The sequence below is a fragment of the Streptomyces sp. NPDC046862 genome, from assembly GCF_040704615.1.
In the GTDB taxonomy this organism is placed as follows: domain Bacteria; phylum Actinomycetota; class Actinomycetes; order Streptomycetales; family Streptomycetaceae; genus Streptomyces.
This window is the reverse complement of sequence record NZ_JBEYXP010000065.1, coordinates 1-57,051: the sequence shown is the minus strand read 5'-3', so window position 1 is coordinate 57,051 and position 57,051 is coordinate 1. Positions and strand designations below refer to the sequence as shown.

General features: G+C 70.6%; 49 protein-coding genes and 1 riboswitch (1 of these 50 only partly in view). Of the genes, 26 read left to right on the top strand and 23 right to left on the bottom strand.

What is annotated here, in order from left to right; all coding sequences use genetic code 11:
* The 4 genes in view from AB0959_RS45520 to AB0959_RS45505 are tightly spaced (at most 18 nt apart) and all read left to right on the top strand, a layout consistent with a single transcriptional unit that may run on beyond the window.
* Positions 1–34: the final stretch of a sugar ABC transporter permease gene (locus AB0959_RS45520; RefSeq protein WP_366832787.1), read on the top strand. 920 nt of this gene lie to the left of the window's left edge; 34 of the gene's 954 nt are visible here — the last part of the coding sequence; the start codon falls outside the window, past its left edge; it ends in the stop codon at positions 32–34.
* An 18-nt stretch (positions 35–52) separates the two neighbouring features.
* Positions 53–982: a carbohydrate ABC transporter permease gene (locus tag AB0959_RS45515; protein ID WP_366832786.1), complete on the top strand. Its 930-nt coding sequence runs from the start codon at positions 53–55 to the stop codon at positions 980–982.
* Positions 983–993: 11 nt separating this feature from the next.
* Positions 994–2,343, top strand: a complete 1,350-nt coding sequence (locus tag AB0959_RS45510; RefSeq protein WP_366832785.1) for a sugar ABC transporter substrate-binding protein — start codon at positions 994–996, stop codon at positions 2,341–2,343.
* 14 nt (positions 2,344–2,357) lie between these two features.
* Positions 2,358–3,560: a Gfo/Idh/MocA family oxidoreductase gene (locus tag AB0959_RS45505; protein WP_366832784.1), complete on the top strand. Its 1,203-nt coding sequence runs from the start codon at positions 2,358–2,360 to the stop codon at positions 3,558–3,560.
* Positions 3,561–3,617: 57 nt separating this feature from the next.
* Here the strand turns inward: AB0959_RS45505 and AB0959_RS45500 are convergent, their stop codons facing one another.
* Positions 3,618–4,313, bottom strand: coding sequence for a L,D-transpeptidase (locus AB0959_RS45500; RefSeq protein WP_366832783.1), 696 nt, complete (start codon positions 4,311–4,313; stop codon positions 3,618–3,620).
* 181 nt (positions 4,314–4,494) lie between these two features.
* Here AB0959_RS45500 and AB0959_RS45495 point away from each other — a divergent pair, with 181 nt between their 5' ends.
* Positions 4,495–4,986 carry a carboxymuconolactone decarboxylase family protein gene (locus AB0959_RS45495; RefSeq protein WP_366832782.1) on the top strand — a complete coding sequence of 164 codons (492 nt, stop codon included), beginning with the start codon at positions 4,495–4,497 and terminating at the stop codon, positions 4,984–4,986.
* 129 nt (positions 4,987–5,115) lie between these two features.
* Here AB0959_RS45495 and AB0959_RS45490 read toward each other — a convergent pair whose 3' ends face one another.
* The 6 genes from AB0959_RS45490 to AB0959_RS45465 are packed head-to-tail and all read right to left on the bottom strand — an operon-like array spanning position 5,116 to position 12,992.
* Positions 5,116–5,910, bottom strand: coding sequence for an aminotransferase class IV (locus tag AB0959_RS45490; RefSeq protein WP_366832781.1), 795 nt, complete (start codon positions 5,908–5,910; stop codon positions 5,116–5,118).
* A gap of 11 nt (positions 5,911–5,921) precedes the next feature.
* A complete protein-coding gene (locus AB0959_RS45485; protein WP_366832780.1) occupies positions 5,922–7,100 on the bottom strand; it encodes an FAD-dependent monooxygenase in 1,179 nt (392 codons plus the stop codon).
* Positions 7,097–8,668: an AMP-binding protein gene (locus AB0959_RS45480; protein WP_366832779.1), complete on the bottom strand. Its 1,572-nt coding sequence runs from the start codon at positions 8,666–8,668 to the stop codon at positions 7,097–7,099. The genes AB0959_RS45485 and AB0959_RS45480 overlap by 4 nt, the downstream gene beginning before the upstream one ends.
* A gap of 29 nt (positions 8,669–8,697) precedes the next feature.
* Positions 8,698–10,224 (bottom strand): benzoate-CoA ligase family protein, encoded by a 1,527-nt coding sequence (locus AB0959_RS45475; protein ID WP_366832778.1) that lies wholly within the window; start codon positions 10,222–10,224, stop codon positions 8,698–8,700.
* A complete protein-coding gene (pabB, locus tag AB0959_RS45470) occupies positions 10,221–12,347 on the bottom strand; it encodes an aminodeoxychorismate synthase component I (protein ID WP_366832777.1) in 2,127 nt (708 codons plus the stop codon). Before pabB ends, AB0959_RS45475 begins: the two co-directional genes overlap by 4 nt.
* A gap of 30 nt (positions 12,348–12,377) precedes the next feature.
* Positions 12,378–12,992: an antibiotic biosynthesis monooxygenase gene (locus AB0959_RS45465; RefSeq protein ID WP_366832776.1), complete on the bottom strand. Its 615-nt coding sequence runs from the start codon at positions 12,990–12,992 to the stop codon at positions 12,378–12,380.
* Between the two features lie 183 nt (positions 12,993–13,175).
* On the opposite strand from AB0959_RS45465, the gene AB0959_RS45460 reads away from it, so the two are divergent.
* The 3 genes from AB0959_RS45460 (at position 13,176) to AB0959_RS45450 (ending at position 15,952) form a co-directional block, all read left to right on the top strand.
* Complete coding sequence (locus AB0959_RS45460) at positions 13,176–13,955, top strand: DUF3050 domain-containing protein (RefSeq protein ID WP_366832775.1); 780 nt, start codon at positions 13,176–13,178, stop codon at positions 13,953–13,955.
* 255 nt (positions 13,956–14,210) lie between these two features.
* On the top strand, positions 14,211–15,221 hold the full coding sequence (locus tag AB0959_RS45455) for a permease (protein ID WP_366832774.1): 1,011 nt from the start codon (positions 14,211–14,213) through the stop codon (positions 15,219–15,221).
* On the top strand, positions 15,218–15,952 hold the full coding sequence (locus tag AB0959_RS45450) for a TIGR03943 family protein (RefSeq protein ID WP_366832773.1): 735 nt from the start codon (positions 15,218–15,220) through the stop codon (positions 15,950–15,952). Before AB0959_RS45455 ends, AB0959_RS45450 begins: the two co-directional genes overlap by 4 nt.
* Before the next feature lie 89 nt (positions 15,953–16,041).
* On the opposite strand, the gene AB0959_RS45445 is transcribed toward AB0959_RS45450, so the two are convergent.
* The 6 genes from AB0959_RS45445 to AB0959_RS45420 form a co-directional block, all read right to left on the bottom strand.
* Positions 16,042–17,334: an MFS transporter gene (locus tag AB0959_RS45445; protein WP_366832772.1), complete on the bottom strand. Its 1,293-nt coding sequence runs from the start codon at positions 17,332–17,334 to the stop codon at positions 16,042–16,044.
* Positions 17,331–18,452: a PLP-dependent cysteine synthase family protein gene (locus tag AB0959_RS45440; protein ID WP_366832771.1), complete on the bottom strand. Its 1,122-nt coding sequence runs from the start codon at positions 18,450–18,452 to the stop codon at positions 17,331–17,333. The genes AB0959_RS45445 and AB0959_RS45440 overlap by 4 nt, the downstream gene beginning before the upstream one ends.
* 207 nt (positions 18,453–18,659) lie before the next feature.
* Entirely contained in the window at positions 18,660–19,223 is a 564-nt protein-coding gene (locus tag AB0959_RS45435) for a hypothetical protein (RefSeq protein WP_366832770.1), read from the bottom strand.
* Between the two features lie 108 nt (positions 19,224–19,331).
* Entirely contained in the window at positions 19,332–19,784 is a 453-nt protein-coding gene (locus AB0959_RS45430; RefSeq protein ID WP_366832769.1) for a hypothetical protein, read from the bottom strand.
* A 165-nt stretch (positions 19,785–19,949) separates the two neighbouring features.
* On the bottom strand, positions 19,950–20,558 hold the full coding sequence (locus AB0959_RS45425) for a hypothetical protein (RefSeq protein ID WP_366832768.1): 609 nt from the start codon (positions 20,556–20,558) through the stop codon (positions 19,950–19,952).
* 108 nt (positions 20,559–20,666) lie between these two features.
* A complete protein-coding gene (locus AB0959_RS45420) occupies positions 20,667–21,071 on the bottom strand; it encodes a GtrA family protein (RefSeq protein WP_366832799.1) in 405 nt (134 codons plus the stop codon).
* A gap of 325 nt (positions 21,072–21,396) precedes the next feature.
* Here AB0959_RS45420 and AB0959_RS45415 point away from each other — a divergent pair, with 325 nt between their 5' ends.
* The 5 genes from AB0959_RS45415 (at position 21,397) to AB0959_RS45395 (ending at position 27,763) form a co-directional block, all read left to right on the top strand.
* The gene (locus tag AB0959_RS45415) at positions 21,397–22,041 is read left to right on the top strand and encodes a class I SAM-dependent methyltransferase (protein WP_366832798.1); all 645 of its coding nucleotides are present in this window, start codon (positions 21,397–21,399) and stop codon (positions 22,039–22,041) included.
* Between the two features lie 356 nt (positions 22,042–22,397).
* The gene (locus AB0959_RS45410; RefSeq protein ID WP_366832797.1) at positions 22,398–24,047 is read left to right on the top strand and encodes a SpoIIE family protein phosphatase; all 1,650 of its coding nucleotides are present in this window, start codon (positions 22,398–22,400) and stop codon (positions 24,045–24,047) included.
* Positions 24,048–24,272: 225 nt separating this feature from the next.
* Positions 24,273–26,054, top strand: a complete 1,782-nt coding sequence (locus AB0959_RS45405) for a cation:proton antiporter (RefSeq protein ID WP_366832767.1) — start codon at positions 24,273–24,275, stop codon at positions 26,052–26,054.
* A gap of 136 nt (positions 26,055–26,190) precedes the next feature.
* Entirely contained in the window at positions 26,191–26,505 is a 315-nt protein-coding gene (locus AB0959_RS45400; RefSeq protein WP_366832766.1) for a hypothetical protein, read from the top strand.
* Between the two features lie 181 nt (positions 26,506–26,686).
* Positions 26,687–27,763: a Rieske 2Fe-2S domain-containing protein gene (locus tag AB0959_RS45395; protein ID WP_366832765.1), complete on the top strand. Its 1,077-nt coding sequence runs from the start codon at positions 26,687–26,689 to the stop codon at positions 27,761–27,763.
* Here AB0959_RS45395 and AB0959_RS45390 read toward each other — a convergent pair.
* Complete coding sequence (locus AB0959_RS45390) at positions 27,723–28,505, bottom strand: SDR family NAD(P)-dependent oxidoreductase (RefSeq protein WP_366832764.1); 783 nt, start codon at positions 28,503–28,505, stop codon at positions 27,723–27,725. The two genes, AB0959_RS45395 and AB0959_RS45390, sit on opposite strands and share 41 nt — an antisense overlap.
* A gap of 141 nt (positions 28,506–28,646) precedes the next feature.
* Positions 28,647–29,561 carry an SDR family oxidoreductase gene (locus tag AB0959_RS45385; RefSeq protein ID WP_366832763.1) on the bottom strand — a complete coding sequence of 305 codons (915 nt, stop codon included), beginning with the start codon at positions 29,559–29,561 and terminating at the stop codon, positions 28,647–28,649.
* A 209-nt stretch (positions 29,562–29,770) separates the two neighbouring features.
* On the opposite strand from AB0959_RS45385, the gene AB0959_RS45380 reads away from it, so the two are divergent.
* Complete coding sequence (locus AB0959_RS45380) at positions 29,771–30,661, top strand: protein phosphatase 2C domain-containing protein (RefSeq protein WP_366832762.1); 891 nt, start codon at positions 29,771–29,773, stop codon at positions 30,659–30,661.
* 140 nt (positions 30,662–30,801) lie between these two features.
* On the opposite strand, the gene AB0959_RS45375 is transcribed toward AB0959_RS45380, so the two are convergent.
* Positions 30,802–31,434 (bottom strand): MBL fold metallo-hydrolase, encoded by a 633-nt coding sequence (locus AB0959_RS45375; protein ID WP_366832761.1) that lies wholly within the window; start codon positions 31,432–31,434, stop codon positions 30,802–30,804.
* On the bottom strand, positions 31,431–32,519 hold the full coding sequence (locus AB0959_RS45370) for an S-(hydroxymethyl)mycothiol dehydrogenase (protein ID WP_366832760.1): 1,089 nt from the start codon (positions 32,517–32,519) through the stop codon (positions 31,431–31,433). Before AB0959_RS45370 ends, AB0959_RS45375 begins: the two co-directional genes overlap by 4 nt.
* A 177-nt stretch (positions 32,520–32,696) precedes the next feature.
* On the opposite strand from AB0959_RS45370, the gene AB0959_RS45365 reads away from it, so the two are divergent.
* Both AB0959_RS45365 and AB0959_RS45360 read left to right on the top strand, forming a co-directional pair.
* Positions 32,697–34,460: an ABC transporter ATP-binding protein gene (locus tag AB0959_RS45365; protein WP_366832759.1), complete on the top strand. Its 1,764-nt coding sequence runs from the start codon at positions 32,697–32,699 to the stop codon at positions 34,458–34,460.
* 159 nt (positions 34,461–34,619) lie between these two features.
* Positions 34,620–34,985 (top strand): nuclear transport factor 2 family protein, encoded by a 366-nt coding sequence (locus tag AB0959_RS45360; RefSeq protein WP_366832758.1) that lies wholly within the window; start codon positions 34,620–34,622, stop codon positions 34,983–34,985.
* 29 nt (positions 34,986–35,014) lie between these two features.
* Here the strand turns inward: AB0959_RS45360 and AB0959_RS45355 are convergent, their stop codons facing one another.
* The gene (locus AB0959_RS45355; protein WP_366832757.1) at positions 35,015–36,400 is read right to left on the bottom strand and encodes a hypothetical protein; all 1,386 of its coding nucleotides are present in this window, start codon (positions 36,398–36,400) and stop codon (positions 35,015–35,017) included.
* A gap of 84 nt (positions 36,401–36,484) precedes the next feature.
* A riboswitch (ZMP/ZTP riboswitch) is annotated at positions 36,485–36,572 on the top strand.
* 23 nt (positions 36,573–36,595) lie between these two features.
* Here AB0959_RS45355 and AB0959_RS45350 point away from each other — a divergent pair.
* Together AB0959_RS45350 and AB0959_RS45345 are read left to right on the top strand one after the other, a co-directional pair.
* Positions 36,596–37,453, top strand: coding sequence for a bifunctional 5,10-methylenetetrahydrofolate dehydrogenase/5,10-methenyltetrahydrofolate cyclohydrolase (locus tag AB0959_RS45350; RefSeq protein ID WP_366832756.1), 858 nt, complete (start codon positions 36,596–36,598; stop codon positions 37,451–37,453).
* A 151-nt stretch (positions 37,454–37,604) separates the two neighbouring features.
* A complete protein-coding gene (locus AB0959_RS45345; protein ID WP_366832796.1) occupies positions 37,605–38,837 on the top strand; it encodes a glycosyltransferase in 1,233 nt (410 codons plus the stop codon).
* 115 nt (positions 38,838–38,952) lie between these two features.
* Here the strand turns inward: AB0959_RS45345 and AB0959_RS45340 are convergent, their stop codons facing one another.
* A complete protein-coding gene (locus AB0959_RS45340) occupies positions 38,953–39,693 on the bottom strand; it encodes a GntR family transcriptional regulator (RefSeq protein ID WP_366832755.1) in 741 nt (246 codons plus the stop codon).
* Positions 39,694–39,695: 2 nt separating this feature from the next.
* Positions 39,696–41,882 (bottom strand): alpha-N-acetylglucosaminidase, encoded by a 2,187-nt coding sequence (locus AB0959_RS45335; RefSeq protein ID WP_366832754.1) that lies wholly within the window; start codon positions 41,880–41,882, stop codon positions 39,696–39,698.
* A 241-nt stretch (positions 41,883–42,123) separates the two neighbouring features.
* Between AB0959_RS45335 and AB0959_RS45330 the strand changes: the two genes are divergently transcribed.
* From AB0959_RS45330 to AB0959_RS45315, 4 genes are read left to right on the top strand one after another with little or no spacing between them, the layout of a single operon-like run.
* The gene (locus AB0959_RS45330; protein ID WP_366832753.1) at positions 42,124–42,858 is read left to right on the top strand and encodes a sugar isomerase domain-containing protein; all 735 of its coding nucleotides are present in this window, start codon (positions 42,124–42,126) and stop codon (positions 42,856–42,858) included.
* Between the two features lie 46 nt (positions 42,859–42,904).
* On the top strand, positions 42,905–44,254 hold the full coding sequence (locus tag AB0959_RS45325) for an extracellular solute-binding protein (RefSeq protein ID WP_366832752.1): 1,350 nt from the start codon (positions 42,905–42,907) through the stop codon (positions 44,252–44,254).
* Entirely contained in the window at positions 44,244–45,158 is a 915-nt protein-coding gene (locus AB0959_RS45320; protein ID WP_366832751.1) for a sugar ABC transporter permease, read from the top strand. The genes AB0959_RS45325 and AB0959_RS45320 overlap by 11 nt, the downstream gene beginning before the upstream one ends.
* Positions 45,155–45,994, top strand: a complete 840-nt coding sequence (locus tag AB0959_RS45315) for a carbohydrate ABC transporter permease (RefSeq protein ID WP_366832750.1) — start codon at positions 45,155–45,157, stop codon at positions 45,992–45,994. The genes AB0959_RS45320 and AB0959_RS45315 overlap by 4 nt, the downstream gene beginning before the upstream one ends.
* A gap of 30 nt (positions 45,995–46,024) precedes the next feature.
* Here the strand turns inward: AB0959_RS45315 and AB0959_RS45310 are convergent, their stop codons facing one another.
* On the bottom strand, positions 46,025–46,684 hold the full coding sequence (locus AB0959_RS45310; protein ID WP_366832749.1) for a TetR/AcrR family transcriptional regulator: 660 nt from the start codon (positions 46,682–46,684) through the stop codon (positions 46,025–46,027).
* A 219-nt stretch (positions 46,685–46,903) separates the two neighbouring features.
* Here AB0959_RS45310 and AB0959_RS45305 point away from each other — a divergent pair, with 219 nt between their 5' ends.
* A complete protein-coding gene (locus AB0959_RS45305) occupies positions 46,904–48,142 on the top strand; it encodes a YncE family protein (RefSeq protein WP_366832748.1) in 1,239 nt (412 codons plus the stop codon).
* Positions 48,143–48,152: 10 nt separating this feature from the next.
* On the opposite strand, the gene AB0959_RS45300 is transcribed toward AB0959_RS45305, so the two are convergent.
* Positions 48,153–50,033, bottom strand: coding sequence for a cellulase family glycosylhydrolase (locus tag AB0959_RS45300; protein ID WP_366832747.1), 1,881 nt, complete (start codon positions 50,031–50,033; stop codon positions 48,153–48,155).
* Between the two features lie 143 nt (positions 50,034–50,176).
* The gene (locus tag AB0959_RS45295; protein ID WP_366832746.1) at positions 50,177–52,159 is read right to left on the bottom strand and encodes a translation factor GTPase family protein; all 1,983 of its coding nucleotides are present in this window, start codon (positions 52,157–52,159) and stop codon (positions 50,177–50,179) included.
* A 490-nt stretch (positions 52,160–52,649) separates the two neighbouring features.
* Between AB0959_RS45295 and AB0959_RS45290 the strand changes: the two genes are divergently transcribed.
* The 3 genes from AB0959_RS45290 to AB0959_RS45280 all read left to right on the top strand — a co-directional run bounded on the left by AB0959_RS45290 (position 52,650) and on the right by AB0959_RS45280 (position 56,790).
* Positions 52,650–54,074 (top strand): family 43 glycosylhydrolase, encoded by a 1,425-nt coding sequence (locus tag AB0959_RS45290; protein ID WP_366832795.1) that lies wholly within the window; start codon positions 52,650–52,652, stop codon positions 54,072–54,074.
* Positions 54,075–54,112: 38 nt separating this feature from the next.
* A complete protein-coding gene (locus AB0959_RS45285; RefSeq protein WP_366832745.1) occupies positions 54,113–55,525 on the top strand; it encodes an AbfB domain-containing protein in 1,413 nt (470 codons plus the stop codon).
* Positions 55,526–55,689: 164 nt separating this feature from the next.
* Positions 55,690–56,790 carry a hypothetical protein gene (locus AB0959_RS45280; protein WP_366832744.1) on the top strand — a complete coding sequence of 367 codons (1,101 nt, stop codon included), beginning with the start codon at positions 55,690–55,692 and terminating at the stop codon, positions 56,788–56,790.
* Positions 56,791–57,051: the final 261 nt, after the last annotated feature.

The following is a 57,051-nucleotide window of genomic DNA, read 5'->3' as shown; positions in this document are numbered from 1 at the left end:
GCTCACCCGGGCCGGCCAGAGCGACCTCGGCTGACGGAAAGGAGACACCGACATGGCTGCCGTGACCACCGCGACGACCACACCGCCGACCGTACGACCCGTCAGGCGCAGGCTCTCCCTCGGGCGAGCCGCCGCCTGGACCGTGATGGGGCTCATCCTCCTCATCACCCTGCTGCCGTTCTACTGGATCCTGCGCACCGCGCTGTCCACCAACGCGGGTCTGAGTTCCGACCCCACCAGCGCCCTCCCCGTCGACCTCACCGGCAGCGGCTTCGAACGCGCCCTCGGACTGCAGTCGGCGAAGGAGGCCATCGCGCAGGGCGGCGCCGGCGGCGGGCTCGACTTCTGGCGCTACCTGCTCAACTCGGTGGTCGTCTCGACGCTGATCACCGGCTGTCAGATCTTCTTCTCGGCGATGGCCGCGTACGCCTTCGCACGCCTGCGCTGGCGCGGCCGGGACAAGGTGTTCGGGCTGTTCCTGGCCGGACTGATGGTGCCGACCATCTTCACGCTGCTGCCGAACTTCGTGCTCATCAAGCAACTCCACCTGGTGGACACGCTGTTGGGGATCGCGCTGCCCAGCCTCTTCATGACCCCGTTCGCGGTGTTCTTCCTGCGGCAGTTCTTCATGAACATCCCCACGGAGGTCGAGGAGGCGGCGCTGCTGGACGGCGCCGGGAAGGTCAAGATCTTCTTCCGGGTGGTCCTGCCGATGGCGTCGACGCCGATCATCACGCTGTCCGTGCTGACGTACATCACCGCCTGGAACGACTACTTCTGGCCGCTGATGGTCTCCTACAGCGACAGCTCGCGCGTGCTGACCGTGGCGCTGGCGATCTTCCGGGCGCAGACCCCGGCGACCGGCGTCGACTGGTCCGGGCTCACGGCGGCCACGCTCATCGCCGCGCTGCCGATGCTGGTGCTCTTCGCCTGCTTCGCCCGCCGCATCGTCAGCTCCATCGGCTTCACCGGGATCAAGTGAGGGAACAGAAGATGCGACTGCGACTTCGTACGCTGACCGCGCTGGCCGGAACTCTGGCACTGTCCCTGGTGACCGGCTGCGCGAAGGGCGACTCCACGGGAGCGTCCGCGAACACGATCACGTACTGGCTGTGGGACGCCAACCAGTTGCCCGCCTACCAGGCCTGCGCCAAGGGGTTCGAGAAGGAGAACCCGGGGCTGAACGTCAAGATCACCCAGCTGGGCTGGAGCGACTACTGGACCAAGCTCACCGCGGGCTTCATCGCCGGCACCCAGCCGGACGTGTTCACCGACCACATCCAGAAGTTCGGCCAGTTCGCCGATCTGAAGGTGCTGGAACCGCTCGACGACCTGGACGTCAAGGCCTCCGACTACCAGCCGGGGCTCGCCGCCAACTGGATCGGCCAGGACGGCCACCGCTACGGCGCGCCCAAGGACTGGGACACCGTCGCCCTCTTCTACAACGAGAAGATGGCGAAGGACGCTGGCCTCACCGCCCAGCAACTGGGCGACCTCTCCTGGAACCCGAAGGACGGCGGCACCTTCGAGAAGGCCATCGCCCACCTCACCGTCGACCGGAACGGCAAACGGGGCGACGAGCCGGGCTTCGACAAGAAGCACGTCAAGGTGTACGGCCTGGGCACCCAGGGCGGCGGCTACGCCGACGGCCAGACACAGTGGAGCCCCTTCACCGGCTCCGCCGGGTGGAGCTACACGGACAAGGCGCGCTGGGGCACCAAGTACCAGTACGGCAGCAAGACCTTCCAGTCGACCATCAAGTGGTACTTCGGCCTGGCGAAGAAGGGCTACATGGCTCCCTTCTCCGACTACAACGTCCAGTCCAACCAGGGCAACACACAGATGGCCGCGGGGAAGGCCGCCGCCGTGTTCGACGGCGCGTGGATGATCTCCACGTACAACGGCTTCAAGGGCAAGGACATCAAGACCGCCCTCACGCCCGCCGGCCCGACCGGCAAGCGCGCCACCATGATGAACGGCCTCGCCGACTCCATCACCAAGGCCTCCAAGAACAAGGCGGGCGCCCGGAAGTGGGTGAAGTACCTGTCCTCCGACCAGTGCCAGACCGTCGTCGGCAAGTACGGGGTCGTCTTCCCCGCCACCCCGGCCGGCACCGAGGCCGCCATCGCGGCCTACAAGAAGAAGGGCATCGACGTCTCCGCCTTCACCGAACCCGTGGCCGACAAGAAGGACTTCCGGACCTTCTCCTACCCGATCACCAACTACGCGGCGGACGTGCAGGCGCTCATGCAGCCCGAGATGGAGGCCGTCTACGGCACCGGCAAGCCGGTGAGCAGCCTCAACGAGACCAACGACCAGATCAATCTCATCCTCGACCAGTGAAGGGCTCGCCTTACATGACGTTCTCCCTCGGCATCGTCGGCGCCGGCCAGTTCTCCGGCCAGTTCGCGAAGCTGTTCCTGGCCCACCCCGGGGTCAGCGACGTGTACGTCACCGACCTCCTGCCGGAACGGGCCGAGCAACTCGCCGCCGCCGAAGGCCTGACCGGCACCTTCCCCTCGTACGAGGCGATGCTGGAGTCGGCGGCCGTCGACGCGGTCGCCCTCTTCACCCAGCGCTGGACGCACGGCCCGCTGGTGGTGCGGGGCCTGAACGCCGGCAAGCACGTGTACTCGGCCGTTCCCATGGCGATCACCACGGAGGAGATCGCCGCGATCATCGACGCCGTCAAGGCGACCGGGCTGACCTACATGATGGGTGAGACCAGCCAGTACAACCCGGCGACCGTGCACGCCCGCAACCAGATCGCCCAGGGCGCCTTCGGGCGGATCTTCTACGCCGAGGGCGACTACGTCCACGACATGGACCTCGGCTTCTACGAGGCGTACCAGTACAGCGGTGGTGAGAACTGGAAGGCCACCGCCAGCTATCCGCCGCTGCTGTACCCGACGCACTCGGTGGGCGGGGTACTCGGGGCCTGGCAGACGCACGCGGTGAGCGTGTCCGCGATCGGGGTCGTCGACGGGCGCGGGGACGGTGTCTTCGACAAGGACGTCAGCCAGTTCGGCAACGACGTCTCCAACGCCACCGCGCTGTTCGAGGTCGCGGGCGGCGGCTCCTTCCGTACGAACGAGTTCCGGCGCGTCGGCTATCCCTCGCACATACGAGAGTCACGTTTCCGGTTCTTCGGGACGGAGGCCAGCATGGAGCAGCTCGCCACGGTGGCCCTGTGGCAGGACAAGAAGGGGGTGAACGACATCAGCGAGCTGCTGGAGCCCAAGCCCACCCTGTCTCCTGACGACCCGTCTCTCCAGCACATCGCGCCGGACCTGCGGGCCGCCTTCACCTCCGGGTCGGCGCCCGTGCACGACCGCTCGCGCCTGCCGCGGGAGTTCGACAACCTCCACAACGGGCACGAGGGCAGCCACCACTTCCTCGTGGACGACTTCGTGACCGCGGTCAACACACGGACGCTGCCGTCGGTGAACGCATGGGTGGCCGCCCGCTACACCCTGCCGGGCATCGTCGCGCACGAGTCCGCGCGGCAGGGCGGGGCGAGGCTGGAGATCCCCGACTTCGGGGACGCGCCCGAGGCGTGACGCCCCCGTCCGGCGTGGAGAACGACCTCGCCGGAGTGAGCCGGGTACCTGTGTCCGTCAGGTGCCCGGCTTGCGGCCGTACACGTAGACGTCGTCGCCCGTCTTCAGCAGCGACCAGTACTTCTTGGCGGCGGTCTTGGTCATGTTGACGCAGCCGTGCGAGCCCGGCGGGTTCCACATGCTGACGCCGACCGAGTGGAAGGCCTGGCCGCCGTCGAAGAACTGGCTGTAGGGCATGGGCACGTTGTAGATCGACGAGACGTGGTCGATGTCCCGCCAGTAGATCTTCTTGAGCCCGGTGCGGGTCTCGTAGCCGTCACGGCCGGTGCGCACCGGTACCGGTCCGTACACGAGCCGGGCGCCGTCCTGGACCCAGCTCAGCTGGAGCGTGAGGTTGACGCAGGCGATGCGGCCCTTGTTGACGGGGCACCTGCCGTCCCTGTTGGGGTTGGTGCCGACGGCCTTCTGCTTGAGCATGAGGTCCATGACGCCCCAGGTGACGGAGCCCGCGTAGCCGATGTTCGGCGTGATCCCGTGCTTGGTCTGGAACGCCTTGATCGCCTGGCAGTCGGTGGCGGACTGCCTGCCGTCGACGGGCCGGCCGAGGAACTTCTCGACCTGCTTCTGGTACGGGCCGGTCGACGTGGTGCAGCTCGCGGCCTGCGCGGGCGCGGTACCCAGTGCGAGTGTCAGCGGTGCCACCAGTCCGGTGATTCCGAGTGCGACGGCGCCCCGTCTGCGTATGTCCCCCATGGCGGACCTTTCTCTGCGTGTGGTCAGTGCCCGATTCTGCTTCCTAGACACGCCTCCCCGGGAGGGGGTTGTGGGAAGGCTCACGCTGAGACGAAACGGTGACACGTCGCGATGATCACACTGCGGGGAATTCACTCGGTTTTCCGTTCGGGCACCGCATCGCGGGGATAGAGTTCTCCTCATGACCAACAGCGATTCCATATCCCGCGTGGCCCTGAAGAAAATCACCCCCGATGTGTCCGGATCGATGGGCTCCCTGCATGCCGCGGCTGTTTCCGCTGCCCAGGACGCGAAGGTCGAGCCGGAACTCCTGGAACTCATCAGGATTCGCGCGTCGCAGATCAACGGCTGCGCGTTCTGCCTCGACATGCACACCAAGGACGCCCGCGCCCAGGGCGAGACCGAGCAGCGGATCTACGCCCTGAACGCCTGGCGGGAGACCCCGTTCTTCAACGCGCGGGAGCGCGCCGCCCTGGCGCTGACCGAGGCGGTGACCCTGGTGCACGACGGGCACGTGCCCGACGCGGTGTACGCGGAGGCCGCGGAGGTGTTCGACGACCAGCAGGTCGCCGCGCTGATCTGGGCGGCCACGGTCATCAACGCGTACAACCGGATCGCGATCGCCACGCGGATGGTTCCGGGGGCCTACCAGCCCGTCCCGAAGAAGGACTGATTCCCTCAGCCGGAATCTCGGGCAGAAATTTTCCGTTATTCGGGCACGTTTAATCGCGCCGGGCCGTGTTGAATTCGGCCCGGCGCTTCTTTGTCCCCTCGGGTTCGGTTTGAATTCAGCCGCCCGGATTCAGTGGTCCGGCAACGGATCCATCATGTCGTCCAGCCACTGCTGCCATTCCGGGGCGTGCGCAGCGGGGCCCGCGGTCATCGGGCGGCCGCACCAGGCGCTCACCGGACGGATCCCGTGCAGGGCGTTGACGAGCCACACCTCACGGCCGTCCAGCTCCGCCAGGGTGCGCTCGTGGTGGGCGACCCGGATGCCGGTGCGCGCGGCCCGTTCCTGGACCAGTGCCGTGGTCACCCCGGCGAGGACGGGCAGGCGTGGCGGCGGCATGCACAGAGTGTCGTCCTCCCACCACAGCAGGCTGGAGTTCGCCGCCTCCAGCACCACCCCGGAGGGCGCGATCAGCACCGCCTCGTCCGCGTCCACCCCGGCGGCCCGGCCGCGGACCCGGGCCAGCGCGTCCAGGTCCGGTCCCTTGCGCCGGGGCACGGTGCGTGGGTCGGCCTGCCCCGCCGCCCACACCCGTACGTCCGTGCGGAGCGGCGGCGCGTGGCGCAGCAGCAGCCGCAGCTCCAGGGAGCCGGCCGCGAGCTCCACGCGGGGGAACCACTTCCCCGTGCGCGGCAGCGCGGCGGTCATGTCGTGCCAGAACTCGATGAGCCGCCGCAAGGGAGGCGCGCCGCACTCGCCGCAGGCCCGCAGGAAGCGCTCACGGTGCCGCTCGAAGCCGCGCACCCGCCCGTCGCTGACCAGCCAGGAGTCCGCGACGAGCAGTCGTCCGCCCTGCGCCGGTGCGGGTGTCAGACCGCGGTTGGGTGACCACGCCAACAGTCCCTCCGCGATGGCAGGTTGTGTCAATGGGGTTCCCTTCAGTACTTGCGGCCGGCGGCGGCCGGAGAGCCGTGCCGGGGTCCGTAGGGTGCGTGCTCCAGCCAGGCCCCGCATCGTGGCACGACGGGGGCGAGGGCCGCCGCCGCGCGCTGCTTGACGCGCACGATGCGCCGGTGGGGCCGCAGGTGCTCCAGGGCCGTCCCGGCGGCTTCGCTGTTGAACAGACCCGCCTGGCGCCGGAGTTCGGCGAAGGAGGCGACTGCCTCGGGCGTGCCCTCGGCGACGGCCCGCGCGGCGGCGGCCGCGTCCGCGATGCCGCTGTTCATGCCGCGCGCCCCGAAGGGCGGGAAGAGGTGGGCCGCCTCCCCGACGAGCAGCACCCGGCGGGCCGGATCGGTGAAGGAGGCCGCGACCTTGCGCAGGAAGCGGTACGTCGACACCCACAGGATCCGTTCGTCGTACCCGTCGCCCACGACGGAGGGCAGCCAGCGCCGTACGGCGTCCTCGGTGCCGTACTCCTCCTGCCGGTCGTCGTCGCGGCACTGCAGGTCCACCTGGAAGCCGCCGGTGAACGGCACACGCATCACGCTGCGGCCGTCCAGGCCGGGGTGCTCGTAGTGGAAGACACGCTCCAGCGGCAGCTCGGCCCCCGGGATGTCGGCCACGTCCACGACGACATGGAAGCCGTCACCGTGGGTGCCCTCCATGGCGATGCCGAGTTCGCGCCGTACGGTCGAGCGGGCGCCGTCGGCGGCGACCGCGTGGGTGCCGGTCCACACGCGGCCGTCCTCGTCGGTGAGAGCGACCTCGTCCTGGGTCGCGCGCACGCCCGCGATCCGGGCGCCCCACACGAACTCCACGCCGGCGTCCTCGCAGGCGGTGAGCAGGAACCGCTCGGTGTCCACCTGGCGCAGGCTGGTGAAGGGCGGCAGGCCCGTGGGCGGTGGGAAGGTGCGGGCGTACACCTCGCGCCCCCGGTAGAGGGTGCGTTTGGTGTGCCAGGTCTGTCCGTACGCGGTGATCTCGGCGGCGAGTCCCGGACGCATCCCGTCGAGGAGTTGAAGGGTCTCGCGGTGCACGAACAGGGCGCGGCTGCCCGGCCGTTCGCGGCCTTCGGGGTCCGCCTCCAGGAGCGTCACCTCCAGGTCGTGGGCCCTCAGGGCGAGGGCCGCCGACAGACCCACGGGTCCGGCGCCGACGACGAGGATCCGGCTCATGCCACCGTGCTCTCGGCCAGCATGCGGGTGATCTCGACCCGCTTCACCTTCCACGTGGACGTCATCGGCAGGTCCTCGAACTTCCACTGACGGGGCTCGGCCATCGAGGGCAGGTCGGCCGTGGCCTCCTGCCAGCGGTCCATGTCGAGGGGCCGCTCGCCGCGCACGCACACCACGGGGACGGGTTCGCGGTCCGCGCCCGGCACGATGACGACCTCGCGCAGTTCCTCCAGGCGGGACATCAGTGTGTCCTCGACCTCCAGGTTGCTGTGCACGGAGTCGATCTGGTCGATCTCGCGGTCGATCAGGTACAGGGCGCCCCAGCGGCTCTGGTAGCCCATGTCGCCCATCTCCCACCAGCCGTCGTTGAGCTGGCGGAGGTAACGGTCGCGGGCGCCGAGGTAGGTCAGGATGCGGCCACGGGTACGGGCCTCGATACGGCCCGCCTCACCGGGCCCGACCCGCCGGCCGGAGCCGTCGGCGACCCGTACCCGGGTGAAGCCGGGGATGCCGATGCCGACGCGGCGGCCGTCGGCGCGGGCCGCGCTGCGGCGGGTGAACCACTGGAAGGCGACCGGGCCCGTCTCGCTCTGCCCGTACAACTGGATGAGCCACGGCGAGCGCCGCTGCGAGGCGTCCAGGAGCCGCTGCACGGTGCGCGGGTGGATCGCGTCGAACGTCGAGCCGTACGACCGGACGCGCGACAGCGGCGCTCCCGGCGCGCCCACCAACTCCTCCCACAGGACGAAGGTGTTGGGGTGGGTCTCCACGATGCCGGGGCGGTGCCGGGCAAGGATCGGGCCCACGGACGCCGGGGCAGGGTCGACGATCAGCACCAGCGGGCTGCCGAAGTGCAGCAGCACACCGAGCAGGTGGTAGAAGCGCGAGTGCACGAACGACATGTGCAGGGCGGCGGTCTCACCGCGCGTGGGCCAGCCCATGGCCTTCTGCGGCACGAGCCGGTTCCACATGGTGTTGGGGCAGTGCACGGCGAGCTTGGGGAGGCCGGTCGTCCCCGAGCTGTGGGTGATCAGCGAGGCCTCCCGGGGGTGGAGGCGTACCGGCGCGGGGGTCGCTGCACCCGCGTACTTCTCCAGCGGCTCGGCTCCGGGCGCGTCGTCCACGGAGAGCGTGCGCCGTACGACGTCGGACAGCTCGACGTCCTTGAGCGGCCCTTCCAGCTTGGCTCTGTCGGTGATCAGCCAGGGGCGGTGGAGGCGTTCGAGGAGCTGGCCGACCACCGGGCCCGCGAGTCCCGGTGAGAGGAGGACGGGGACGGCGCCGATCCTGGAGACGGCACAGGTCAGCAGGACGATGTCGACGTTGTCCGTCTTGTGGACGACCACTTCCTCCGAGGGCCGCACCCCCGCCTCCCAGAGGCGGCCGGAGAGTTCGTCGACGACGTCGGCCAGCACCGTGTAGCTGAGGTCGACGCCGAGGCCGGGGTTGACGTCGAGCGGGCGGTCGAGGGTGACGAAGACGGCACCGTGGCGGTCGGCGGCCTCCCGGAGCATCGTGCCGAGGTAGAAGCCACGGTCGGTGGGGAACAGGGGCTGCGGCTGTCGCATGCGCCCAATCCTTTCTGCGGGGGCCATGGTCACCACGCGCCCTGGCGGACGAGGTGGCGGCGGAGCTTGCCGGTGGAGGTGCGAGGCAGGGACGGGACGAAGCTGACGCTGCGGGGGACCTTGAAGGCGGCCAGCTTGTCGCGGGCCAGACAGATGAGTTCGGCCTCCAGACCCGCCGGGATCGGGGTGGCGGGGACGACGAAGGCCCGCAGCCGGCTGGCGCCGCGCTCGTCGGCCACGGCGGCGACGGCCACCTCCCGGACCGCCGGGTGGGTGCGCAGGAGTGCCTCCACCTCCAGCGGGGAGACGGTGATGCCGCCGACCATCTCCATGTCGTCGGCCCGGCCGAGGTGCCGGAAGGTGCCGTCGGTCTCGCGGCGGGCCCGGTCACGGGTGTTGAGCCAGCCGCCGACGAGGGTGCGCTCGGTCTCCTCGGGGCGGTTGAGGTAGCCGGGGGTCAGCGTCGGGCCACGGACCCAGAGTTCGCCGGCCTCGCCGTCGGGGACCTGGCTGCCCGCGCGGTCGCGCAGTTCGACCTCGAAGCCGGGGACGGGGCGGCCGACGGTGCCGGGGTGGTTGTGCTCGAAGCTGTTGGCGCAGAAGGCGTGCCCGGCCTCGGTCGAGCCGATCTGTTCCAGCACGGGCGCGCCGAGCAGCTCGGTGACCTGCTTGCCGAGCCCCGCGGGCATGCCCTCACCGGCCGACACGGCGGCACGCACCGAGGCGAAGCACGTCTCGTGCCCGTTGCCCCGCTCGGCGACGAGCGCGGCGTACGCGGACGGCACGGAGTACAGCAGGGTCACGCGGTGCCGGGCGACGAGTTCGTCCACGGCGGCCGGGGTGGGGCGGCGGTCCACCAGGACGGCGGAGGAGCCCGAGAAGAGCGGGAAGACGAACGCGTTGCCGAAGCCGTAGGCGAAGTACAGCTTGGACACCGACAGGGTGACGTCGTCCTCGGTGACGCGCAGCAACCGCCTGCCGATGAGGTCGTGGTACGTCTTCGGGTCGCCGTGGCGGTGGAGAACTCCCTTGGGGCGGCCCGTGGTTCCGGAGGTGTACTGGATGTAGAGCGGCGTGTGGGCGTCGACCGGGTGGGCGTCGGCGTGTGGTTCGGCGGTCGTGGCGAGCGCGATCAGCTGGTCCGCGCCGAGGCGGGAGCGCCGGGGGAAGCGGTCATCGAGGCCGGGACCGGTCACGCAGAGGGCGGCCTCGGTGTCGTCCGCCATGAACTGATGCTCGGGCGGGGTGAGTTCGGGGTTGGCAAGCACGGCGACGGCGCCGAGCCGGGCGGTGGCGAGGAAGGCCGCCACCCAGGCCACGGAGTCGGGCAGGGCGAGCAGCACCCGGTCGCCGGGACGCACGCCGTGGTCGGTGAGCACGGTGGCCGCGCGGGCCGCGAGGTCGTGCACCTCGCCGTGGGTGAAGGCGCGGTGGCCCTGGTGGAACGCCACCCGGTGGGTCCACTCGCGGCGCTCGGAGAGCGCGACGAGATGGGCGGCGAGGTTGCCGGGGGCGGACATGTCGGCGGGGACGAGAGTGGACTGCGGCATCGTCATCGGGCCGGCTCCTCGGCGGCGGCCCTGAGGGCGGAGCGCTCGGTCTGCTGCTCGTGGGCGCGGATCTGGGCCGCGGTCTTCAGCAGCATCTCGTCGTACTCGGCGACCGGGTCGGAGTCGAGGACGATCGCGCCGCCGGCCCCGAGGTGCATACGGCCGCCGGTGAACACGGCGGTGCGGATGACGATGTTGAGGTCGGCGCCGCCGCCGCACCCGAAGTAGCCGAGGGCACCGGAGTACACGCCGCGGGCCTCGGTCTCCAGTTCGTCGATGATCTCCATGGTGCGCAGCTTGGGCGCGCCGGTCATCGATCCGCCGGGGAAGCAGGCGCGGACGCAGTCCACCGCGCCGGTGCCCTCGCGCAGCCGTCCCTCGACGGTGGAGACCAGCTGGTGCACGGTGGCGTAGGTCTCGGTGGCCATCAGACGGGAGACGCGGACGCTCCCGGTGGTGCTGACGCGGCCCAGGTCGTTGCGGAGCAGGTCGACGATCATGAGGTTCTCGGCGCGCGTCTTGGCGTCCGCCGCCAGTTCGTCGCGCAGCCGGGCGTCCTCGTCGGGCGTCGCGCCGCGGGGTGCGGTTCCCTTGATGGGCTTGGCCTCGGCGGTGCCGTCCCGGGTGATCCGCAGGAAGCGCTCGGGGGAAGCGCCGGCCACGTCGAGGTCCCCGAACCTGAGGAAGGCCGCGTACGGTGCCGGGTTGAGGCGCCGCAGCACCCGGTAGTAGTCGTACGGGTCGTACGGTGCCGCTAACCGGGCGGCGTTGGTGAGGCAGACCTCGTAGCTGGTGCCCGCCCTGAGTTCGCGCCTGCAGGCCTCGATGTCCGCGAGGTAGGTGGCCCGGTCGCGGACCAGCCAGGGCTCGGCGGCGGCCGGGTTCGACTCGGCGGGTGTGGCCGGGGCCGGGTCGGCGGGCGCCACGAAGGTGAGCTGGGCGGTGGCGGTGTCGAGCCAGTCGGCGGCCGCGCGCGCCGCCTGGGTGGTGTCCTCGGCGAGGCAGACGGCGTAGGTGCAGCCCTCCTCGTGGTCCACGGCGATCAGCCGGTCGGCGAACAGCCAGCAGGAGTCGGGGGTTTCGGCCCGGTGGCGGTTCGGGGAGCCGCAGTCGGCCTTCGTCTCGTAGCCGAAGTAGCCGACGTAGCCGCCGGTGAAGTCGAAGGGCAGCCCGGTGCCGTCGACGCGACGGGTCGTCAACTGCCGCTTCAGGTAGTCGAAGATGCTCGCCCGGACCTTGCGCGGGGGCTGTCCGGGCCGCTCGACCTCGCAGACGCCGGCCTCGACGTCGTAGCGCACGAACTCGGCCAGCGGGCCGGTGCCGTCGCCGAAGAACGAGAAGCGGGCCCGGCCCTCCTCCACCTGGGCGCTGTCGAGCCAGAACGCGCGGGGCGCGTCGGCGCACATACGGGTGAAGGCGGCCTCGGCGTCGATCGCCGTGGCGATACGACGGGTGTGCAGCCGGTAGGTCGGGCTGGGGGCCCGCCGCTGGCGGGGGATGGCCGCCGCGGTGGGGGTGACCGCGGTGTTCTTCGTCCGTGGCCGGGAGGCCCGTTCCGCCGTCATGTTGCGGAAGTTGACGAGCATGCGGTGGCCGTAGTCGGTGAGCACGGACTCGGGGTGGAACTGCACGCCCCACAGCGGCCGGGTGCGGTGCCGCAGGCCCATGACAACCCCGTCCTCGGACCAGGCGGTGGCCTCCAGGGTCTCGGGCAGCGGTTCGCTCACCGCCAGCGAGTGGTAGCGGACGGCGGTGAAGTTCTGCGGCAGCCCCTTGAAGAGGTCCCGGCCGTCGTGGCGTACGGCGGAGAGGAACCCGTGGCGGGGCTCGGGCGCGGGCTCCACGTTGCCCCGCTCCCCCACGGCGATGCCCTGGTGACCCAGGCAGACGCCGAGGACGGGGACGGTGGCCCGGGCGATGACCCGTGCGGCGATGCCGAAGTCCCGGGGCTCCGCGGGGTGTCCGGGTCCCGGCGACACCACGACGTTGTCGAATTCCGCGAGGTCCGGAATACCGTCGGGCGGGGTGTCGTTCAGGACCACCACCGGTTCCTCACCGTTGACCTCGGCGATCAACTGGAACAGGTTATACGTGTACGAGTCGTAATTGTCGATGAGCAGGGTCTTCACCCGCCCACCCCCCTTTGATCGTTCGCGGGCCTAAGCGGTCCGTCGTTTGTGCCGTCCGCGGAGCGCCTGAAGCGGCGGGTACAGCCATTTCTTGAAGAAACGTTGCAGTCGCGGCATGAGAATCCACGTGACGATGGCTGTCACGGCCAGACACAGCAGTAGTGTGCGGAAAAGAGGATTAAGACTGTTCAGATATGGGAGTACGGTCAGATTGAATAAGAGCACGGGCGGGAAGACCGCGCTCATGTTGACGAACCAGAGTTTCCATTTCGGTGGCGGGCGAGGTGCGGCCTGGGTCACGGTCTGGGAGTCGAACCACGCCTTGGAGCCGTTCATGGTCCGCCGGCCGGTCTCCTGTCCCAGCGACTCCAGCCGGGCGGCCCACTCCGCCCAGGCGACCGAGTTCTCCCAGGCCCGGACCGAACCATCGCTGTCGAAGCGGTAGACCACATGCCAGTCCGCCTCTCCGTCGACCAGTACGCCACCACCCAGGAAACCCGGTTGCTGCGCGCTCGCACGCAGCACGGCCCACCCCCAGGAGTGGAAGTCGGCCTCACGGCCCGGCACCACGCGATACGCCACGGTGACGGTAACGGGATTCCTGCTCACCCCGTCGAGTACGGATAACAACCACGTCACGTTCAAAGATTCAACGAAGAATTTTCAACTGTCCGAAGGGTAACCCTATGTCACCCTTTCGTCCCGCTTGCCGTCATCTGCCGCGTCATACTGCGGGTAACTTTCCCAGAATTCTCGAAACCGGTTGCCGGGCCGGTAAAGAGAGGAGCACGATCGCCATCCGGCTCGGCAGGAAAGCAAAGGAGAGCCATGTCCCGCTACGACTGGAACATGAACCACGAGGGAATTGATCGGGCGCGTGCGGCGATCGAACCCGCTCGAAAGGAAGTGACCGCACACCCGATCTACCAGCGGATCAGCAGTCGTGCGGACATGGCAACGTTTCTGGAACACCACGTGTTCGCGGTGTGGGACTTCATGTCGCTCCTGAAATCCCTACAACGGGAACTGACCTGCGTGGACGTCCCCTGGGTGCCACTCGGGTCCGAGGTGAGCCGGCGACTCATCAACGACATCGTGCTGGTCGAGGAGAGCGACGAGCTGAACGGCGGCTTCACCAGCCACTTCGAGCTCTATCGCGCGGGCATGGACGAGGCGGGGGCGAACACCTCACGGATCGACACCTTCCTCGACCTGATCAAGGAAGGCCACGACGTGTCCGCCGCACTGCGCGTCGCCCAGGTCCCCGGCCCGGCGGCCGATTTCGTCCGTACGACCTTCGAGATCATCGCCGACCGGCCCCTGCACTGCCGAGCCGCCGCGTTCGCCTTCTCCCGGGAGGACCTCATCCCGGACATGTTCGACCAGGTGATCAAGAAGGAGGGCACCGACCGCTTCCCGCTCTTCTGCGACTACCTCGCCCGCCACATCGAGGTCGACGGCGAGGAACACACCCCGATGGCCATGCAGATGGTCGCCGACCTCTGCGGCGATGCCGACACCCGCTGGCAGGAGGCGGCGGAGACGGCGACGCTCGCCCTGGAGGCGAGGATCCGGCTGTGGGACGGCATCGTCGAGGCCATGGCATGACGGGCCCGGGCCCGCCCCGCCGGGGCCGGGGAACCCCGGCCCACCCATGACTCCCTCGGGCCGACGGCCGTAGGACGACGGCCTCGGCCCGAGGGCCGTGGGGGGCCGCCCGCGCTGGGGTTGCGGGCGGCTCCCCCACGATCTCGCACGGCCCCGACTCCGGCAGCGAGTTGAGCAGCTGTAGCGTGACCGGCGTACTGGAAGGGGAGGGCAACAGGCCCACCACGCCCTTCCCCGCCGGAGGTACCCGATTCCGTGACCATCACCAAGGAAGCGCCGCCCCGCGCCGACCGCCACGACGCGGACGGGCCACAGGGCCGGCAGCTCAACTCGCCCCTCGCCCTGACCATGCTGCTGCTCCTGGTAGTCGTCCTGCAGGGGCCCATCCGCGGGGCGCTGGCCGCGCCGGTGATGCAGAGCTGGATGACCGTGTTCGTGGCGGTGGTGGTGCAGGCCCTGCCGTTCCTCGTACTCGGTGTGCTGCTGTCGGCGGCGCTCGCGGTGTTCGTACCGCCCTCTTTCTTCGCCCGCGCCCTGCCGAAACGGCCCGCGCTGGCGGTCCCGGTCGCCGGGATGGCAGGGGCCGTACTGCCGGGCTGCGAGTGCGCGTCCGTGCCCGTCGCCGGGGCGTTGGTACGACGGGGCGTCACCCCGGCGGCGGCGCTGGCCTTCCTGCTGTCCGCGCCGGCGATCAACCCGATCGTGCTGACCGCGACCGCCGTCGCGTTCCCCGGCGAGCCCGAGATGGTCCTCGCCCGGTTCGTGGCCAGTCTGCTGGTGGCGTGCGCGATGGGCTGGCTGTGGCACCGGGTGGGCCGCACCGACTGGCTGCGTCCTCCGGCCCGACCGGCGACGGAGGGCCTCGGCAAGGGAGCCGCGTTCTGGGGGTCCGTACGGCACGACGTGATGCACGCCGGCGGATTCCTCGTCGTGGGCGCGATGGCCGCCGCCACGCTCAAGGCCGTCGTGCCGGAGCACTGGCTGCGCAGCGCGGCCGACAACCCCGTGGTGTCGGTGCTCGCCCTGGCGGTCCTCGCCGTGCTGCTGTCCATCTGCTCCGAGGCGGACGCGTTCGTGGCGGCGTCCCTGTCGCAGTTCTCGCTGACCGCCCGGCTGGCGTTCCTCGTCGTGGGGCCGATGATCGACCTGAAGCTGTTCGCGATGCAGGCGGGCACGTTCGGCCGCGGTTTCGCGCTGCGCTTCGCCCCGGCCACGTTCGCGCTGGCCGTCCTGGTGTCGGTCCTGGTGGGGGCGGTGCTGCTGTGAACCGTCAGGCCCAGGCAGTGATCCTGTTCCTCGTCGGCGTGGCCGTGCTGCGCGCCGGCTTCACCGATCTCTATCTCCGCTACGTCAAGGCCGGGTTGCAGCCGCTGCTGCTCCTGGCCGGTGCCGTCCTGATCGTCGCGGCGGCGGCGACGCTCTGGTACGACCGGCGCCCGCGCACGACCGACGGCGACCGACCGGAAGAACACGCGGGTCACGTCCACCGTGAGCCGCGCGTCTCCTGGCTGCTCGTCCTCCCGCTGGTCGCCCTCATCCTGGTCGCCCCGCCCGCCCTGGGCTCCTACAGCGCGATGCGCGCGGGGACCGCGCTGACGCAAGCGCCCTGGGGCTACCCGAAGCTCCCCGCGGGCGACCCGCTGCGGCTCAACCTGGCCGACTACGCCGGACGCGCGGTCTACGACCACGGGCGCTCCCTCGGCGACCGCCACGTCAAGGTCGCCGGCTTCGTCGCCCTCGACAAGAACGGCACCGCCTATCTGGTCCGCATGGCCCTCAACTGCTGTGCGGCCGACGCCCAGCCGGTCAAGGTCGGCCTGTCCGGCGAGCTCCCGCCCGTCCTGCAGCCGGACACCTGGCTGGAGGTCACCGGCACCTACACCGGCAAGCGGGTCAAGGACCCCGTCAACGACGGCGTCATCCCCTTCCTCAACGTCTCCGAGGCCAAGCCGGTCAAGGCCCCGCGCGACCCGTACGACGAGAGCTGGAACGGCTGAGGTCCACAGCGGCTGAGGTCCGCACCGCTCGACGACCCGGCAGGGGCGGGTGCCGAACGGCACCCGCCCCCTCGCGTCACCGCCGCTGATCAGACAGCCACGGACTGCGGCGCCGGTGTCGCCAGCCGGCCCGTACGGTGCAGGCCGTACAGGGCGGCCGCGCAGGCGCCGCCCAGCGCGCACAGCGAGATCCACGGCAGAGCGGGCATCCCCGCCTCACGGGCGGCGTCGAGCGCCGCGCCGGTCAGCAGGTTCCCGAGCGTGATGCCGATCCCGCAGATGGTGTTGTAGAGCCCGTAGTGCGTGGCCACGAGGCGGTCACCGGAGAGCCGGACGATCGTGTCCATCTCGAAGGGGTACGCGATCATCGTGCCGATGGCCAGCAGCAGCGCGGCGAGCGTGGGCGGCACCGCGGCCAGCAGCCACAGCCCCATCCCGGACTCCGGTACCGGCACGGCCGTGGCCACCAGGAGTGGCACGAACGCCAGGCCCATCACGGCCAAGCCCAGGATCAGCGACTGCCCCGGCTCGTACCGTGCCCTGCACCAGGCCGTCACCCTCGTCTGGCCGAGGATCGTGCTCAGCCCGGAGACCGCGAAGAGCACCGCCACCGCCGCCGTACCGAACTCGCCCTCGCCGCCGAGCCGGCGCACCTCCAGCGGCAGCGCGAGATACACCTGGAAGGACAGCACGTACGAGCCGATCATGGCGCCGGAGAAGAGCAGGAACGGCCGGTTGGCGAGGATGCCGCGCCACTGTGCGAGCACGCTCTCCCGGCCCTCCGCGGTCCGCTCCCCGCGGTCCTGCGCCGTGCGGGCGGGCAGGGCGCGGATCTGCACGACGGACAGCAGCGCGAAGATCCCGGCCGACACCAGACAGGTGATGCGGAAGTCCACACCGGTCAGCACCATGCCCACGAGCGGGCCGAGCAGGATGCCGGCCTGATAGAAGACGTTGAACAGGGCGAACGCCTCGACCCTGCGCTCCCCCGCGTCCGCCGCGAGATAGGCCCGTACCGCCGGATTGAACAGTGCCCCGGCCAGACCGGTGGCGGCCGACGCGGCGAGCAGCGCGGGCAGCGAGTCCACCAGGCCCAGCGTCGCGAAGCCCACCGTGCGCAGCACGCATCCGGCGACGATCAGCGGCTTGTAGCCGAGCCGGTCGGCCAGCGTCCCGCCGACGAGGAACATGCCCTGCTGGCTGAAGTTCCGTACGCCCAGGACGAGTCCGACGAGCCAGCCGGCCAGTCCGAGGGTTCCGGACAGATGGGCGGCCAGGTACGGCATCAGCATGTAGAAGCCGAGGTTGATGGTGAACTGGTTCACCATCAACAGCTGCACGCTGCGTTCGTACGACCTCAACTGCGTGAAGGTCTGCTTCACTTGGCCTCCTCCACGGCCGAGAGCCTCTCCGTCTCCGAGGGCGCGCGCAGGACGAGAGGGTCGACCACGTCGGTGCACCGGGTCCAGCTCGCGACCTCCCTCTCGTCGGCGCGGCCGATGAGCTCCGGCTCCGAGGGCGGGGCCGCGTCGAGGAGTCCGTGGCGGGCGCAGTACTCGTCGTCGTAGACCGTGCCGAGGTAGCGCTGCGGTCCGTCGGGGAAGATCGTCGCGATGCGCGCGTCGGCGGGCATGGTGCGGGCCAGCCAGCCCGCCACGAGCGCCACGGCTCCCACGCTCCAGCCGCCGGTGGCGTAGTGCGAGGCCGCCAGCTTCCGGCAGGCCCACACCGCCTCGTGCGGGGCCACCCAGTGGACCTCGCTGAAGTAGTCGTACGCCACGTTGCGCGGGTAGATGCTGGAGCCGAGCCCGCGCATCACGCGGGGCCGGGCGGGCTGGCCGAAGATCGTCGAGCCGATGGTGTCGACGCCGACGATCGTGATCTCCGGGTAGAGCTGGCGCAGCACGCGGCCGAGTCCCGCGGAGTGCCCACCGGTGCCCACACTGCACACGAGGACGTCGATGTGTCCCAGCTCGGAGGCGAGTTCGAGGGCCAGCGGGGTGTACGCGGCGGTGTTGTCGGGGTTGTTGTACTGGTCGGGGCACCAGGAACCCGGGTGGTCCCGAAGCAGTTCGACGACCCGGTCGCGCCGGGCCTGCTGCCAGCCGCCCGTGGGGTGGGGCTCGTCGACGATGTCGACCTCGGCTCCGTAGACGCCGAGCAGCCGTGTCATGGACGGCTCCAGGCCGGGGTCCGTGACCAGGGTGACGGGGTGGCGGTGCACGAGGCCGGCCAGGGCGAGGCCCAGGCCGAGGGTGCCGCTGGTGGACTCGATGATCCGTCCGCCCGGTCGCAGATCCCCGCGGGCGCGGGCCCGCTCGACCATGTACAGACCGGGCCGGTCCTTGATGCCGCCGGGGTTGAAGCCCTCCAGCTTCGCCCAGAAGCCGCGGCCGGCCGGGGTCAGGGGCTCCGACACGCGCAGCATCGGGGTGCCCCCGACCAGCGCCGACAGGGCGGAGCGGCTGGGCGTGGCAGGGGTGTTCGTGGCGGTGGCCATGCTTGCGCTTGAGTTCGTGGCGGTGGCCGTACTGGTGTTCAAGGGCGTGCTTGTGTTCGTCAATGACTGCATGTCTGTTCGCTCTCGCTCGATGACTGCGTGTGCGTGCTCATCTCGCGCCACGGCCTCCGGGCGGCAGGCCGGTCGGTCCTGCCGGACTGGAGGGGTGGGCGCGGCAGCCGGTGCGGTCGGCTGCGGGCGAGAGGTCTAGATCCGCCAGCGTGAGGTGCGGACGAGCGCCGTCCGTCCCGTACGTGCTCTTCGGCGCCGGCACGGCCGACGCGGCCGGAGCGTCACGGTCGTGAGAACACCGGCGAGCAGCGCCGACCCCGCCGCGGGGGGCGGTTGCTCGGCCGCGGCGGTGGCCGTACGGAGGGCTCCCTCCGCCGCGCACTCGTCGCCGCCGTGATGGCGATGAGGGCCGTGGGGCGTCCCGTCGCCTGCCACGGTCACGGCGCACACGGGGGCGACGAGCGTGGAGATCGGTACGGCGGCCCGCTGGGGCGCGCTCGTGGCGTCGTACGACCCGTGTGCGAGGGCGCACAGGCCGATCACCGCGAGCAGGCAGCCGCGCACGAGAACCATCAGCCGGTGCCGCCAGGGCGACGCGGCGCGGGTGCTGCGGGTGGCGTGCGCGGGCATGCGGGTGGGGGTCGGCAACAGGGCCTCCGGGCGACCGCGCTGCGGGCACCACGGCGAGAGCCATGGCGAGCGGCGGCAGCGGGCATGGGTGGTGGGCGGCACGGCGAGCGGTCCTGCTGTCCGTCGCACGCGCGATCGGTCACGGGAACGGGCCCGTAGGGCGACCCCGGACGTGGAATCCACGAGTGGGTCCCGAACGCGGTGCGGAACAGCCGGAGAGGACGAGGTCGCCGGGTTCTAGACCTGCTGGACGACCGCTGCTCTGAGACTCGCCGACGCCGAGACGGAGAGCTCCGGCTCGTTGAGGCTCCGGGATGCTATGGCACGCCGAGGGCTGACCGGTTCGCCGACCGACACCGCGAAGCACGGCTGGGTGAGGGCCGAGCCCTGGTAGGGCTGTCCGGCGGCGCAGTGCTCGGCCGGATGCGACGGGGTGTGGTCGCCGCGGCGTTCGTCCGTCGCGGCGGGACGGGTCCTGCCGTGGGAGTCCGTCGCGCCGTGTGCCTTCTCGGACGCCTCGGCGGCGGGCTTCGCCGCGTCGGCCGCCAGTTGTCCCGCGACACCGTCGGGGCTCGCTCCGTGCGTGAGGACGACACTGAGCAGAAGCGCGGCGAGAGCCAGCAGACGCATCAGCGGACCCGCACCGGAGCGGGCCCGCGCCATGCGCCGGGGTGACCAAACCGTAACCACGCCGTGATCCTAACGGGCCGCGGAACAAAGATCCGCCCACGCCGGGAAACATCGCGGCAACAAGCCACGCACATGACCGATTTGCTTCGGGGACGACACACGCCGACCTCACGCGTGGCGCGGCGACGCCACCCTGGGCCCAGCGGTTCGGCACGGGCGCCGCGGTCACCCTGTCGTCCGCCCCCACCGCGTGTCGATGCGCTGCCACTCCTCGTCCCACTGCGCCATGCGCCGCCGCTCCAGACGCCCGCGCACGCCGTACGCACCCGCCCATACGGCCCCACCGGTGAAGGTCGCGGCCATCGTGCCCAGCAAGGCTGCCTCCACCTGTGCCTCCGCGGGTTCGAGCGGCTGCGCCGACAGGACGCCGTGACTGTCGGTCCAGACGGTGACGTGGGTGCCCGGCCGGGTGTTCGGGGCCACCTGGGTACGGCCCGTGTGCTCCACGCCGCGGGCCGTCCAGCGGACCGTGACCCAGGCCAGGTCGTCGCCGGACGCGCGCCCGGACGCCGTGCCCTCACCGTCGCCGGCGGGCCTGGCCTTGTCGACGACGGTGGCCGTCACCTCGTGGCGTTCGGCCCGCTGTCTGTCGAAGGTATGGCCCGCGGCGCCCGCCGCCACCATCCCCACCAGGGCACCGCCGACCACGGCCAGAACCCAGGCCGCCAGCAGCACCCACGCCTCCAAGAGGTCACTGCCCCTTCTCAGCGGATTGCGGCGCCATCGCCACAGTCCCGCGTGGGTGAGGACTCTCTTTCCGTGCGTCCGCGACATCGGCCGACACCCCCTACGAGCACCAACCGCCACCCACTTCCAGTGTGCGCCGTCCGGGGCTCGCGCGCTTCCGCACGCCGACGGTGGATGCGCTGCGCGACCGTTCGGTCACCGCATGATCGTCCGGGACACCAGGAAAGTGACCGGGATCGCAGCTCCGGACGCGAGCAGGGGGGCGAGCCGATCGCCCGCGTGCAGGACGTCGACGATCAGGTACACGCCTGCCGTCGTGATCAGGAAGTTGGTGGCGTTGCTCAGGGGGAACAGCAGGAACTTCCGCCAGGTGGGGCGCGTGCGATAGGTGAAGCGTGCGTTCAGGAAGAACGATCCCGTCATGCTCAGGGCGAAGGCGATCGCGTGCGCGGCCAGATACGGCAGGCGCATGAGGAACAGCAGGTAAAGACCGTAATAGGTGACGGTGTTGACCGCGCCGACCAGACAGAAGACGAGGATCTGACCCGAGACGGGACGCGCGGGTGCGGGACGGGCCTGACAGGGCACCGTCACGTGCATGGCCGTGCGCAGCGGCGAACGGGGGTCCTCGTCGTGCTGCACGGCGTGCCGGTCCTCCGGTTGTTCGACATGGGAGCGTGATCATCTGCACGCCGCAAGGGCGGTGAAGCCCACATGATGGTGACACAGCCGAGTGTCTCAACTCCGTTGAGGAGCGAGGCCGGAGCCTGCGGCACTCCTCATGCGTCACTGATTCTCCGAGCGCCCCGGGCCCTGCCCAAGTCCCTACCGCCCAGGCTCGTACAACTTATGGAAAACTCGGACATAAGACATCAAAGGGAGAACTTTCGTGGGCAGCCCTGCCGGCAAGATCGGCTACGGGAGCATGCGACTGGACCGCACCGGTCAGGCCGAGGCCTTCGACGCCATCGGCAACCGCTACGACGAGGCCTTCCCGCACAAGGAAGGGCAGGTCGCGGCCGCCGAGTGGCTCATTGGGTCACTGCCGCCCGGGTCCCGTGTGCTGGACCTGGGCTGCGGCACCGGGGTCCCGACGGCCCGCCGACTGACGGAGGCGGGTTTCGAGGTCGTCGGTGTCGACCTGTCGGGCGGGATGATCGCGCTCGCCCGCGAGAACGTGCCCACCGGGGTGTTCCACCACATGGACATCGCGGACCTTGGTCCCGAAGGCCCCTGCGACCTCGGCCGCTTCGCCGCGGTGGTGGCCTTCTTCGCCCTGCTCATGCTGCCGCGCGCCGAGATCCCTCTCGCGCTGCGGACCGTCCGCCACCTGCTGGTTCCCGGTGGTCTGTTCGCGCTGTCGATGGTGGAGGCCGACGTGGACGACTTCTCGATCCCGTTCATCGGAAGGACCATCAGGGTTTCCGGTTACCTGCGGGACGAGTTGCGCGAGGTCGTCGAGGCGGCGGGCTTCGAGATCGTCGAGGAGTCCTCCCACACGTACGCGCCGGCGACCGTGGACGTACAGCCCGAGGTACAGATCTTCCTGCGCTGCAGCCGGCACACCTGACGACTCTTGATCCACCCGCCCCGGCACGGGCCCCACGGACGGAAGCGACACGCGTGAAGAAGCACCTCGGAGCCGATCACGGTCCCGGCGGGCAGGCCGCCAGGGGGCACGAGCATGCCGGTTCCCCGCGTCGTCCGAAGCACACCGCCCCGTCGCCCCCGCCGGGCGACGGCGCCGACACGACTCGCCCGCAGCAAGGAGAGTCACGCCGCTTTGAGGGTGGTGGCGCCGTGTCCGGTCCGCCGGCCGCGGGAGCTTCCAGCGGACACTCCCGTGACGACGCACCGGACGTCGCGGGGCCGCAGACCGACAGACTCCGCTACCTCGACACGGCGACGCGACGGATCGCCCGCGGCATGAACCTCGACGAGACGTTGTACGAACTGTGCCGAGCGGCCGTCCCGGCGTTCGCCGACATCACGTTCGTTCACCTGTGTGATCCTCTGCCGGTCGGGGACGAGCTTCCCGCCTCCCCGGCCGTCCTGCGGCTGCACTGCACGGACCCTGGGCCGAAGGGAGGCCCGGCCACCCACAGGTCCGTGCCGCCCCCTCCAGCGGTCACGGGCCCCCTGCGGGCGGCGGAGTTCGTGCACCTGGCTGCCGCCGGTCGCCTCGCCGAGCTGCTGCGGGTCGGGCGGCCGGTGTTCGGGGACGCCCCCGGGGCCGCCTCCACGGTGACCGAGTTGCTGGAAGCGGCCGGCGCTCCTGGGGCGGTACCGCCCGGACGACGGCTGATCGTCGCTCCGCTGCACGGCCGCCGCCATGTCCTCGGCAGCATCGTCCTCGTCCGCGGACCCGATCGGCCGGACTTCACCGGCGACGATCTGCTCGTAGCGTCCCAGCTCGCCACACACACCGCTCTCGGGGTCGACAAGGCGGTGCTGTACGTACGTGAGGCATCCGTCGCGGACGCGCTGCAGCGCACGATGCTCCCTCCGTCGCTGCCCGAGACGACCGGAGTCCGACTGGCCAGCCGCTATCTGCCGGCCTCGGGGACCACCCAGGTCGGTGGCGACTGGTACGACGCGATCCCCCTGCCGGGCAACCGCATCGCTCTGGTCATCGGAGATGTGATGGGACATTCCGTCACATCGGCCGCGATCATGGGACAGCTGCGCACCATCGTGCAGACCCTGGCCGGGCTCGACCTGCCCCCGGACGAGGTTCTGCACCACCTCGACGAGCAGGCGGAGCGCCTCGGCAGTGAGCACATGGCGACCTGTCTGTACGCGATGTACGACCCCGTACTGCACCGGCTGCTGGTGTCCAACGCCGGCCACCCGCCGCCGGTGCTGCTGCACCCCGACGGCAGCGGGGAGGTTCTGCGGGTCCCGCCCGGAGCGCCGATCGGGGTCGGCAGCGGCGGGTTCGAGTCCACCGAGACGCACGCGCCCGCCGGAGCGACCCTGCTGCTGTACACCGACGGCCTCGTGGAGTCCCGCAGCTCGGACGTGCTGACGGGGGTGGAGCGACTGCGTGCGCGCCTGCACGCAGCCGCCTCCGGGCCCGCGCCCCCGGCACTGGAAGCGCTGTGCGACCAGGCGCTCGACACCGTGGAAGCGAGGGACCGTGACGACGACATCGCGCTGCTCGCCGCCCGGTTCGAGGGCATCCTGCCGGAGACCGTGGCGTACTGGTACATGGCCCCTCGTCCACAGACCGCCGGGCAGGCCCGTCGGCTGACCCGCAGGATGCTGCGTCACTGGGGTCTCGACGCCCTCGTGGAGCCGACCGAGCTCCTGGTCAGCGAGGTGGTGGCGAACGCCGTACGCTTCGCTTCCCGGCCGATCACCCTGCGACTGGTCCGCACGGACGTACTGCGATGCGAGGTGGGCGACGACTCCCCGCAGGTGCCGAGGATGCGGCACGCCCAGCTGAGCGACGAGGGCGGCCGGGGACTGTTCCTGGTCGACCACCTGGCGCGCCGCTGGGGGGTGACGCGGGTCAGTACGGGCAAGGTGGTCTGGTTCGAGCAGCCGCTGACGGGAGATCAGGACCTCGGCTGACGGAGTCGCCGCCGATGCCGACGCGACGGCCATGACGTCCACGCCTGACGTTCGGTGTTCCGCGCCCCCGCCCATGACAGCCCTCCGGTCGGGAACTCCGCCGCCCGGTACCCCCGTGTGCCCCTACCCGTAGCCCGGAAGTGTCAGCCAGGAGGCCGACGGCTCCCCCGCGGGTGATCATGGCAGCGACGTGGGCGGCGGGCAGGGCTGGCAGGAAGGCGCGCGGTGACGACCGACGACATCCTTTTCGGCGTGGGACTGACGTTCGTCCTCGCCGTCGGCTCCCAGCTGGCCGCGGCCCGTCTTCGTATTCCCGCGCTCATCATCCTGCTCCCGGCGGGTTTCATCGCGGGGGCTCTGACCGACGACATCCATCCCGACCAACTGCTGGGCCCGGCTTTCAGCCCGCTGGTGTCGCTGGCCGTGGCGTTGATCCTCTACGACGCCGGCCTCGGGCTCGATCCGCGCAAGCTCCGTGGGCACACGCGCCGCACCGTGTTCAGGCTGATCGTGCTGGGCGTGGCGCTGTCCTGGGTCACCGTCTCCCTGCTCGCCGTTCCCTGGCTGGGGATGTCCGGGGATGCGGCGGTGATGCTCGGCGCCATCCTCGTCGTCTCCGGGCCGACAGTCGTCGGACCGCTGCTCGCCTTCGTCCGGCCGGCGGACCGGCCCCAGACGATCCTCTCCTGGGAGGGCTCCCTGGTCGACCCTCTCGGGGCCACCCTGGGGGCTCTGGTGTTCGCGGCCATCCTCGACGGCAGTGGCAACAAGACCATCGGCTACCAGGTGTTGCAGTTCCTGGCCAGTGTCGGAGTCGGTCTGGCCGGAGCCGCGGTGGGGACGGCACTGCTGTGGCTGATGCTGACCAGGATTCGGCCCGATGGGGCGCTCGGCACCGTCGGCCAACTGGGCACAGTGGTCGCGGTGGCCGCGGCCTGCGACATCGCCCGCGACGACTCCGGGCTCATCGCCGCCATCATCATGGGCCTGGTGGTGGCCCATCTGCCCGGTGTCGACATCCCCGACCAGCACCCGTTCTCCGAAACGCTGGTCAAGTTGATCATCGGGCTCCTGTTCGTCTCCATCTCCTCCACGGTCACCCCCGCGTCCCTGCACCACGTGGTCCTTCCGACCCTCGGCATCGTCGCGGTCCTCGTCCTGGTCATACGTCCTCTCGCCGTGTGGCTGGCCACGCTCGGGTCGGGACTGAAGCGCGGCGAGCGGGGCTTCATCGCGTGGATGGACCCGCGCGGCATCGTGGCCGCGGCCAACGCCTCCACCTTCTCCGCGGGTCTGGTCACCGCGGGCGTCGGCGGGGCCTCCAAGATCCTCCCGGCCACCTTCCTGACGATCGCGGCGACCGTGACGCTCTACGGCCTGACCGCGGTACCCGTCGCCCGCCGGCTGGGCGCCACCCGCCCTGCCCGCGCCCGTCCGCTCCTGGTCGGCGGCGACCCCTGGGCGGTCGACCTCGGGCTCGCCCTGCGCTCGTCCGGGCTGGAGGTCCTGATGTGGGTGGGTTCCGAGGAACAACGGGGGCACGTCCGGGAAGCCGGACTGGAACTCGCGCCCGGTGAGCTGCTGGCGGCGGCCACGGGGCGAGGAGCCCGGCTCGAGGGCATCACCGCCGTCCTGCTCCTCACCGACGAGGACGACTTCAACGCCCTCGCGTCGATGGTGCTGGCCCGCGACGGAGGAGTTCAGGTCTACCGCCTCGGAGCACGCAGCAGCAGCCACGGTATCGTCGCGCCCTACGGACGTGGTGAGACGTTGCTCGCCCCCGACCTCACCCGCCTTGCCATGGCCCAGCGGCACGCGCAGGGGGCCCGCATCGTGACGCGTCGCATCGACGACGCGGCCGGAACGCTCCCTGCCCAGCACGATCTGCTGCTCCTGGTGCGTTCCGGCGGCCGGCTGGTGCCCGCCGACGGCAGTGGCGCACCCGCCTCACCCCAGCCTGATGACATCGCCGTCCTGCTCGGCCCGGCACCGGATCCGCCCCGCTGACGACGGGGCGTCCCGTTCCTTGGCCATGCACCGCCCTCAGACCGTGGCTAGGGTGGATGGGAGGGAAAGAATGCCATAAAGCGCCAGAAAGCATCGCCGACGGGTTCCCGGTCGGGCGATGGAACGGATGGCAACCATGACCGCATCGACCACCAGCCCGCGGGAAACCCGCCCCGTCCGGCCCAGCGCCTCGGCCGTGGACAAGCGCTCGGCCGGCGCGGCTGCCGACCAGGCTGTCTCACGGCACGCCGTGACTCTCGACTTGCTCGGCACGCGTCTCGAACTGCCCCCTCCGGATCAGCTCGCCTTCCTCGGCGGCGTCGCCGTACTGGCCGCCTTCGAGATCATCGAGTGGCCGCTGGCGCTGGTGCTCGCGGTGGGACATCAGCTCGCCCACAGCCATCACAGCAAGGTCATGCGCGAGTTCGGTGAGGCGCTGGAGGAAGCGTGATGCCTCCGGCGGTTTGTGTGCCGGGTTCTGCTTTTCTGGGCGGCTGCGGGTACGTCGTGGCTTGTCGCGCAGTTCCCCGCGCCCCTTGAAGACCGCGCAGTTCCTCGCGTCCCTTCAGGTAGCGTGCCTTTTCGTGCTGCGTCCCAAGCTCCGTACTGGGCAAGGTCGTTAGCATCAGGGCATGCACTTGAGTCGTAGCCATGACAACCTGGACGACCTGCCCCGCGATCCGCGAGCGGACGAGTACCCGATGCCGTCCGTCCCGTACGGGTGGTACGCCGTGCTCCGCAGTGGCGAGCTGCGGCCGGGCCGGGTCGTCAGCCTGCACTACTTCGGACGTGCCCTCATCGCCTTCCGCGGAGCGGACGGCCGGCCCGCCGTACGGGACGCGCACTGCCCCCACTACGGCGCGCATCTGGGCGCGGGCGGGAAGGTCGTGGACGGCACCGTGGAATGCCCCTTCCACGGGTGGCGCTTCGGTCCTGACGGACGGTGCGTGGAGGCACCGTTCGCGGTCCGCACCCCCAAGGTGTCCATCGGCGGCCTACCGGTCCGTGAGCACAGCGGGCTCGTCTTCGTGTACGCCGGGCCGGGCGAGCCGTCGTGGGAGCTGCCCGAGATCCCGGAGACCGGATCCAGGGACTTCGCCACCCCCATCGACGACACGTGCCGCGCGCGCATCCACATCCAGGAGATGCGCGAGAACATCGTGGACGAGTCCCACTTCCACTTCATCCACGGCCAGAGCGAGCCACCCGTCCAGGATCTGCGGACGGACGGTCCCTTCGCCGAGGTCCGCGGCCGGATCCGTCGGCGCGTGTTCGGCCGGGACATCGACAACACCTTCGACGCGTTCATGTACGGGCCGGGCGTCATGGTGGTCCGTGCCCACGGCCCCGTCCTCTCGGTGACCGCCGTCGCCCTCACCACCCCCGTCGACGACCGCACGAGCGAGATGCGGATGCTGTACTACGTCCGCAAGCCGTCCCGCCTACCGTTCCTGGCGCCCGCGCTCAAGCTCGTCTTCCGCGCGGAAGCCCTGGCCGAGGTGCGCGAGGAGGTCCGGATCTGGGATCACAAGATCCACCAGCCTCGCCCCGTCCTGCTTCCGCACGAGAAGGGCATCAAGGCGCTGCGCCGCTGGTACGCCCAGTTCTACCCGCACGGCACCGCGTCCGGGGTTCCGTCCGAAGCCGACGGGCAGCGAGTGGATCCCGTCACGGCACCGCTCGAATCGCCTGCTGAAACGCGGTGTTGACCGCCAGGAGGCCGCCGTCCACGCACAGTGCCGTCCCGGTGATCCAGGCCGCGTCCCGGGAGGCGAGGAACGCGACCGCCGCCGCGATGTCCTCCGGCTCGCCGACCCGCCCCAGTGGGTACACCCCGGCCACCGAGTCGAGGTCGCCGTCGCGGCCCTCCCACGCAGAGGTGCGGACGGTACCCGGCGCCACCAGGTTGACGCGGACCCCGCGCGGCGCCGCGTGCCCGGCGAGAGTGCGGGTCAGCGACATCAGCCCCGCCTTCGCGGCGCTGTAGGCGTGGTTGCCGAAGTCCTGGACGCCGTTCACGGAACCGATGCTGACGATCGCGCCGCGCCCCGAGGCCACCAGATGCGGGAGCGCCGCCCGGCAGCAGCGGTACGCACCGGTCAGGGTGAGGTCGAGGTCGCGCGCCCACGCCTCGTCGGGCTCGTCCTCGAAGTGCGGGACGTCGGGCGTGCAGCAGGCCGCGCTGTTGACGAGCACGTCGAGCGAGCCGAAGGACTCCACGGCGTACGCGACGGCCGCCTCCACCGACGCCCGGTCGCCGACGTCGCACCCGTACGCCTCCGCCGCCAGCCCGCGCTCGCGCAGTTCCGCGGCCGTCTTCTCCGCCATGTCCAGGTCCACGTCGGTGACGAGCACGCGGGCGCCCTCCTCGCCCAGCCGCCGGGCGGTGGCCGCGCCGATGCCGCGGGCCGCGCCCGTGATGAGAGCCCCGTACCCCTGGAAGCGCGCCATCGGGCTGTCCGTATGCGCCTGTTGCCGCCTCGGATGCGCCAGTTGCCCGTTCGGATGCGTCGGATGCGTCGGATGCGTCGGATTCATGGGGCAGAACGTAGTGCTTGGGGGATCACCGGGGCAGATCCCCGGAGCCGTCGCTCAGCGGTACCCCGTCGCGTCCGCCGGCTTGTCCGTGTCCTGAACCTCGACGAGATAGCGCCAGGCGTCGGGGCGGCTGCCGTCGAGGTCGGTGAAGCCGTACACCTGGGCCAGGCCACCGCTGGAGAGGGACTGCCCGTTCCAGCGGGCGACCTCGGGGTCGGCGGCCAGGGCGGCCACGGCCCGGCCGACGTAGCGCGGGGTCTCGGAGATGCAGAAGTGCGGGACCCGCTCCAGCGCGTCCCGCCAGGTGTCCTCGGTGACGCCGAAGCCCTCCAGCATCATCTCCGAACGGAGCCAGCCGGGGGTGAGGGCCACGGCGGTGGCTCCGCGCGGACCGAGTTCGTGCCCCAGGGAGAACCCCATGCGCAGGACGGACGACTTGGCGAGGTCGTAGAAGAAGGAGACGCGGTAGTTGTCGCGGTTGTAGTCCGCGGTGCCGTCGGTCATCTCGACCACCAGACCGCCGGGTCGGCGCAGCAGCAGCGGCAGGGCGAGGTGGTTGGTGATCGCGTGTGTCTCGACGGCGAGCCGCAGCAACCGAAGGCCCTTGTCGAGGTCGTGCTCCCAGACCGGGGTGTCCCACTCGAAGAGCAGTTCGCCGCCCCAGATGTCGTTGACGAGGACGTCCAGGCGACCCTGTTCGTCGGCGATTCGGTCCACGAGCGCGCGGACGCGGTCCGGGTCGAGGTGATCAGTGGGTACGGCGATGCCGTGGCCGCCCGCCGCGGTGACGAGGTCGGCGGTTTCCTCGATGGTCTCCGGCCGGTCGTACTCCGAGCGCCGTTCGCGGGTGCTGCGGCCGGTGACGTACACGGTGGCCCCGGCGGCCCCCAGTTCCACGGCGATCCCGCGCCCCGCCCCGCGCGTCGCCCCCGCGACCAGTGCGACCTTGCCCTCCAACGGCCTTGCCATCCTTGAACCTCCCGTGCGTGTGAACGACGACTCTCATCGACAGCGGCTCCTGAGCCGGTGTCTCTTCGAGGGTGTCGTGGAAGCCGGACATCTTCTGTCGGGTTTCCCGACGCAGTCGGGTGTTTCCCGGGGAGCGTGTCGGCGCCCCGGAAATCCCGTACCGACGGCCCGGGCGGCTCTGCCAGGATGCGTGGCCGACGAGGAGGCCGATGAGCGAGAGCGAGGAGTGTGTCGAGTGCGGTGGAACGGTCGCCCCGGACGGGCACTGCTGGGACTGCGGTGCGGCCCAGCCGGGGTTCCGGGCGCACGTGGAGATCACGGCGGAGGGCGGTGCGGCGGGCGTCAGCGACCGGGGCCGTCGGCGGGGCGTCAACGCGGACGCTATGGCGCTGGCCACGACCGGGCCGTGGACCGTCGGGGTCGTCTGTGACGGGGTGTCCATGTCCCCCAGGGCCGAGCGAGCCGCCCGGGTAGCGGCCGACGTGGGACTCGACTGCCTCGCGCGTCAGCTGAGTTCGGGGGCGATCCCGGAGGTCGCGCTCGTCGGGGCCGCCGTGCGTGCGCACCGCGCGGTCGCGGCCCTCGCGAAGTCCGCCGCCACCACGGCGCAATCCGCCGGTGCCGCCGCGAAGTCCGCCGGTGCCACCGCGGAACGCCCGGACGTCACGGCCGCCGTCGCTCCGGCCTGTACGTACGTCGCCGGTGTCGCCGGGCCGGACGGCATCTGGAGCGCGTCCGTCGGGGACAGCCGCGCCTACTGGCTGCCGGACGAGGGGCCCGGGGCGGCGCTGACCGAGGACGACACGGGCGATCTGGACGCCCTGACCGCGTGGCTGGGCGCCGACGCCGACGAACCCGTGCCGCAGGTGCGGAGCTACCTGCCGCCGTGCTCGGGCCGGTTGCTGCTGTGCACGGACGGGCTGTGGCGGTACCTGCCCGACGCGGAGGGGCTGAGGGCGGTGGTCCGGAGGGCGAGGGCCGGCGGCGGTGGTCCGACGGCCGAGGCGCGAGCACTCGTGGGGTACGCGCTGGAGGCCGGCGGGCAGGACAACGTCACCGCGCTGCTGCTGCCGGTCGCGTCGAGTGTGCCGCCCGGATGAGGTGAACGTCCGAGGGAGGGAGGCGGATGCCCGAGGCCGGGGCCGGGCTGCCATGCCTTCGCGGCAGCCCGGCCCCAGCATCGGCATCGGCATCGGCATCGGCATCGGCATCGGCATCGGGCCCTGTGCGGGTCCGCCGGTCAGTGCCCGCGGGCGATCCACTCCTCCAGGTGGGGTGCCTCGGCGCCGATCGTCGTGGTCTCGCCGTGTCCGGTGTGGACGACCGTCTCGGGCGGGAGCGCGAGCAGCCGGTCGCGGATCGAGTCGATGATCGTCGGGAAGTGGGAGTACGAGCGCCCGGTGGCGCCCGGCCCGCCCTGGAAGAGGGTGTCGCCGGTGAAGACGGTGCCCAGACCGGCGTCGTACAGGCACACCGCGCCCGGGGCGTGGCCCGGGGTGTGCAGGACGGTGAGCTCGGTGCCGGCCACCTCGATGACCTGCCCGTCGGCGAGCCGGTTGTCGGGCAGGCGGTCGGGGTGGGTCTGCTTCCACAGCGGCAGGTCGTCGGGGTGGAGCCAGATCGTGGCGCCGGTCCGCTCGGCCAGGGCGGGTGCGGCGTCGATGTGGTCGTTGTGGGCGTGGGTGCACACGATGGCCAGCAGCCTCCGGTCTCCCAGCGCCTTGGCGATGGCGTCCGCGTCGTGTGCGGCGTCGATGACGATCGCCTCGCGGTCGTCGCCGACGATCCACACGTTGTTGTCGACGTCCCAGGTGCCGCCGTCGAGCGTGAACTGGCCCGAGGTGACGAGGTGTTCGATGCGCGCGTCGGTCACAGCGTCACCACCGACCGCAGGACGTCACCGGCGTGCATGCGCTTGAACGCCTTCTCGACCTCGTCGAGCTGGATGGTCTCCGTCACGAACGCCTCCAGGTCCAGGCGGCCCTGGAGGTAGAGGTTGATCAGCATCGGGAAGTCGCGGTCGGGCAGGCAGTCGCCGTACCAGGACGACTTCAGCGCGCCACCGCGGCCGAAGACGTCCAGCAGCGGCAGCTCCAGCTTCATCTCCGGTGTAGGGACGCCGACGAGGACGACCGTGCCGGCCAGGTCGCGGGCGTAGAAGGCCTGCTTGTACGTCTCCGGGCGGCCGACGGCCTCGATCACCACGTCGGCGCCGAAGCCGCCGGTGAGTTCGCGGATGGCCTCGACGGCGTCGGTCTCCTTGGAGTTGACGGTGTGCGTGGCGCCGATGCTCCTGGCGGTGGCGAGCTTCCGGTCGTCGATGTCGACGGCGATGATCTTCTCGGCGCCGGCCAGCCGGGATCCGGCGATGGCGGCGTCGCCGACACCTCCGCAGCCGATGACGGCGACGCTGTCGCCCCGGCCCACGTTGCCGGTGTTGATGGCGGCGCCGATGCCGGCCATCACACCGCAGCCGAGCAGTCCGGCGACCGCCGGGGACGCGGCAGGGTCGACCTTGGTGCACTGCCCGGCCGCGACGAGCGTCTTCTCGGCGAAGGCGCCGATACCCAGGGCCGGGGACAGTTCCTGGCCGGTCGAGGCGAGGGTCATCTTCTGCTCGGCGTTGTGCGTGTTGAAGCAGTACCAGGGGCGTCCGCGGCGACAGGCCCGGCAGTTGCCGCACACGGCACGCCAGTTGAGGATCACGAAGTCACCGGGCGCGACGTCGGTGACGCCCGCGCCGACCGACTCCACGACGCCGGCGGCCTCGTGGCCGAGCAGGAAGGGGAAGTCGTCGTTGATGCCGCCCTGCTTGTAGTGCAGGTCGGTGTGGCACACCCCGCAGGCCTGCACCTTCACCACGGCCTCGCCCGGTCCGGGATCCGGTACGAGGATCGTCTCGATCCGCACCGGCTCGTTCTTGCCCGGTGCGATCACGCCGCGCACTTCCTGCGCCATGGAGGACCCTTCCGTCGTTCGGTTTTCGCTCCCCCGACCCTACGTGTGACTGATCGGTAAGGGATGTGGATCACCGGAGTGGGGTGTCTGCCGAGTCCGCGCGCGGAAACCGCTTCGGCAGGGTCCCGCGGCCGACGTAGCCTGAACGCTCCGCCCCACTCCCTCGCGAGGAGCGACGTGAGCGCACAGGAGACAGAGACCCAGCAGCAGCCCGAGCAGCCCGCGTGGCGGCTGCTGCTCGGGTACATACGGCCGCACCGGTGGACACTGCTGCTGGGCGCGCTGCTGGCGCTGGCCACGGGCGCCTGCGGACTCGCGCTGCCGCTGGTGGCAAGGGAGTTGATCGACGACCTGTCCCACGGCCGAGCCATCACGGGTGCGCTGCTCCTCATGTCGGCCCTGGTGATCGCCAACGCGGGCATCGGAGCGCTGGGGTCGTACGTGCTGCGGCGCACCGCCGAGTCCGTGGTGCTCGGCGCGCGGCGCACGCTGTCGTCGTACCTGCTGCGGCTGCGGATAGCGGCCGTGGACCGGAGTGAGCCGGGCGACCTGATGGCCCGCATCACCTCGGACACCACGCTCCTGCGCGAGGTCACGACGGACTCGCTGGTGGGCCTCGGCACCGGCGGGCTCACGCTCGTCGCGACCGTGGTGATGATGGGTCTGGTCGACCCGGTGCTGCTGGCCGTCACGCTGGGCGTGATCGTGGGCGCGGGCGTCGTGCTCGGGGTGATCGTGCCGCACATCAACCGGGCCAGCCGCGAGGCGCAGAACGCGGTCGGCGCGATGGGCGCCTCCCTGGAGCGGATCCTCGGCGCGCTGCGCACCGTCAAGGCGTCCGGTGCCGAGCACCGCGAGGAGGAGCGGATCCACAACGCCGCCGAGGAGTCGTGGCGGCAGAGCGTGCGGGCCGCCAAGTGGTCGGCGGCCGCGGGCAACACGGCGGGGCTCGCCATGCAGATCGCCTTCATCACCGTGCTCGCGGTGGGCGGGGGCCGGGTGGCCACGGGTGCGATCGACGTGGGCACGCTGGTCGCGTTCCTGCTGTTCGTCTTCTATCTGATGTCGCCGATCCAGCAGGTCGTCGGTGCCGTCACCCAGTACCAGACGGGGGCCGCCGCGCTCGCCCGCATCCAGGAGGCCCAGCGGCTGCCCGCCGAACCGCCGTCGCAGGCCGCGCCGTTGCCCTCCCCCGGTGCCGAGCCCGCCGCGGTCGCCTTCGAGGACGTCCGCTTCCGGTACGCCGAGGATCTGCCGTACGTCCACCACGGAGTGACCTTCGCGGTCCCGGCGCGGGGCATGACCGCGTTCGTGGGGCCGTCCGGCGCGGGGAAGACGACCGTGTTCTCGCTCATCGAACGGTTCTACGACCCGGAGGCGGGCGTCATCACGCTCGACGGCCGTGACGTCACCGACTGGGAGCTGCCCCGTCTGAGGTCCGCGATCGGTTACGTGGAGCAGGACGCGCCGGTGCTGTCGGGTTCGCTGCGGGACAACCTGCTGCTGGGCAACCCGGAGGCGGACGAGGCCGCGCTCACGCGCGTGCTGAAGACGACACGACTGGACGGGCTGGTGGCGAAGCTGCCTCAGGGGCTGGAGACCCTCGTGGGGCATCGCGGCACCAAGCTCTCGGGTGGCGAGCGCCAGCGCGTCGCCATCGCCCGCGCCCTGCTGCGCCGCCCGCGGCTGCTGCTCCTCGACGAGGCGACCTCGCAACTCGACGCGGTCAACGAGGCCGCGCTGCGGGACACGGTCGCCGACGTCGCCCGGACGACGACCGTCCTCGTCGTCGCGCACCGGCTGTCCACGGTGACGATGGCCGACCGCATCGTCGTCATGGACGCGGGCCGGGTACGGGCGGTCGGAACCCACCGGGAACTCGTGACCGCCGATCCGCTCTACGCCGAACTCGCGGCGACCCAGTTCCTCGCGACCGCCTGAACCGGGGCGGCGCGAACTCCTGAGCCGGCAGCTCAGCTCCTGACCTCGGCACCTTCGGCTGCGCTTGCCGGGTTCCGGGTGGCGGAGGAGCCTCGAAGGGGGAGGTCCTCCGCGGCCCGTTTCCCGGTCGGGCCGCGGCCTGAGAAGGAGGTCGGTCATATGGGTACCGCGGCAAGCCCCGCCTTCGACACCGAAGCGCTGCGCCGGGGCATCGAAGGACGTGAAACGAACACGCTGCTGGCGATGTACGCGGAGGACGCCGAGCTGCGTGTCGTGGACCGCAACACCCAGCCCAGCCATCCGAAGGTGATGCACGGGCGCAACGAGATCAGCGACATGCTCGACGAGGTCTTCGGACGCGAGATGTCGCACAAGCTGGAGCAATGCGTCGTGGAGGGCGATCACGTCGCCTACTCCGAGTCCTGCGAGTACCCGGACGGTGTGAGGGTGCTGTCGACCTCCATGCTGTCGCTGCAGGACGGCAAGATCGTCGATCAGACCCTGCTCCAGGCCTGGGACGAGTAGAGGGCGAGCAGAGAAGGAGGCGCGGGAGGTCAGCCCAACGCCGTGTCCAGCCACCGGTGCATCACCTCGACCGGCAGCACCGGATTGGCGGCCGCGCTCCGGGCGGCGCCGGGATCCGTGAGCAGTTCCTCGATCCGCTCGGGTGAGAGCCGGGGGTCGCTCGCGGCAGCGCTCCGCAACACGCCGGACTGGTCGCGGCTGAGGCGTTCGATCAACTCCGGTGCCGCGTCGGGGTCGTGGACCGCGAGCACACGGAGGGCGGGGTCGTCGTGGTCGGCGTACCGCGCCAGGCCCCGCCTGGGGAACTGCGGCTTGCCGAGCAGTTCGCCGCGCGTGATCCCCTTCCACTCCAGGAACACGCCCAGTACCGCCTCCGCCGGAGCGGACGGCTGGAACTCACAGGTCAGGAGGCGGACGGCGAAGTCGTCATCTGCGGCGAGCCGGGTAACCAGGTCCGAGGGCAGCCGCGGGTGCACGGCGGCGCTGCGGCGCAGCCAGATGTGCGCGGAGGTCGCGCAGCGGCGGAGCGCTTCGTGGTCGTCGGGCAGCGCGCGCACCCAGTCGAGGGGGGTCAGCCGCTCTTGCGGCTCGACCCGGTAGTCGATCGCGGCCCGCTGTTCCTCGGTCAGTTCGGGCCGTACGGACACGGCGCGGCGGACCTCGTGCTCGGGGTCACGGGCCAGGCGGTCCACCAGGTCGGCCGGGAGCGACGGGTTGAGGGCAACGGCGCCACGTTCGCCGTCGTCCTCGCTGCTCACCAGCCGCTCGGCGGTGGTTCGCGTCAGCAGACACCGCCGCAGAACCAGTTCGCGTTCCCAGCCGTCGAGCTCACCCAGCAGTTCGTCGGTGCGTGCGGCGTCCTGGTGGCAGACGCGCAGGGCCGCGGCCGTGCGCACCTCGGCGGCGGGGTCGGCGAGGAGCGCCTGCCGGGTGGGCGGCGGCAGTTCGTCCCAGGCGCGGGTGACGGCCGCGCGGACCTCGGCGTCGGCGTGGTCCGCGTACCCGGCGAGGACGCGAAGCGGGATGCTGCGCGACCGCGCCGTCCAGGCACGGACGCGGCTGTCCGGATCGCTCAGCAGCCGCTCGTACGCCGCGTCCGGGAGCGGCTCGGCCTTTCCGCGGAAGGGCTCCGACCCCATGGCCAGAGCCCGGCGTACCTTGACCTCCGGGTCGTCGACCAGTCGGGCGCGCTGGGCCGGGTCCGCGGTCCAACTCTCGGTGAGGATCTCGCGTACCCGGTAGTCGGGGTGGGCGAGGATCGCGTCGGCGACGTCGTCCGGCAGTCCGCCGGTCCGCAGGCACAGCCAGAGCCACGACGCCTCCGCACCCGGCTCCAGGAGACGGAGCAGCACGTCGCTCGGCGCACTCGGATTGACGGCCAGTCCTCGAAGGACCTCCGTGCGTACGTTCTCCACCCGCCCCACTCCCCCTGCGCCGCCCGGCCGATGATCATACGACGCACGCACCGCCCGGTTCTGCCCTCTCCTCGGCTACGGTGGTCGGCGGGCCGTGACTGGCGCTGAGGTGGAGTACCACCGGGGAGCGGCTCGACGAACGGGTCTCCTGCCGCGCGCCTGGGCGCTTGTCACGACGACGCTCAGGAGGAGCGCATGTCCCAGGCCCACCAGGCACGGCTCATGGACGGAACCGGTCTCGCGCGGCGGATCGCGGAGCAGACGGCACGTCGTGCCGCCGAGGTCACGCGACGCACCGGCACGGCACCGTGTCTCGCGACGGTGCTCGTCGGCGAGGATCCCGCCTCCGTCACCTACGTCCGGATGAAGCGCAACCGCTGCCGGAAGGCGGGCATCGAGTCACGGCACGTCCCGCTGCCCGCCACGACCACGACAGCCGAACTCGTCGGCACCCTGACGGCGCTCTCCGCCAACCCGGCGGTGCACGGCATCCTGCTCCAGCACCCGGTGGGACCGCACATCGACGAGCGGGCCGCGTTCGAGGCCATCGCGCCGGAGAAGGACGTCGACGGGGTCACCCTCAGCTCGTACGCCGCGATGAGTTTCGGGCTGCCGGGGTTCGTGTCCTGCACGCCCGGCGGCATCATGCGGCTGCTCGACGCGTACGACGTGGACCTGGCGGGGCGGCGGGCCGTCGTCGTGGGGCGCAGCGCGATTCTCGGCAAGCCGGTCGGGATGCTGCTGCTCGGCCGGGACGCCACGGTGACGTACTGCCACTCACGGACGAAGGACCTGCCGTCGCATCTGCGGGAGGCCGACGTCGTGGTGGCGGCCGTGGGACGGCCCGAGCTGATCCGCGGCGGGGACGTCAAGCCGGGGGCCGTCGTGGTCGACGCCGGGTACAACGCGGGCAACGTCGGCGACGTCCACTTCGACTCCGCCGCCGCTCGGGCGGGGCTGATCACGCCGGTGCCAGGCGGTGTCGGCCCGATGACGATCGCGACGCTGCTGGAGCAGACCGTCACCGGGGCCGAACGGCAACTGGGCCTCTGACGGGCGCGGAGCGCGGGGGCCGATGCCGGCGGTTCCCGATCCCTCGGCGTGTCCTTTCGGAAACCCAGGAGGCTCTTTCGGACGTGCTGCCCCCCGCGCCCGGCACCGCCACACGTACGCCGCCATACTGACCCGCGTGCGGATAGCGATCATGACGGCCGGTTCACGGGGCGACGTGGCCCCGTTCACCGGTCTGGGACACGGACTGGTGCGGGCCGGACACGACGTCACCCTGGTGACGCACGGGCGTTTCGAGCCTCTGGTGGAGGGATCGGGGGTCCGGTTCCACTCCCTGCCCATTGATCCGCGGGCCGAGTTGGAGTCGGATCGCGGGCGCGGTCTGCACAGCAGCGGGACCGGCGCCGGAAAGCTGATCCGTTTGGCGGAGATGGGCCGGAGGTTCGCCGGGCAGATGGTCGGCGACGTCGTGGCCGCCGCCCGTGCCAGTGACGTCCTGCTGCTGACCGGAGCCCTCGCACCGCTCGGGCACACCGTCGCCGAGGGGCTGTCACTGCCGAGCATGGGCGTGAACCTGCAACCGCTCAACCCCACCAGGGAGTTCGCGCCACCGATGACCGGCACCCGTTCCTGGGGCCCGGTGCTCAACCGGGCGGCCGGGCACGGCGTGACCCTGGCCGTGGAGCGGGTCTTCGCGGAGACGGTACGGGATCTGCGGGTCCGGCTCGGTCTGCCCCGGGCCGGGCTCGCGGCCGTCCGCAAGGCACATGAGCGGCGGAGCTGGCCCGTGTTCCACGGTTTCAGCCCGCTGGTCGTGTCCCGGCCCCGCGACTGGCGGTCCGGGCTGGACGTCGTCGGCTACTGGTGGCCGTACGACCGGGACAGTCAACTTCCGCCGGAGTTGCGGGACTTCCTGGACGACGGTCCTCCCCCGGTCTTCGTGGGCCTGGGCAGCGCCACCGTGCCCGACGCCGAGCGGCTGAGCGCGCAGGTCGTACGGGCCTTGCGCGCGGCGGGCCTGCGCGGGGTGATCCAGCGGGGCTGGGGCGAACTGCGCGGTGACGGTGACGACATGCTCACCATCGGAGAGGTGCCGCACTCGCTGCTGTTCCCGCACATGGCGGCCGTGGTCCATCACGCGGGCGCGGGCACCACGGCGGCCGGGCTGCGCGCGGGGGTGCCGGCGGTGCCCGTGCCGGTCCAGTTCGACGAGGGCTTCTGGGCCGCCCGGCTCGTCGCGCTCGGAGTGGCGCCCCGGGCCGTGCCGCTGCGGGGCCTCACGGCCGGGGCGCTGGCCGCCGCGCTGCGGAAGGCCACGGGCGACGCCTCGTACGGGCAGCGGGCACGGAGTCTCGCCGAGCGTGTCCGCGGCGAGGACGCGGTGGCCCCGGTGCTCGCCGCGGTGGACCGGATCGCCGACGCCTGACCGCCGGGCCACGGGGCCACGGGGCCACGGGGCTACGGGGCTACGGGGCTACGGGGCTACGGGGCTACGGGGCTACGGGGCTACGGGGCTACGGAGGGTGCCTACACCGCTCGGGTCACGCTCGGGTCACCACCAGCGAGAACTCGTACAGGTCGCCACGGCACAACGACTCGCCGTACTCCACCACATGCCCCTTGTCGTCGAACGCCGTGCGTCGTACGAGCAGGGCGGCGGAGCCCTCCTTGACGCCGAGCAGCCGCGCCTGACGACCGGTCACGTTCACCGCCCGGATGTGCTGGGTGGCCCGTACCACCCGCACGCCGTGGGTGTTCTGCAGCGCCTCGGACAGCGAGCCCTCGAGGAGGGACTCGTCCAGGTCGGGGAAGCGCTCGGCCGAGAGGTGGACCGTTTCCACGCAGATGGGGAAGCCGTCGCCCAGCCGGAGCCGTTCGATGCGGTGGAGGGGGGTGCCGGGGTCGACGCCCAGGGCCGTGGCATGGTGCAGGTCGGCCTCGACCAGCTCCGCGGCGAGGAGTTCGGCGCTGGGGTGGTAGCCGCGCGAACGCAGGTCCTCGGAGAACGAGGTGAGCTTCGACGTCTTGGTGATCCTGGGCTGGGCGACGAAGGTTCCCACGCCGCGCACACTGCGGATCAGGCCGTCCTCGCGCAGGGCCTGGAGCGCGCGCCGGGCGGTCGCCCTGCTGACGTTGTACCGCCCGGCGAGCTGCCGTTCGGTGGGCAGCGCCTCGTCGGGCCGCATCCGGGCGATGTCGGCCTGGAGCTGCCGCCGCAGAGCTTCGTACTTGTAGGCGTCCGTCTCCGGGCCGTCGTCCCTGCGCCTGTCCTCGAGCGTCACGATCACTCCGGGTTCGCACCTGTCCGCTGTCCCCGAGAGGCGCGGTAACGGGGCATCAGCGTACGCACCACGTCCAGGGTCGTCCCGGCGGCCCGGGTCCCGGGGGTCGTCGTCCCGGCCCCGTCGGCGATCCACCGCTCCTCCCAGTCGACCAGGAACGCCTCGAACTCCTCGGCCCGGTAGGGGGATCCGGTCGCGAGCGCCCGGTCGATGTACTCGCACCAGCTTCGCCAGCGCGGGAGGTGGAACGAACGGACCAGACCGGCCCAGTGCCGGCCCGAGTAGTCGTGCAGTTCGCTGCGGGAGTGCCCCCAGAGCGTGAGGATGCGTCGCGCGCCCGTCTCGTACAGCTCGGCCTCGGCGGGGGTGGTCGCCCAGCTCCTGGCGTCCAAGAGCCAGGCGTCCAGCCGGTATTCGGGCCGGGTGGCCAGAGTCGAGTCCAGGTCCTCGATCGTCGTGAGCAGGGCGGTCGCGGCGGCTCGGAAGCCGTCGGCGTCCCGCGCCAGGGCCGCGTCCGCCGCCCGCCGCTGATGGGCGCACGCCACATGGGTGAGCACCTGTGCGGTGACGTCGCACAGATCCCGGCCGAGTGGCCCCGCGCTGTCCTCCCGCGTCGCCTCGTCCGCCAGGAGCGTCCACGCCTCGGCCAGACCCGGTGGGACGGTGGGTGAGGGCGGCGCCGCCAGGTGCACCGGCGGCTCCGGGCGCAGATCGCCCTTCAGCGTGGGCCGGCAGACGATGACCGAGCCCGGCGGGCCGGGAGCGTCTGTTGTGTAGACGGTGGCGTGCAGGAGTTCCCAGGCGCGCAGCAGCCCGGGGGTTCGGCGTCCGTACCGGGCCTCGGTCCAGCTCTCCAGCCAGGCGGTCACGTCCGTGACAGCGCCCTGCCAGGCGACGTCCGCCAGCAGTTCGTACAGGACGGGGTCGCCGCCGAAGGCCTCCATGCTCGCGCCGACTCCGCTCAGCGATCCGCCGCGTGCGTCGGCGCCCGCCCTGGCGGCGCCGGTGGCGAGCTCGTCCAGCTTTCCGTAGAGGCCGGGCCGTCCGCCCAGGTTGTGGAGCATGCACCACACCCATGGTTTTCCGCGGTAGCCGTCGGTGTGCCGCCACACCGGCTCGTGTTCGGCCCACAGGTCCAGGATCAGCATCCGGTCGTCCGGGACGGCGTCGAGGAAGGCCCGGGTCCGCTCCGCCGTCCAGTAGTCGGAGCGGTAGGAGAAGGGCCATGCCTGGAGCACCCACGTGGCCCGGTCGTCCACCGCGGTCATGACGCCGTGCACGGCCCGTGCGACACGGGTGATGTCATCGGGGTCGGTCACCGGAGGTGTCGTCTCGATGAACGGGTCGGCGGCATAGAGGTGGTCGGTGCCGAAGAGGCGGGTCTGCTCGGTCAGCAGCGTGGTGCCGAACTCCTCGAACAGCGGGTCGCGCGGGTCCAGCACATCGATGTCGAAGTCCCACCAGCGCAGGGTCGTCGACCGGGCGCCCCGGTCCGCGATCAGTGCACGGGGCGCATGGCCGGAGAAGCCCTGGAGGACCGGCCGCATACCCAGGGCACGCTCGCGGTCCAGGATGCGGCGGCCGAGTTCCGCGTGGCTGTCGATCCAGCTCCGCGGCAGGGGCCCGCACCAGTGGTCGAGCGAGGCGAGCCAGTTCCACGGGAGGTGGGCCGGACCGCCGAGGAACCGCCGGGCGGCCTCGTCGTCGAGACCGGCGCCCAGGAGGGCCCGGTGCCAGGCGGCCTCCATTCCCGTCATCGCCAGGGGCGTCGTCACCCCGTGCAGCGCCATCCAGTCGATGTGGCGCTCCCAGCGCGTCCAGTCCCAGAACGCCGTGGTGTAGCCGAACGTGCAGACGTTGAAGTGGTAGTGGTGCCGGTAGGGGGAGATCGTAGGGCCGGGTGTGCCGGTGCGCGGCAGGCGGTCGGGCAGCCGGGGCACGGAGGCGTCCCAGGTGATCTGCGCCTTGCAGGCCGCCCGGAGATACCAGCGCAGCGCCGAGGCGACGGCGACACCGCTGGAACCGCGCAGCGCCACCCCGTGCGGCCCGGCGTCGACCTCGAACCAGTCGGGCCCGCCGTTCCCGGGCGCGACCTCGACGGTGAACTCCGCGGCTCTGTCGCCGAGTAGCCGCTGAAGCAGCCCGCGGCCCGCGGAGACTGCCGCGCTCGGGCCATGGGGGAAGGTCATCGTCCGGGCGACTCCTGACGGGGTCGTCTGTGGTACGTACCACAGAGGGGTCACTGAGCCTAGCGCACCGACTGCGGGCGGCAAGCAACCGGGCTGAATATAGGACCGGTTGGCACGCGCCCCCTGTGCAGCTCTATAACCCTCTGGTACGGTCCACAGCCACGCCGACAAGCCTCGCGCCCCGGTCCGGCCCGTACGAGCTCCTCCCTCACCGGCTCGACACCTAGGTGGCCTCGACACGATGAACGCCGCTCTCGCCTATGTCGCCGCTCTCCAGGAGAACCTCACCGCGTTGGCCACCGCCGAGCGGCCCGCCATCGAGCGCGCCGCGGGCGCCATCGCGGACAGCATCGCCGCGGGAGGCGTCGTCCACTACTTCGGCAGCGGCCATTCGCAACTCGTCGCCCTCGAACCGCTGCTCCGCGCGGGTGGCCTCGCGCCGGTCAACGTGATCGCCGACCCGGCGCTCTCCCCCACCACGCCCCGGCACGCCGGTGCGGCCGAACGCGCCGGCGGCTACGCGGCGGCGATCCTGAGTACGGCGGACATCAGAGCCGGCGAGGTGGTGGTCGTGATCTCCAACTCCGGCATCAACGCCGTTCCGGTCGAGTTCGCCCTCGGCGCCCGCGCGTTGGGAGCGAAGGTCGTCGCGGTCACCAGCCGGGCCCACTCGCTGTCCGCCGCCTCCCGGCACGCCGACGGCAGGCGCCTGCTCGACGTCGCCGACATCGTCATCGACTCGCACGGCCGCCCCGGTGACGCGGTGGTGCCCCTCGCCGACGGCACGGTCGGCGCCCTGTCGACTGTCGTGGGGGCGGCCATCGTCAACGCCCTGACCTGCAGGGCCGCTCAACTGCTCGCCGAACTCCACGGCCAGGAACCACCGTTGATCGTCAGTCAGAACACCGCCGACGACGCCGAGCGCCACAACAGCGCCCTGCTGGAGAAGGTCAAGGACCGCATTCCCCGGGGCTGAGGCAGCGATCCGCCCCGTTCTGCGCCGAGAGAACGCAAGGAGGCCGATGATGGACAGGACGCCCCGGGTACGTCGCCGTGTCGCGGCGGCGGCCTGCGCCGTCGCGCTCGTGCTGCCGCTCACCACCGCCTGCGACGCCCTGACTCCCGGCAGCGCGGCCGCGGTGCCGGGGCCGCGCAGTGTGCCGTCCTCGACCGCCGTGCCGGACGAGAAGATCACCTTACGTCTGCAGTTCGCCGACGCCCCTGTGATGGTCGACGCGCTGATCGCCGCGTTCGAGAAGGAGCACCCCTCCATCAAGGTCGAGCCGCAGTACAAGACGTTCTCGGACTACGTCCAGAACCTGAAGCTCACCATGACCTCCGACTCCGCCCCCGACATCGCGCAGTACGCCGTCGGGATGAGCGACCTCGCGGCGGACGGCCAGATCCTCGATCTCGCGCCCTACCGGGAGGCGTACGGATGGGACAAGGCCATTCCCCCGGTCAGCCTCGACCAGCTCACCGCCGGGCGAACCAGTGAAGCCACCGGCGGGCGCGCCCTGTTCGGGGTTCCGGCCGGTCTGTCGATGACCGGTATCTACTACAACAAGAAACTGGCCGCGCGGGCCGGGATCGACTCTCCGCCCAGGACTCTGGCGGAGTTCGAGGAGCAGCTCGCCGCGGCCAAGAAGGCGAACATGACGCCACTCGGCGTCGGCGCGCTCGACTCCGGCGGCATCCACCTGTGGGCCGCTCTCCTCAACCAGACCATGCCCACGGACGACTACTGGGACTGGATCAACGGCGCCAAGGGCGCCACCATCAAGAAGCCCGCCGCGACGAACGCCAGCGAGACGGTCATCGAGTGGGGCCGCAAGGGCTACTACAACAAGTCCGCCAACGGCACCGCACAGGTCGATTCCACCGCCCAGTTCACCAAGGGCGACAGCGTCTTCCTGATCAACGGCAACTGGGCTGCGGGTCAGTTGGCGACCGCCATGGGAGACAACGTCGGCTTCTTCCCGATGCCGGGCGAACGGGCCTCCGACCGCACCGTGGCCTCGGGCTTCAGCGTCTCCTATGCCATCTCGTCCCGGACCGAACACCCCGAGGCGGCAGGCGTGTTCCTCGACTTCCTGACCTCGCCCGAAGCCGGCCAGATCATCAGCGACAACGGCTTCCTGCCGCCCAACCCCAAGGCGGTCACCAAGCCGAAAGGCGTCCTCGCCGACATCGCGGAGGGCCACCGGCGGGCCGTCGCCGACCACGGGATCACGACGTTCCCCGACTTCGCCGCCCCCGGCATGCTCGACCGGCTCCGATCCGGCATCCAGAAGCTCATCGCGGACCGCGTCGGGCCCGCGGACTACCTCGGCTCACTTCAGGACGAGTGGGAGGAGCATCATGCGCAGTAGATTGCCGCGCAGTAGGCCGCCGGCCCGGCCCGCGAGCGCCCGCGGGCGCAGCCCTTATCGCGGCTACCTGTACGTGCTGCCCGCCTTCGCCGTCTACGTCGCGTTCGCGGTGCTGCCCGCCCTGCACACGGCGTATCTCTCCCTGTTCGAGTGGGACGGCGTCACACTGGGCGACTGGGTCGGCCTCGGCAACTACCAGGAGATCCTTCAGGACGCCATCCTGCGCCGGTCCGTGTTCAACGCCCTGGTCCTGGTGGTGTTCTTCTCCTTCGTACCCATCGTGCTGGGGCTGGGGATGACCGGCCTGCTCGCTCGTTACCGGCGGCCCGGCATGGGCGCGTACCGGTTCCTGTTCATGCTGCCGCAGGTCGTTCCGCTCGTCGCGGTGGGCGTGACCTGGCGCTGGCTGTACGGGGACGACGGGCTGGTGAACCAGGCGCTGGGCGCGGTCGGCCTGGACGGTGTGACGCGGGCGTGGCTCGGCGACTTCGGCGCCGCGCTGATCGCGGTCGGCCTCGTGGGCACCTGGGTCCTCAGCGGCCTGTGCATGATGCTCTTCCTCAGCGGCGTGCAGAAGGTGGATCCCAGCCTGTACGAGGCGGCCCGGCTCGACGGGGCGGGCCCCTTACGGGAGTTCGTCTCGGTCACTCTCCCGCACCTGCGCGGCGAGCTCGCCGTCGCCATGACCGTGACCACGGTGGCCGCCCTCGCCAGCTTCGACATCGTGTACGTGACGACGAACGGCGGTCCCGGCGAGCAGACGACGGTTCCCGGACTGCTCGTGTACCGGCTGGCGTTCTCGGAGGGCAAGGTCGGGCTCGCCGCGGCTCTGGCCGTCGTCCTCGGCCTTCTGATACTCGCGATCGTCTACCTCATCAACCGTCTGTCGAGGTCGGAGTCATGAACACCGCCATGAACACGGCCACGCGATCGGAACGCTGGTCGGGTTACGCGCTCCTGACGGTCATGGCCATCGCCGTCGTGATTCCCTTCCTCAGCGTCTTCCTGGCCTCTCTGCAGCCCGCGGGCACTCCGGTGGTGGGCCTGACCTGGCCGGACCGGATCAGCTGGGACAACTACGAACAGGCGTGGTCGGTGGCCGGCTTCTCCGCCCTCATCCGCCACAGCCTCACCATCGCGCTCGGTGTCGTTCCCGCCTCCCTGGTCCTCGCCACGCTGGCGGGCTACGCGCTGGGCACGGCGCGGCTCCCGGGGGGCAACGCGGTCGCGGCCTTCTTCGTCGCCGGCCTCACCATCCCGGTCGAACTGATCGTGGTTCCCCTCTACTTCGACCTTCGGGGCTTCGGTCTGACCAACTCGTACCTGGGCGTGATCCTGGTGGAGATCGCGCTGTTCATGCCGTTCGGCGTGTTCTGGATGCGCACCCACTTCCAGTCCACCCCGGCGTCGCTGGTGGAGGCGGCCCGGATCGACGGTGCCTCGTCGGCCACGATCCTGCTCAAGGTCCTGCTCCCGCTGGCCCGGCCGTCGCTGATGACGCTCGGTCTGCTCGTGTTCATGTGGTCGTGGAACCAGTTCCTGCTGGTGCTGGTCCTCATCCAGGACACCACCAGGCACACGGCTCCCGCCGGGCTGGGTTTCTTCGTCGGCCAGAACAGCACGGACATCCCCACGCTGGCCGCGGGGACGATCATCGTGATGCTGCCCATCCTGATCCTCTTCGTCGTCTTCCAGCGCAGCTTCATGGCGGGACTGCTGCAGGGAGCGACGAAGGGATGACGGACCCGACCGGTGGGCCAGGGCCCTTCGTCAGCTCTCCGAACTCCATCCCGGCGGCCGGAGTATCCCGAGGAGCAACTGCACGAGTTCCTCGACGACCTCGTCGAGGTTCGCGTCCACCCAGCCCGCCTGCCAGTCGTGGAGCAGGCCGTTGACGCTGCCGATGAAGGCGGCGGCCGCGATGCGGTAGTCCCGTCGGGCCGCCTCGCCCCGTTCGGCGGCCGCGGCCGCCTCCGCGCAGATGAAGTCGACCCATCGGGAGCGGCGTTCCAGCCGCTGCCGTTCCAGACGCGGGCTGACACCGATGATCTCGATGAAGGTGATGCGCAGTCGTCGCGGGTCGCCGGTGACGTTGGCGGCGTAGGCGCGGAACGCCGCCGTGGCGCGCTCGGTGATGGACTGCCCCTGTGCCGTGGCGAGCCCGACCAGCGCGGCCTCCTCCGCGAGGTCGTTGACCTGGAGGTGGAGGGCGGCCAGGACGTCCTCCAGGGTGCGGAACTCCTCGTAGAACTGACGGGTCGACAGGCCCGCGGTCTCGCTCAGGGCCGCCACGGTCGTGCCGCGGAACCCCGGGCTGTCGCCGAAGAGTTGGAGCGCGGCATCGAGGAAGCGCCGGCGTCTGTCCGCCTTGCGCTCCTCGGCGGACTTCCCCCCGTAACGGCCGGTCGGCTGTTTGAGCCTGCCCACCACCGCGTTCCCCCTTCTCGCGTTCGGCGGCCGTCGGTTCCGGTTCGGCCGTCGCCCAATTTTGTCGTGTCCGCGGTCTTGTGTTGACGGCCACCCCTTCCTTACTTTCCAGTAAGTTCATTCTGAACGGTGGCGTTTTCAGTTTGACGCTGCCGGGAGCCGCCGTGCCACACCCCCACTCAGCAGGAGGAACGACCCATGCCCGCCTCCGGAACACGCCGCATGAGCAAGCGTCACCTCTGCGCGGTCGCCGCCGCTCTCGCCCTGACCGCGGGGGCCGCGGCATCCGCGTCAGCCGCCCCGGCCGCCTCCGCCGACCTGCGGGAGGTGATGTTCGTGGGCAACAACTGGGACGGCACCGCCGACGTCATCAAGTCCTCGGGTGACTTCGCGAAGATCGGCCGGATCAACGTGATACCGGACAAGGACGAGCGGATGGCGGAGATCAACGCCGATCCGATCCGGTGGATCGCCTTCATGACCATCCGCAACAGCGTGGGCGAAGGCCACGACCAGTTCGTCGACGACATGTACTCCACCCCCGACGGCAAGTCGATGGTGGTCTCCCGTCCGAGCTTCGCCGACGTGGTCTCGATCGATCTGGCCTCGGGCGACATCAACTGGCGCTTCCCCGTGTCGGGTTACCGCGCCGACCACATGGCGGTCTCCCCCGACGGCAAGCGTGTCGCCGTCTCGGCCTCCACCTCCAACACCGTTCACGTGCTGGACATCAACACCGGCAAGCAGGCGGGTTCGTTCGCCACGGGCGACAAGCCGCACGAGAACATCTTCACCAAGGACGGCAAGATCTGGAACATGGCGATCGGCGACGTGAACACCGCGACCGACGCCCCGTGGCTGGACTGGACGAAGGGCGACCGCAAGATCACGGTCGTCGACGCCTCCACGTTCAAGCAGGTCAAGGTCATCGACATGCGGGAGCGGCTCGACGCGATCGGCCTCAAGGACTACTCCGACGCGGTCCGCCCGGCCGCCTTCAGCCCGGACGAGTCCAAGCTGTACTTCCAGGTGTCGTTCTTCAACGGCTTCTTCGAGTACGACATCGCCACGGACAAGATCACCCGCACCAAGGAACTGCCGAAGAACCCGGCGACCAGCACGGACCGCACCACCTGGGTCAACGACTCGCGCCACCACGGCATCTCGATGAAGCCCGACGGCTCGAAGCTGTGCGTCGCGGGCACGATGGACGACTACGCGGTCGTCGTCGACCGCGCCACCTTCCAGGAGGGCCCGCTCGTCACCGCCTCGAAGCCTTACTGGGCGACCGTCAGCGGTGACGGCAAGTCCTGCGTCATCTCCGAGAGCGGTGCCGACCAGGTCACGGCGATCGACTTCGCCACCGGCAAGAAGACCGTGTCCGTGGCCGTCGGCGACCACCCCCAGCGTGTCCGGCTGGCTCACGTGCCTGCCAACTGGACGGGGCCGGCCGCCGACTGACCCACCTTCTCTAGTTGAACTCGGAGGCCATCCACGAGGACAGCTCCGTCCGCGCCGCGCTCAACAGCGAGGCGGACGGGGCTGTCGCACCGTTGGCGACGAGGGCGTAGTGCGGTGTGCCCGAGTCGGCGGCGGTGAGCAGCAACCGGCGGCTGCCCGTGCCACCCGGCTCGTTGGCGGTGGCGATCGGAGTGGTGCGGGTGTACGCCGGCGGGCCGACCGCCGTGCCGAGGTCGGAGACCACCGTGGTGGACGCGTTCGGGAACGACGCCGGCAGGTGCAGTTCCGTCGGCTCGGAGCTGCCGTCGGAGCGCCACACCAGCAGCGCGTACTGGCCCGAGCCCACGAGCTGCTTGACGTTCGGCAGGGAACTCGGAACGGGATTCCACGTCAGCGTGCTGGAGCCGTCCCGTGAGCGGTCCTCGTAGGTGAAGGCGAGCGAGCGGCCCGCGGTGGCGCTGGGATAGACGCGGTCCAGCAGTCGCGCGTCCTGGCGCAGCACGGCCTTGCCCGAGTCGTCGAGGCGCACCGCGGACAGGTCCTCACTGTTCCAGCCGTCGCCCTCGGTCTGCACCTTGTCGGGGTTGTCGTTCATCAGCTCGCGGTGGCGGCCGTTGTAGATGTCCCACTGCCACTGGGAGCCGGAGAGGACGGGACCGGAACCCGCCGGGTCCGACCACCAGTTCGCCCCCTTCACGCGGGAGTCGAGGGCCTGGTACATCGCCTTGTAGACCGTCGGCGCCTTGTCGGAGACCGAGCCGGTGAGCGGGTGCCCGAACTCGCTGATGATGCCCGCCGTCCCGGTGGCGGAGGCCCGGTCGCGCACGGTGCCGAAGTCGCCGACGTACTGGCCGTCCTCCGCCTTGCCCCACATGAAGACGCCGGAGATGGCCTTCTGGTCGTAGAAGTGGGTGTTGAAGACGAAGCGCGGGCCGAGCGTGCCCGCGTCGAGGAGTCCGCCCTCCTGCTTCTGGAAGTCGATGTTGGCGTTCCAGAAGAGGTTCGGCTCGACGAAGGCGGGCTTGGCCTGCCAGCCCGCGGCGTCCATGCGGGCGCGGAACTTGACGTAGAACGGCCACAGGACGTCCTTCTCCCACGCCCGGCTGGTCTGGCCCGAGTCGTAGGTGCCCGCGTGCGGTTCGTTCCACGGGTCGAAGCCGACGAGCGCCGCGAACTGAGCGGTGGTCAGGTTCTGCTTCAGGTACGCCATCGTCTTCTGGGCGGTGTCGAGGAAGCTGTCCTGGAGGCCGTACTTGTTGTGCCAGAAGTCGTACGCCGCCCGCGTCACGGCCGCGTTCGAGGTGATGTTCTGGCCCCAGAAGGGGCAGATGCCGCAGTATTCGTCGGGGTAGTCGCCGAGGTCGACGGCCCACTTGGGGGCGCCGTCGCCCGTGTACCAGCTGTCGGAGTCGAACAGCCAGCGGGAGTACAGGTCCTGGTGGAAGTCGGGGTACACACGGATCCCGGCGTCCAGGAACGCGCGCATCTGGTCGGTCGCGGCGGCCAGGTAGGCCGTGTCCACCTGGCCGCGCACGGGCTCCGCGTAGGCCCAGGAGAGCAGGAAGCGGACCGAGTTGCCGCCGCCGAGGGCTCTCAGCGCGGTCGCGGACTTCTTGGCGTCCGCGACCGAGGCGAAGGGCAGGCCTTTGTTCTCCTTCAGCTTGGTCTCGCCTGAGACGTTGTAGCCCCGCAGGACGACCTCGCGGCCGAGACCGTCGGTGAAACGGCCGTTCTCGACGGTGAGGGTGGCCGCGGCCGGTGCGTCGAACCAGAGTTCGTCGGGGAGGGCGGTGGCGGGCTGGGAGCCCGCCGTGGTCAGGAAGCCGGTGACGAGTACGAGGACACCGAGCCAACGGGTGCGCATTTTTGACATGCCCGCGACATTCGACATGTCCACCACGGTCCCAACGGCCAAGCGAGGCGTCAATAGCACCTGACCCACGAGTAAGTACCCGGTTTCGCAAAGGCATTACCCTCATCCACTGTCACGTTGGTCACCGCCGTCCTGCCCGGTCGGCCACCACCCCCGCCCGGTCAGCCTCCGATCCGCCTGGTCAGGTTCAGGAGGTACTCCCTCCGGTCGAGCGGGTTGTGGTCGGTGCGCGGCCGTTCCGGTACGGCACCGGGGGCGACGGGCGCGTAGTGGTCGAAGACGGACTCCAGCTCGCCCTCACCGCGCGTGAGCCCCGGCAGCCGCTGCTCCAGCCGGTGCACCCGCGCCGCCGGCACCCATCCCTCCAGCACGGACACCGGACCGCGCGCCTCGGTGGACCGCGCCACGGCGCGCAGCTTCGCCAGCACGGGCAGGACCGCGCCGAGCGTGTCCGCCGGGACCTCCAGCCGGAACCGGTGCAGTGGCTCGTGCACCCGGGTGCCGGAACGGAGCAGCGCGGCCGTCAGCACCAGCGGGGTCAGTCCGCGGAAGTCCGCGCCCGTGCTCGACATGCTCTTGTCGAACCTCTGGTGAGCGTGGCTCTGCCGGGGCGAGTAGCCGGAGTGCGTCATGGTGACCGTGCAGTCGGGGATCCGCCAGCCGTGGATTCCCTGGTCCAGCGTCTCGCGCACGGTGTCCTCGACCGCCTTGAAGAACGCGTACGGCATCGATCCGAGTTCGACCTCCAGCCGGAATTCCACCCCGGAGCCGACGGGCGCCGGATCGACGCGCAGTCCGACGGTCGCGAGAAAGGGATTGCTGTCCTTCTTGTTGAACTCCACCGCGGCACCGCTGCCGGTCAGCCGCTCGACGCAGAGAGGTGTGGTTTCGCGAAAGGTGACATCGAGGCCGAACTCGTCGCCCAGGGTGGCCTGGATGACCTCCTTCTGCACTTCGCCGTACAGGGAAACGGAGATCTCCTGGCGGATTTCGTCGTGCCGCAGATTGATCAGCGGATCCTGCTCGGCGAGTTGCGTGAGCGCGGTGTGCAGGGCGCCTCTGTCACGGGAGCACACCGGAACGACGACCGTTTCGAGGGTCGGCGGTGCGAAATGGTGGTCGCCGGTTCCTTTCCGGGGTGCGCCGACGACGTCCCCGATCCGGACGTCGGCCAGACCCCTCAGTCTGGCGATCCGTCCCGCCGCCACGGACGCCTCCCGGACGGTCGACCCGCCACCGAAGACGTCGATCGCGGTGATCCTGCCCTCCGGTTCGCTGTCCCGGAAGGTGACGCGGTCCCGTGTGCACAGGGTGCCGGAGAACATCCGTACGTACGCGATCTTCTCGCCCGCCGCCCCGCGCTCGACCTTGAACACGGTGCCGGAGACCGGTCCGTACGCGTCGCCCTCGGCGTTCGGCAGCAACTGCCGGATGCTCTCGACGAGTTCACCGATGCCCGCACCCGTGACGGCCGAGCCGAAGAACACCGGGTGGACCAGCGCCTTCCCGGTCTGCGCGGCCAACTCGGAGTGCAGGCGCGCGTACGGGACGGCCGTCTCGTCGTCGACGTACGCGGCGAGAAGTCCGTCGTCGTGCTCGGCGAGGACTTCGAGGAGCCCGGGTCGCGGGAGGCCCGGATACGGGACGAAGCGGGCGCCCGGGGACCCCTCACCGACCACCTCACCCATGGGGACGATCATCGGAGTGAGCCGTACGGAAATGGTGTTCAGGATGTCCGCGGGGCACGCTCCACGGCGGTCGATCTTGTTGACGAAGATCAGCGTGGGGATGCGCAGCCGCTGCAGCGTCCGCATCAGGACGCGGGTCTGCGCCTGGACGCCCTCGACGGCGGAGACGACGAGCACGGCGCCGTCGAGCACGCCGAGCACACGCTCGACCTCGGCGATGAAATCCGGATGGCCGGGTGTGTCGATCAGATTGACCGTCACGTCGTCGATCTCGAAGGAGACGACGGCGGATTTGATCGTGATTCCGCGCCGCTGTTCCAGCGCGAGGGAATCGGTCTGCGTGTTCCCGTCGTCGACGCGGCCGATCTCGTCGATGACTCCGACGGCGTGCAGCAGCCGTTCGGTGAGGCTGGTCTTACCTGCGTCGATGTGCGCGAGAATTCCCAGGTTGAGCATGTGCACCGAGGGTCATGTCCTTTGAAGAGAGGGTCATTTCTTCCGGGGTGGACATGACTGCAGGACGCATAGCGGCTCCGAATGTGCGCTGGGACCTCTGGGATCTCCGGAGGTCGCTGGGGGCTCGTCGTGTGCAGTGCATCAGAGCACTTCGTGCGGCCGCAACGGATTAAGACTCAACATTGCCTGGCTGCCGGGGACGGCCGGCGCCCGCCGCCCGTGGCCGATGGACACCCCTACCACCTGCGGATAACGGGTGCGGCGCGCCCGTTTGCCGTTGTGTGAAACCTGTGTGACAGAAGCGTTGACGCGGTCATGCGCAGGATCTATCTTCTGGCCGAGCTTACGAACCACGTTCGAAATACCGGCAGTTGTCGGTGTCTCTGCGCCCCACTCACCCCCACCTCGCTCCGCCCCCGCTCGCCCCCAGCTCCACCCCCAGAGGGAGAAGCCCGTGAGACCTGCGCTCACCCGTCGAACGGTCCTCGGCATGATCGCCGGCTCGGCCGCCGCCACCGTCACCGGAGTTTCCGCCGGTACCGCCCACGCCGCCGTCCCCGCCTCCCCCGGCGTGACGTACACGAACACCATCGCCGCGCAACGGGCCGACCCGCACATCTGGAAGCACACCGACGGCTACTACTACTTCACCGCCACGGTGCCCGCGTACGACCGGATCGTCCTGCGCCGTGCCACCACGATCCAGGGGCTCTCCTCGGCCACCGAGACCACCATCTGGACCAAGCACGCCACCGGTGACATGGGTGCCCACATCTGGGCCCCGGAGATCCACTTCATCGACGGGAAGTGGTACATCTACTTCGCCGCCGGCGCCGCGAACGACGTCTGGAAGATCCGGCCGTACGTGCTGGAGTGCACCGCCGCGAACCCGATCAGCGGTACGTGGACCGAGAAGGGCCGTATCGCGCTGCCGCTCGACACCTTCTCCCTGGACGCGACGACGTTCGTCGTGAACGGGTCGCGCTACCTGTGCTGGGCGCAGAACGACCCGGCGGTCGGCAGCGGCACCAACCTGTACCTCGCGAGGATGTCCAGCCCCTGGACCATCACGGGCACCCCGGTCATGATCAGCCGGCCGACCGCCTCGTGGGAGACCGCCGGGGGCCAGACGGTCAACGAGGGTCCGGCCGTCATCCAGCGGAACGGCAAGGTCTTCCTGACCTTCTCGGCCAGCGCCACCGATGCCAACTACTGCATGGGCATGCTGACCGCGTCGGCCTCGGCCAACCTGCTGAGCGCCTCGTCCTGGGCCAAGTCCACTGGCCCGGTCTTCGCCAGCAGCGCCGCCACCAGCCAGTACGGCCCCGGCCACAACCAGTTCACGGTCTCCGAGGACGGCAAGTCGGACATCCTCGTGTACCACGACCGCGGCTACAAGGACATCAGCGGCGACCCGCTCAACGACCCCAACCGCCGCACCCGCGTCCAGAAGGTGTACTGGAAGGCCGACGGGACACCCGACTTCGGCATCCCGGTGGCCGACGGCCTCACCCCGATCCGGCTCTCCTCCTACAACTTCCCCGACCGCTTCGTCCGGCACTGGGAGTTCCGCGCCAAGATCGAGCCGAACGTCTCCCCGCTGGCAGACTCGCAGTTCCGCACGGTCACCGGCCTCGCCGGCAGCGGCACCGTCTCCCTTGAGTCGGCCAACTTCCCCGGCTACTACCTGCGGCACAAGAACTTCGAGGTGTGGGTGGAGAAGGACGACGGGACGGCCCAGTTCCGCGGCGACGCCTCCTTCACCGCGCGGGCCGGCCTCGCGGACTCCGCCGGGGTCTCCTACGAGTCGTACAACTTCCCGGGCCGCTACATCCGCCACTACGACTACCTGCTCAACGTCCAGGCTCTCAGCACGGCGACCGACCGGGCCGACGCCACCTTCTACACCCAGTGAGTCCGCCCACTGACCAGCCGTACTGAGGAGAGCCGCAGATGACACCTTCCGACCACGACAGACACGACCGCCCCTCCGCCTTCGTGCCGTCCCGCCGCACCCTGCTGCGCGCCATGGCAGCGCTCCCCGCCTCGGCGCTCGCCCTGGGTGAACTGCCGGGCATGCTGGGCACCGCCACGGCCGCCGCGCCCCCGAACGGGTCCGCCACCCGCTACACGATCGTGCCGTTCCTGAACAGCAACGACGGCACCGTGAACGTCTACCAGTCCGACGACGCCACCGACTTCCGGCTCGTCCAGGCCTCCGCGTACACGCCGCCCAGCAACCGCATCCGCGACGCCAGCATCTTCAAGCACACGGACGGCTACTACTACATCACCTACACGACGCACACCTGGCAGGACCCCAGCACGACCATCGGCTTCGCGCGCAGCTCCAACCGGGTCAACTGGACGTTCCTGTACGACTACACGGTCCCCATCGCGAACCTGTCGCGGGCGTGGGCGCCCGAGTGGTTCGTCGACAGCGACGGCAGCGTGAACGTCATCGTGTCGTGCTCCACCACGAACGACGAGTGGACCTTCACCCCGTACCGCCTGCGCGCCACCAACTCCGCACTCACTGCGTGGAGTTCACCCGCCGCCCTGTCCGGAATCGGCGCCAACCACATCGACACGTTCATCGTGAAGATCGGCTCGACGTACCACGCGTTCCCGAAGAACGAGACGACGAAGTACATCGAGTACGCCACCGCCTCCAGCCTCAACGGCCCGTACACGATCCGCCGGACGGGTGACTGGGCGGGCTGGGGCGGCACCCGTGAGGGACCGGCGCTGATCCAGCTCGACAACGGCGGCTGGCGGATCTTCTTCGACGGCTACGGCGACAGCAGCTACTACTACAGCGACAGCTACGACACCTTCGCCACGTGGACAGCGCCGAAGAAGCTGCCGTCGGTCTCCGGCACCGCGCGCCACTTCACGGTGATCAAGGAGACGGTGTCGGGCGGCCCGAGCCTCTCGACCGGGGTCACCCGCTCCTTCCGCTCGGCCAACTTCTCCACCCGCTACTGGCAGGAGCAGTCGTCCCTGCTGAACCTCCCCGTGGTGAGTTCCTCCAGCACCACGGCGGAGAAGCAGGCGTCGACGTTCACGGTGGTGCCGGGGCTCGCCGACTCGAACGGTTTCTCCTTCCGGGACACGGCCGGCAACTACCTGCGGCACTGGGACTTCCGGGGCCGCTTCGACGCGAACGACGGTTCGTCGGTGTTCGCCAAGGACGCCACATACATCGCCCGGACGGGCACGGCCTCCGGTTCCCTCCGCTTCGAGTCGTACAACTACCCGGGCTACTACCTGCGGCACTACAACTACCAGCTGCGGGTGGACCCGTCGGACGGCACGGATCTGTTCCGGCAGGACAGTTCGTTCGTGCCCGTCACACCACTCTGAGCCGCAACACCTGAGCCCGGCGCACACGTATCTCGTGCGCCGGGCTCAGGTGTTGCGGCCAGTCCTTGGCACCGAACCACGCGCGTGTACCGACGGTCGCCGCCTGATGCGAGGATGTGGCAATGGCGTGGCTGAGGGAACGCGGGAGGCGAACGGTCGGGCTCGTGGCCGCGGCGAGTGGCGCGCTGGCGTTGACCGCCTGCGGTCCGGGCGGTCCCGGCCCCGGCGACGGAGGCCCCGGAGACCGCGAGGCGAGGTACAAGCGCGTCATCGAAGCCCCTCACCCGCGCCCTGCCGACGTCATCGAAGCGGCCGGCGCGCCCTCCGGCGTGGTCCGCTCGGACGACGGCTCGCTGCTCCTCACATACGACGCCGGCAACGTCGAGGACGACGAGGGGCCGGCCGCCTGGGCCTGGCGCATGGTCGGCCCCGACGGCCGTACGGTCGCCGAGCGCGCGGAACACACGGACGCGGAGGCGGCGCCGGCCAGGTTCAAGGGGGTACGTGGGGGCTTCGTGCGCGTGCCGCCGGGGGAAGGGGCCGAGGGAGCGTACGCCCTCGATGTACGCGGCAAGCGGCACAAGGCCGTCATCACGGAGACCCCGTTGCGCCCCCGTCCCGGCGACATCCTGCTCGCCGAACTGGAGCCGACCCTCATCTACCGCCCCGCCACGCGCACTGTGGCGCCTCCGGCCGGAGTGCCGGACGACGCCATCCGCCTCGCCGTCGACGAGCGGGGCACGGTCTGGAGCCTGGACCAGCCCCTGACCGACGACCCCAACCGCGTCGTATGGCAGCGTGACGGTCGCACCCTGGGTTCAAGGGCCGTCCCGAAGCCGTACACGGGGGGCATCCTCGCCGCGCGGGGTGGCATCGCGGCACTGAGCCTCACCCGGGACGAGGGCGTGCGCGGCCTGTTGGTGACGACGGACAGCGGCGCGCACTGGCGCACGGTCCTGGGCGGCGGCATTCCCTGGGGGGAGCTGAAGCGAGGCCCGGAGTTTCTGGTCCTGGAGGTGCTTGCGGACGGGCGGCTCCTTGTCGGCGAGGAAGGCGGCCGCTACTGGCTCGCCGAGGACCGGACCAACAGCGCCTTCCAGGAGCTGAGGACGCCGGCGAAATTCACGTCGTTCAGCGTCGTCGGCACGACGCTCTACGGCATCGCGGACGCGACGACGGCGACGTACGACCTGGTCAAGGGCGAAGGGCTGTGGATCTCCCGCGACGACGGTCGCGAGTGGCGTCACTACGAGCAGCGCGGATAACACCGGCGCACCCCTCTTCGCGCTCCGCCGCTATAGCGTTCACTCTTCATCTGTTGCAACGAACGAATGAGCTCCTGTTGCGTTGAATTCATACCCATTGCAACAATGTTGACGCCACTACCTGCGATGATGCTGATTCCGCGCAACGAATATGTTGCCGACTTCATGAACGCAACGTAGCGTTTCTGGTGTCGGAAACAACGAGCCGAAGCCGAAGGAGCGCACCATGCAGAAGTTCGACACCCCCGCCCCGATCTCCGC

Excerpts from the sequence above, each read along its gene's own strand:
- AB0959_RS45515 (WP_366832786.1), top strand. The coding sequence starts at position 53 with ATGGCTGCCGTGACCACCGCGACGACCACACCGCCGACCGTACGACCC.
- AB0959_RS45510 (WP_366832785.1), top strand. The coding sequence starts at position 994 with ATGCGACTGCGACTTCGTACGCTGACCGCGCTGGCCGGAACTCTGGCA.
- AB0959_RS45505 (WP_366832784.1), top strand. The coding sequence starts at position 2,358 with ATGACGTTCTCCCTCGGCATCGTCGGCGCCGGCCAGTTCTCCGGCCAG.
- AB0959_RS45500 (WP_366832783.1), bottom strand. The coding sequence starts at position 4,313 with ATGGGGGACATACGCAGACGGGGCGCCGTCGCACTCGGAATCACCGGA.
- AB0959_RS45495 (WP_366832782.1), top strand. The coding sequence starts at position 4,495 with ATGACCAACAGCGATTCCATATCCCGCGTGGCCCTGAAGAAAATCACC.
- AB0959_RS45485 (WP_366832780.1), bottom strand. The coding sequence starts at position 7,100 with ATGAGCCGGATCCTCGTCGTCGGCGCCGGACCCGTGGGTCTGTCGGCG.
- AB0959_RS45480 (WP_366832779.1), bottom strand. The coding sequence starts at position 8,668 with ATGCGACAGCCGCAGCCCCTGTTCCCCACCGACCGTGGCTTCTACCTC.
- AB0959_RS45475 (WP_366832778.1), bottom strand. The coding sequence starts at position 10,224 with ATGACGATGCCGCAGTCCACTCTCGTCCCCGCCGACATGTCCGCCCCC.
- AB0959_RS45460 (WP_366832775.1), top strand. The coding sequence starts at position 13,176 with ATGTCCCGCTACGACTGGAACATGAACCACGAGGGAATTGATCGGGCG.
- AB0959_RS45440 (WP_366832771.1), bottom strand. The coding sequence starts at position 18,452 with ATGGCCACCGCCACGAACACCCCTGCCACGCCCAGCCGCTCCGCCCTG.
- AB0959_RS45425 (WP_366832768.1), bottom strand. The coding sequence starts at position 20,558 with ATGTCGCGGACGCACGGAAAGAGAGTCCTCACCCACGCGGGACTGTGG.
- AB0959_RS45420 (WP_366832799.1), bottom strand. The coding sequence starts at position 21,071 with ATGCACGTGACGGTGCCCTGTCAGGCCCGTCCCGCACCCGCGCGTCCC.
- AB0959_RS45415 (WP_366832798.1), top strand. The coding sequence starts at position 21,397 with ATGCGACTGGACCGCACCGGTCAGGCCGAGGCCTTCGACGCCATCGGC.
- AB0959_RS45410 (WP_366832797.1), top strand. The coding sequence starts at position 22,398 with ATGAACCTCGACGAGACGTTGTACGAACTGTGCCGAGCGGCCGTCCCG.
- AB0959_RS45400 (WP_366832766.1), top strand. The coding sequence starts at position 26,191 with ATGACCGCATCGACCACCAGCCCGCGGGAAACCCGCCCCGTCCGGCCC.
- AB0959_RS45395 (WP_366832765.1), top strand. The coding sequence starts at position 26,687 with ATGCACTTGAGTCGTAGCCATGACAACCTGGACGACCTGCCCCGCGAT.
- AB0959_RS45390 (WP_366832764.1), bottom strand. The coding sequence starts at position 28,505 with ATGGCGCGCTTCCAGGGGTACGGGGCTCTCATCACGGGCGCGGCCCGC.
- AB0959_RS45385 (WP_366832763.1), bottom strand. The coding sequence starts at position 29,561 with ATGGCAAGGCCGTTGGAGGGCAAGGTCGCACTGGTCGCGGGGGCGACG.
- AB0959_RS45380 (WP_366832762.1), top strand. The coding sequence starts at position 29,771 with ATGAGCGAGAGCGAGGAGTGTGTCGAGTGCGGTGGAACGGTCGCCCCG.
- AB0959_RS45370 (WP_366832760.1), bottom strand. The coding sequence starts at position 32,519 with ATGGCGCAGGAAGTGCGCGGCGTGATCGCACCGGGCAAGAACGAGCCG.
- AB0959_RS45360 (WP_366832758.1), top strand. The coding sequence starts at position 34,620 with ATGGGTACCGCGGCAAGCCCCGCCTTCGACACCGAAGCGCTGCGCCGG.
- AB0959_RS45350 (WP_366832756.1), top strand. The coding sequence starts at position 36,596 with ATGTCCCAGGCCCACCAGGCACGGCTCATGGACGGAACCGGTCTCGCG.
- AB0959_RS45345 (WP_366832796.1), top strand. The coding sequence starts at position 37,605 with ATGACGGCCGGTTCACGGGGCGACGTGGCCCCGTTCACCGGTCTGGGA.
- AB0959_RS45335 (WP_366832754.1), bottom strand. The coding sequence starts at position 41,882 with ATGACCTTCCCCCATGGCCCGAGCGCGGCAGTCTCCGCGGGCCGCGGG.
- AB0959_RS45330 (WP_366832753.1), top strand. The coding sequence starts at position 42,124 with ATGAACGCCGCTCTCGCCTATGTCGCCGCTCTCCAGGAGAACCTCACC.
- AB0959_RS45325 (WP_366832752.1), top strand. The coding sequence starts at position 42,905 with ATGATGGACAGGACGCCCCGGGTACGTCGCCGTGTCGCGGCGGCGGCC.
- AB0959_RS45320 (WP_366832751.1), top strand. The coding sequence starts at position 44,244 with ATGCGCAGTAGATTGCCGCGCAGTAGGCCGCCGGCCCGGCCCGCGAGC.
- AB0959_RS45315 (WP_366832750.1), top strand. The coding sequence starts at position 45,155 with ATGAACACCGCCATGAACACGGCCACGCGATCGGAACGCTGGTCGGGT.
- AB0959_RS45305 (WP_366832748.1), top strand. The coding sequence starts at position 46,904 with ATGAGCAAGCGTCACCTCTGCGCGGTCGCCGCCGCTCTCGCCCTGACC.
- AB0959_RS45300 (WP_366832747.1), bottom strand. The coding sequence starts at position 50,033 with ATGTCGAATGTCGCGGGCATGTCAAAAATGCGCACCCGTTGGCTCGGT.
- AB0959_RS45295 (WP_366832746.1), bottom strand. The coding sequence starts at position 52,159 with ATGCTCAACCTGGGAATTCTCGCGCACATCGACGCAGGTAAGACCAGC.
- AB0959_RS45290 (WP_366832795.1), top strand. The coding sequence starts at position 52,650 with ATGATCGCCGGCTCGGCCGCCGCCACCGTCACCGGAGTTTCCGCCGGT.
- AB0959_RS45285 (WP_366832745.1), top strand. The coding sequence starts at position 54,113 with ATGACACCTTCCGACCACGACAGACACGACCGCCCCTCCGCCTTCGTG.